This window comes from Paenibacillus sp. TC-CSREp1, from assembly GCF_050171015.1.
Classification (GTDB): domain Bacteria; phylum Bacillota; class Bacilli; order Paenibacillales; family Paenibacillaceae; genus Paenibacillus; species Paenibacillus silvae.
On sequence record NZ_JBNOKM010000014.1, the window covers coordinates 173,014 to 227,332 of the forward strand.

A 54,319-nucleotide genomic window follows, 5' to 3' on the forward strand; every position below is an offset into this window, starting at 1 on the left:
GCCTCAGAGCTGGTTAACCCGAACACGGCGGTTATTGACGTTAGTGAACCGGACATCGTGAACAAGCCTATTGGTACAGGACCGTTGAAGCTGACATCCTTTACGCCAGGCAGCAAGCTGGAGCTGGAACGATATGATACATATTGGGACGGGGCCTCGCCGCTGGATTCCGTGACGTTTTCGTTTAATGAAGATGCCAATGCGCGATCCCTTGCCCTGAAATCTGGACAGGTCGACATTGTCTACCGCCCGGAAGTGGAAAGCCTGGAATCGCTCAAAGCAATTGACGGGTTAAAAGTCGAGTCCACATCCACGTTCCGCGTGCATCAGTTAACGATGAATATGCAGCGGGAGAGCATCAAGGATGTGAATGTTCGGCGTGCGTTGGATGCGTTGATTGATCGAAAAGGCATCGTCGATACGATTCTGCTCGGTTATGGTGAGCCTGCCATTGGCCCGTTCCTGCCATCGCTGCCGTTTGCGCCTAAATATACACATACAGCAGAAGAAACGGGCCTGGATACCGCTGTAAAATATCTTGGTGAAGCCGGCTATACCCAGCAGGACGGTGTGATGGGCAAAGACGGTAAACCACTCAAGCTGACACTGCTCACCTATTCGTCACGCGCTGATCTGCCACTGATCGCCCAGGTATTCCAGTCCGATGCAAAGAAGGTTGGCATTGATGTGCAGATTCGCCAGATTGATACGCCGGAAGAGTATATGGCTTCCAACCGGGATTGGGATATCGCGACCTACAGTAACCTGACCGCTCCGCGTGGGGATGCTGGTTATTATCTGAATGCAACCTACCATCCTAAGGGTGCGCTGAACTTCAGTGGATCGGAGGACCCGGCCCTGACCAAGATCATCGACGAGCTCAATCTTACGGTTGAACCGCAGAAACGCGCGGAACTGGCAGAGAAAGCTGCTAATTATGTACATGACAACGTGCTGAACTCCTTCGTGCTGCATCCGGCAACGATTGTGGCTTACAACGGTAAAAAGGTGAAGAATTGGGTTACTACACGCAGTGAATATTACATGATTACGAACAAGCTGGATGTGATGTAATGTTTCGCATTTTGCTTCGCAAGTTTCTGGAGGTATTTGTATTTCTGCTCTTCATTATGTTCGTGAGTTTCCTGTTCGTTCGATTGGCTCCCGGTGACCCGGTATTGACCATTCTGAACGTTGAAGAACTATCTGTAAGCAAGGAGCAAGTCGAAGCGCTGCGAGAGGAAATGGGCTTCAATGACTCGCTTCCGGTGCAGTTTGGCCGCTGGCTGCTTGATTTTGTGAAAATGGATTTTGGGGTGTCCTACTCGACAGGCCAGCCGGTAATGCAGACACTGATGCGCGCACTTCCGGCTACAGCCGAGCTAACAATTGGTGCACTGCTAGTTATGCTGATTGTTGCTATACCGCTCGGTTCCCTGTCAGCACTCTATCGGGGCAGCTGGATTGATCAGGGCAGCCGCATCCTGTCCATCGTGGGTGCAGCCGTGCCCAGCTTCTGGCTGGGTCTGATCCTGATTGACCTGTTCGGGGTACGATTTGGCAGTTTACCAACAATGGGCCGGGACGGTTTTACCTCACTTGTACTGCCATCACTGACGCTGGGACTTGCCATCTCCAGCGTTTATGTGCGTCTGCTGCGATCCAGTCTGCTCGACTCGCTAAGTCAGGAGTTCGTACGGTCTGCCCGGGCCAGAGGGTTATCGGAGGGACGTATCTTTTTCCTGCATGCCTTCAGGCACAGTCTGCCCCCGGTGATCACGGTATTTGGGGTCAGTCTGGGCAGTCTGATTGGCGGCGTTGTGGTCATTGAAGTGCTGTTTGCTTATCCGGGTATCGGCAAGCTGGTTGTCGATGCTATCCGCCAGCGCGATTATCCATTGATTCAGGGATATATCCTGATCATGGCCCTTATCGTGTTCCTGGTAAATACCGCAGTTGATCTGTCGTACCGTTATTTAAATCCCGAGATGAAACTGAAGGAAAAGGAGGCCCTCCGATGAAAACAATGCCACTGCATATGCCGTCTGCCAAAACAAAAAAACACAACTGGCAGGCCATCATCGGCATGCTGTTTGCACTGCTCGTTATCGCGGCCTCTCTCTATGCCTTTGTATTTTTAAAACATGATCATACGCTTACTGACTTGCGCGGCAGGCTGCAGGGGATGAGTGCGCTCCACCCGCTCGGCACCGACCATCTGGGCCGTGATGTACTGACACGTCTGCTTCTCGGCGGCGGTCAGACGCTCGGTTACAGCCTGCTTGCGCTCGCCGCAGCATTGCTCATCGGTATTCCGTTTGGCCTGATCGCAGGCTACAAACGCGGATGGATCGACAAGGTATTCATGCGTATTGCAGATGCGTTTCTTGCTTTTCCAGATACCATTGTCGCCATTGTGCTGAGCGGTCTGCTCGGAGCAGGGATCGGCAATCTGGTGCTGGCGATTGTTATCGTGAAATGGGTGAGCTACGCTCGTCTGGTTCGAAGTACAGTTCTATCCGAGTCGCAAAAGGACTACATCCGTGTGGCCCGGACAAACGGGTTGTCCGATGCTCGAATCATGACCAAACATCTGCTGCCGCATATTGCAGGTCATGTGCTGGTGCTGGCGAGTCTGGATCTCGGCAAAATCATTCTGCTGATCTCATCCTTATCCTACATCGGACTCGGCGCACAGCCGCCAACACCCGAATGGGGAGCGATGCTGAACGACTCGCGTCCTTACTTCCAATCCAGACCTGAGCTGATGGTTTTCCCGGGGCTGGCAATTGTATCGGTTGTGCTGCTGGCAAATATGCTGGGCGACTACCTGAGAGACCGATTTGATGTGAAAAAGGAGGTGCAGTCATGATTCTCTCCATCGAGGAACTGAGCATCTTCAGCCGCGAGCGGACGATTGTGGACAGCGTGTCCCTTGCCGTCCGCGAAGGGGAATTCATGGCGCTCGTCGGGCAGAGCGGCAGTGGAAAAAGTTTGCTCTCGCAGGCAATCGGCCAACTGCTACCGCCTAATCTGCGCGCGTCTGGATGTGTGCTGTTCGAGGGCAGCAATCTGCTCGAACGGAAGCCGAAGGAGATGCGTGCACTGCGTGGACGTGACATATCCTATATTTTTCAAGACTATCAGGGAGCGTTCACACCGTTCCGCAGCATTGGCGGACACTTTGATGAATACCAGAAGGTGCATGGAGAGAAATCGGCGTCTATCCGTAAAAAGCGTGCCGCAGAAGCGCTGGAGTCTGTTGGACTCCACCCGGAGCTGCTTCGCCGCTATCCGTTCCAGTTGAGCGGCGGTCAGCTGCAGCGTGCATCCATCGCGACCTCGCTGATGCTCTCGCCGCGTCTGCTGATTGCTGACGAGGCCACAACCGCGCTGGATAGCATGTCCGCGCATCGCGTGCTGGAGCTTCTGGCACGCAAACAGGCCGAGACGGGCTGTGCAATTCTGTTCATCACACATGATTGGCGGCATGTGCGCCGATATGCGAACCGCTTGTCTGTCATGAAGGAAGGGCGAATCGTGGAATCAGGCGGCAAACATCGTATTCTGGATCATCCCCAGCATGAATATACACGCCAATTGATTGAAGCAGCTCCTGTGCTGAGTAATGAGTTGAAGTCCGGTTTGAAGGAGGTGGGTGCAGAATGAGAAGCCAAGACAGCCAAGTTGTGTTGCGTGTGGAACAGCTCGCTCGCACCTATGCTGGTGCGGAACATCCAGCCATAAACGATATCTCGTTCACCCTGAACCGTGGCGAATGCCTGGGTCTTGTCGGAGAGAGCGGCTGTGGCAAAAGCACACTGGCCCGCTGTCTGCTGCGCATCGAGGATGCGGATTGTGGCACCATCCAGCTTGGGGGGCATGACATTGCCCGGCTGGATGGACGCCGGTTGCGCCCTCACCGCCGCCGCATTCAGATCGTTTTCCAGAATCCATCCGCCGCACTGAATCCGAAGCTCACCATCGGTGCGTCCTTGATCGACCCTTATGAGCAGCTCGGCCGGGACGCCAAACTCGCTCACTTCACCTATACATCAAAGGAAGCTTACACCCGCCAGCTGCTGGAGGCGGTAGAGCTTCCAAGTGAACTGGCGAGCCGCTACCCGCATGAATTAAGCGGCGGTCAGCGGCAGCGTGTTACGATTGCGCGAGCCATCGGCATAGAGCCGGATGTTGTCATTCTGGACGAGCCGACAGCCAGTCTGGACGTCATATCACAGGGATCGATTCTGCAGCTCCTCACTGACTTGCGAACTTCGCTCGGCTTGTCCTACCTGTTCATCTCGCATGATCTGGCAGCGGTGCACCGGATGAGCCAGCGAATTATGGTTATGCAGTCGGGACGTATTGTGGACCGCTTTGGCGCAGATGCGTTGTTCGCCGAGGAACGCCATCCGTATACCAAGGAGCTCATCTCGATATTTTGAAGGCACAGCTTGTATACGTCTGCGGGCTGACTTCTTTCTATAATAAGAGCCGTGATGCGAGATTGATTGTGCATCCGGCTCTTTCGGTCTTTTTTTCAACATATACGGAGTTCCTTCTTTGCTTTGAACAAATAAATCTTTCAGGCCTATAACCGGGCTAACGAACCGCGGCAAACTAGCGTATACTGAAGGAATAGCAAATATCTTGAAATTGCATATTTAAATTGCTCACTATTATTGATACACTAGTTCAAGGTTATATTCATTCAGACAAGGCGTAAACCCGTGAAAAGTGGGCTTGCAGCCAATGCCAAATCGATAACGCTTACATCCTTTTGGCAAATATAGGATATAAGGACGGTAAACATGAGCCAGGGACAAACGAGTACAGATGTAATCTTGATCGGTGCCGGAATTATGAGTGCAACTTTGGGAACTTTGCTGAAAGAATTGGCACCAGACTGGAATATTAAGGTTTTTGAGAAGCTAGCCACCGCAGGAGAAGAAAGCTCGAATGAGTGGAACAATGCCGGAACGGGGCATGCTGCGCTGTGCGAACTTAACTATACTGTTGAACGGCCGGACAAAACCGTAGATATTAGTAAAGCCATTAAGGTGAACGAGCAGTTCCAGGTTTCCAAGCAATTTTGGTCCTATCTGGTGAACAGTCGTCTGATTCGTAACCCGAGGGACTTCATTATGCCGATTCCCCATCTCAGTTATGTGCATGGAGAAAGCAATGTACAGTTTCTGAAAAGACGATATGACACGTTGTCGAACCATCCGCTGTTCGCAGGCATGGATTTCTCGGACAACCGGGAAGAGCTGTCGAAGTGGATGCCGCTGATGATGAAAGACCGTACAAGCAACGAGCCGATTGCAGCAACCAAAATTGACTCCGGCACGGACGTTAACTTTGGTGCTTTAACGCGCATGCTGCTAAAACATTTACAGGAACAAAAAGTGGAAGTCCACTATAAACATAGCGTGAAAAGCTTGAAACGCAAGAGCGATAAATCATGGGAATTGACTGTGAAAAATTTGACGAGCGGAGCCGTTGAGCGCCACCGGGCGAAATTTGTGTTCATCGGTGCGGGCGGTGGAAGCCTGCATCTGCTTCAGAAATCGGGCATTCCGGAAGGCAAGCATATCGGGGGCTTCCCGGTAAGCGGCATTTTCATGGTGTGCAAAAATCCGGAAGTCGTCGAGCAGCATCATGCCAAAGTATACGGTAAAGCCTCGGTAGGTGCACCGCCGATGTCGGTGCCGCATCTGGATACACGTTATATCGACAACCAGAAGTCACTGCTGTTTGGACCATTCGCCGGTTTCTCGCCTAAGTTCCTCAAGACCGGATCGAATGCAGACCTTATCGCTTCGGTGAAGCTGCACAATCTGTTAACGATGCTGGCGGCAGGGGTGAAGGAGATTTCCTTGACCAAATATCTCATTCAACAGCTCATGTTAACGAAGGAGCAGCGTATGAAGGAGCTGCGTGATTTCGTGCCGAGCGCAAAAAGCGAGGATTGGGATATGGTGCTGGCGGGTCAGCGTGTGCAGGTCATTAAGGACACCGTTCAAGGTGGAAAAGGCACGCTGCAATTCGGAACTGAAGTTGTCACTGCGGCAGATGGCTCCATAGCGGCTCTGCTTGGTGCATCCCCGGGTGCTTCGACAGCCGTTCAGGTTATGCTGGAGATTCTGGAGCGCTGCTTCCCGCAGCATATGAAGGCATGGGAGCCAAAGATCAAAGAAATGATTCCTTCTTACGGCATCTCCCTTGCAGAGAATGTGGAGCTGCTGCGTGAGATCAACCAGTCTACAGCGAAGGCGCTGGGATTGTCGGATGAGAAACAGACACTGCATGTGTAATGGATAAAGTGCAGTATAAAGCCAGAAAATAAAGCGAAAAAGCTGAGTCCGGATCAAGTCCAGGCTCAGCTTTTTGTGGTTTGTTTGCGCTCCAGATTAAAACGAATCAGAGTCTAGTGGGTCAGGAATAAAAAAGGAAACCTTCGTCCCTTGTCCAGGAGAGCTGACAATTGTCAAACCCTGGCCATAGAGCTGATTCAAGCGCCGATGGGTGTTGGTTAAACCAATGCCTCCAGGCTCTAACGGACTGGGTTTTGGCCATGCCAAAGCTCGTTCAATCTGTTCCGGCTGCATGCCTGAGCCGTTATCTTCAATCTCGATCAGTGTACCAGCGGTTTGGGTGACGATGCGTATCCATACCGTCCCACCTTCCACTTGGCTGAGGACACCATGGCGAACGGCATTTTCAATCAACGGCTGGATGGTGAGCGGAGGAAGCATCACATCGATGTCTTCCGGAATGTCCCAGACCACGGTAAGCCGTTCCGCGAATCGTTCCTTCTCAATGTAGAGATAGGCTTTCGAAAGGTCTATCTCATGGGTGATCTCCACCATTTTCTCCGAATTCACAAAATGGAAGCTAGTCTGCAAATACTCGATAAAAGCATCTCCCAGACGCTGCATCCGATCTGTGTCGATCTCACTGAGCATCATAATGGAATTAAGTGTGTTGAACAGGAAATGAGGCTGGATCTGTGCCTGCAAATAAGCAGCTTCCATGCGCAGTCTCTCATCAATGGACTGCTTCAACACAACCAATGAACCGATGCGATGCCTCAGCTCCACGGCATCAACAGGCTTCGTCACATAATCGGTAGCGCCCGCCATGAACCCGGCATAAACATCAGCGGGTTCGTTTCGGGCCGTCAACAACAGGATGGGAAGCTCGGATACGGAGTAACGCTTGCGAACGCTCTCTGTCAGTTCATAACCGGACATATGAGGCATCATCACATCCGCAATTAATAAATCCCATGACTGTGTATTCAACAACTCAAGCGCTTCCAACGCTGAAGTTGCCGATTGTATTTCATAGGATTCACTCGATAACATCGAGATGAGCACGCGTAAGTTTACTGGGTCATCATCCACAGCGAGGATGCGGGCAGTGGCGGTGGCCTTCCCATGCAGGACAGGATGCTGTTGTTCACTCACACTCACAGCAGCTTCCTCGTAATATTGAGTCCCCCATTGCGGCGGATCCGCCTGATCGGATATGGCCGATGTATCTTCTCGTGGCAGCGAGACTTGAAAAACAGACCCTTGTCCACGCACTGACTGCACGGTGAGTTCACCGCCATGAAGCTCTGTGAGCTGTTTGCTGATGCTTAAACCGAGTCCGATGCCTCCACTCAAACGCGCTTGAGCTGTCCCTTGCTCGTAAGGCTCGAATATCCGGGCTTGTAACTCTTCGCTGATTCCGGTGCCTGTATCCGATACTTGCATGATGACGCTGTTTTTATCTGCTCTGACCGATACCGTTATGGTGCCCTCATTCGTGAACTTGAGCGCATTATGCAGCAAATTGTACAGGATCTGAACAAGCCGTCTCTCATCCGCCTGAACCAGCGGTAAACCTTCGGGAGTATCCACGATGATCTGGACTCGCTTGCCTTCCGCCATAAAACGAAACATACCAATGACGCCAGATATGACAGAGGCAAGGGATAACGGTTTTTTCTGCAATATGATGCGTTTTTCTCTAAGACGAACGACATCCAGAAGGTCATCGATTAATTGCGACATCTGTCTACCGATATTGACAAGCAGTTTCATGTCCCCTGTATGTTCTCCTCCGGATTGACGCTGTTCGTGCACCGCAATACTTTCGGCAATGTTAATAATTCCATGCAGGGGAGTCCGCAATTCATGCGCTGTGTTCACCAGGAATTGATCTTTCTGCTGATCCTCCACTTTGAGCTGTTCATACAGTTTTTCAATTTCAGTGGAATTGCGGAAATATTTCCTGAACCAGTATGCAGCGAAGCCAAATATAGCTGCAATGACATCAACCGGATAATATACATTGGTGATTTCATTGTGTGAATTCACAATGCCCCATATCACACTGGAAAAACTGCTCATTGCTGCAAACAGCAAAAAGCTTGCGTCACTTTGTTTTGCAGCCGCCATTTTGAAGAACAGGAGCACAGACCAGCCGATGGCAAACAAATACAGGAAATCAGGGATCTGGGTATGGAGTGCCTGGTATACAAGCGTTACCGGAGCAATTAGCAAAAATAATAGATATCCCCCTACCACGCTTGCATAAGAGAGAAAGAGTTTACGTCCTTGAGTAGGATTCGCGAAGCTTCTCGCCAACATGAGAAGGAAAAGTGCAAATGATGAATAGGATATCGCTTTGGCTTTAACCATCCAGGTGAAATTTAAGGGAAGCCAGGTTAACAATAGACTGTCATGGTCAGATACAACCGTCAGGGCTGTTACCAGTGTTAATAAAGAAAAGGTGAGCAGCGCCCGCTGCTTTCGAATAAACAAAAACATGACAAAAGCATACAGGCTGTGCAGAAACAGTATGGCAAACGTGATTTTCTGCAAATCAATCGATAAACCTCGCTCACTCCCGATGGCTGCAGGAGAACCAAAGTACAATGAACGCGTGATTCCTCCGCTGAACGGGTCTTCAAAATTGGCTACCTGCACAAGTAAAGTGAGTTCATTCGACTCGTCTGGGGTATAAGTCGTTACAAATGCAGTTCTTTCCGGTTGATAGGTATCGACATCGCTAGCCGGTTGACCAAATTTGGCAATAACCGTTCCATTGATCTCGATGATGGATGAAGTCTGGATTTTCTGAGCCCAGAGGGATATTTCCTTCACCGAAGGATCAAGCAGTATGCGAAGCTGGTACGTTCCATATCCGAACGACGATGTAGATGGTTGTGGTAGCGAATTACGCCAGTCGCCCGGCACTTGAATCCATGTGGAAGGTGTGTCCGAACCCATAACGGAATCCGTATTTGTATCCTCTCCACCAGAGATCAATGCATGAGGGGTGAACCCCCATTCTCCATCAAGCGAAATCGGTGAAGCATCGTCAAGATCCCACCCGCGAAGGTCCAACACCCCTCGAACAGGTTCTGGATGATCGGGTATAGCAAAATTGGTTGACCATATCCAGCGAAAGCTAAGTAGAACGGTTAGAAATATAAGCGACAACACGACATATCTAGGTATTTTCAAATGGGTTAATTGTTTCATAGCAGAGTTAGTTTTCGACACGTTTCATCCAACTCCTGCCTCGTCATGTTCAATCGTGGGCTTATTTGATCCGAAATTTTAAACTGAATTACCAATTTGGTAGCGTTCCCAATCTTGAGTTTATGGTAAAATTATAGATTAAAGGATGATCAAGCGAGTCGGAGGGCTGTGCATATGAGAGTGATTTTGGTAGATGATGAAAATCTCGCTCTTAGCAGGTTAAATAAATTGTTGGTCGAGAGAGAGGATTGCGAGGTCATCGGTGCTTTTTTGAAGGCAGAAGAAGCGATAGAACAAATCAAGCAGCATCTGCCTGACCTGGTTTTCATGGACATTCATATGCCGGGAATGAACGGAATTGAGGCAACCGAACGAATTCACGAGGTTTCCCCGAGGACGGAAGTTATTTTTACAACAGCATATAACGAACATGCACTAACAGCCTATGGCCTTGAAGTGCTGGATTATATTATGAAGCCCGTAACGCGAAGCCGTTTGGATAAAACGATGAAGATGTATCAACGCAGAGCTGTACCTGCGCACTTGAATATGGCAGAAAACGAGAAAGAGGCAGGCATGCTGATCCGCTGCCTGGGTATGCTTCAGGTGCAGCTGCATCCGAATGAGCCGCCCAAACATTTGAAGTTCAGAACGACCAAAATTAGAGAGTTATTTGCGTATTTGCTCCATCATCGCAATAAACCGATCAAGCGGGACACACTGCTTGAGCTGTTGTGGCCGGAATTGGATGAGAGGAAAGGCATAACCAATCTGCACAGTGGCATCCATCGTTTACGCGGAATGATGAACGAATTTATGGGTGAAGACCGGATGTCGGTTCGCTATCAACAATTTGGTTATATTTTGGAAACCGGTGAATTCAGGATTGATGCGGAAGAGTGGGAGAGCCGCCTTAACCGATTGTCTGCATTATCACCATCGACGCTCGCTGCACATCGATATGTTTCGGAACAATATGAAGGAAAATATTTTGGTGAAGATGACTACGCATGGGCGGAGCTTGAACGTCAACGCTTGCATGCGCTCTGGCAGAATCATGCATTGAAGCTTGCGCATTATTACATTGAATCCGGTCACCCCAATGAGGCCCTGATGTTGTATCATCAGATGCAGCAGTTTGATCCGATGCTGGAGGAAGCCAGCCTTTCTCTAATGAAGCTGTACGACCGATTAGGCAATAAAGATCCGGTGATCGCTCAATACAATCAACTGGCGGCAGCATTACAACAAGATGCCGGTGTACGACCTGGTCATGAAGTGGAGTCATGGTATCAGGAATGGAAGAGCAAGAATACATGAGTAAAAGAGATGCTTACATGAATGCCTTCATTAAGGAAAATAGACAAGCCTTTGCTGAAGTTTGGGGTCAGCAAAGGCTTTTTCTTGTGCGCAAAACGTTGGGTAGTGTATTTATTTTTGATTTACAGATACCACTGCCTGGCATCCTCATTGAAGAACCGCGTAACCTCCGGGTACTGGGCCAGATCAATCTGCTGCTGTCTCAACATTCTCTGCAGGAAGATGGTGTCCGTGAACATTTTACTAAGGATGTAACTGCATTCCTCCGGGTTATCTTGAAAGGCATGCACAACCTTCCGAATTTCTTCAAAATCAAAGAACAGTACGTATATAGCGTAATTTTGCAGCAAAAGGGTAAAGCAGTGATCACGGTAAGATACAGGTTTCTCCAAAGAGTCCTCAGATGGCGCATTGATCATACTATTGCTGGCATCACCATCATCATTCGTTTCAATAGTTGTATGCATAGGGATACCTGCGAGCAGGTCTCTCATGATCTGGAACAGCGCAGCGGGATCATCCGCATACAGCTTCAGCATTTCATCAACATCATTGATGAGATGAATGACCGGTTCCAAACCTTTCTCAAGGGGCAGGCTCAGCCTGTTTGATTGTCCTTCAAGGACTTGTAATAGCTCCAGGGTAAGATGTCTGCATGCCTGGATCTCTTTGGCGGAGATCACAATCTGTTCGCCGTATTTGTCTCGATGACTGGTGTAGTAATCATAATATGCGGCGAAGTAATCCTTGAGATGGATACCAGTCTTTGTATGTACCAAATGCTGTGCATGGAATGAGCAGGCGTGTAACGTTTCATCATTAACCGGGTGTGCGTAGAGGTAGAAAAAGAATAAAAAGTCACGCAGCTGCTGCTTCTGTCCATCATCTAACCGAGATATGTCGTGCAGATGGGACAGCTGGAGAAAGCTATAGTTTTTCATAAAATCATTCATGGCACTGTAGGTGTTGTATACATTAACAGACAGTGTGCTGTTGATCGTAAATAACAGGTAGTACAGAATCATCTCATCATACACATCAAGTTGCTCATACGTTTCCGCCAAAACGGGCTTCCAGTCCGGCTTTGATCCATAGTATGGGTCTTCCGGGCGTAATTCGGTTATCCAGCCTGAGAAGGTTTCATCCGGGTGATCAACAAAGAATAACGCCGCACTGTCATCCTCATATTGACCAAACGCCATCATCATATCCCTGTGTGTGGGTTCCAAAGGGAGGGAGAACTTAATACGAATATAATCATTATATAAAGTGTGGAGCTTCATTTTAAGAGAACCTCATTTCAAAAGTAAGTATTGAATCCTATTCGACACCTGTTCGAGCACTCCTTCCATATAAATCATGTCGTAATACTTTTACCCTGCTCATAGAATCCAAAATCTGAGATGATGAGTTCACCAAAGGTTCGGGTGACGAACTTCGAACCCTTGGCCTTCAGGCTATGGCGATCCTTCCTTCTACACATCATTGGAGATTCCAGGGTCGCCGCTCTCCTGAAGATTTCAAATCAGAGAGGAGGCGTCCAGGCTATCATATTCCTTCCTTCTAAAAGCTAACCACCAAATGTTAAATAGGGATATGGCTTTCCTGGACTCTTTGATCATGAACAATAACAATAACGACAATATCATGAACAGTAACACGAACCATTTGAATACCAATGTCGATAAAAATCTGGATTACAGTAATATCAGAATGAACAGCATTTACGTGCGCAGAGCCGGTAAACTGATGATTCAACCGAACGAACAGCGGCAGCATCGACTGCCTGACCAAGTGCTGGCGACCGCACTCAAAAATATAGAGTCTCTCGGGTTCACCTTTTCTAGTGAGCTGTTGCAGGCCTTGCGGACACTGTCCCGGGAGCAGTTTGAAGCGTTGTTTCAACAATTGATTCAAGACCTCAAAGTTATGGTGGGTGCTCATGTCAAGTACCAGCCGATGTACGTGGGGTTCCCCGAGCAGGTCATGGAAGAGCAAGAAGCAGAGCTGTACTTGAACGCTGTTTTTCATTATCTAACGCATCTTACGCTGGATGATTTCGAGCCTTCGGCCATCGCTGCTGGCATGCGCTCTCCTCTACTGGAGCAAACCAGGCTGAAAGTCATTGAACTGGGTAGCAAGCCAGCGTTCCTGAAGCTGATTCGTCAGCTAATTGAAGCGAAGGGCTCGATCTCTGATACAGACAAGAAAGATATCAAACGTGTGCTCAAGTATGCTGATCCGAGTGATGCCCAGGCTATACTGCCTGCAGAGATTCCGTTTAAGGAGAATGTCGGTTTTGTCGTTGCCGTGCTGTTGAAGTATGAGCTGGCGAGTATGGAACGGATCGGGTCCTATTTTAAAACGGCAAGCGATGTGCTCCGGCTGGCGGTATCCTGGTCGGAGGGGGACGTCAGTCTGGCCACAGCCACGCCTTTTCGTAAATTCAAACGCCGTGAGCGCCGCCTGCTCCTCAGCTTGCTGGAGCAATGCGGCTCCATCACGGAGGATATGCTGCGCTACAAGAATCGCTGGATTCGACTGGGTGAGATTCTGCACCCATCCGAATACAAGCTCAGGTATCCGCGCACCCAGGCTGCTTTTGATATTCTGCGAAACAACAAACCGTTTACCACCTTCAATGGCAGCGTAGAGCTGGCATTCCAGTACCGCAATATCTGGAGCCTGATCGACCTGTTGTCCCAGCGCCCGGGCGAATTCGCGCGCAAGCTGGATCATATGCTGCGCATCACGGAGGATGAAGAATATGTATTGCTGGCCTTCGGTGAGGTAGCCGCACAGGTATCCACGCCCGTGTTGTTACAGGTGAGACAGCATTTTGCACAGCGGAATGAAGAAGCCGATTTGCGGGTCTTTTTTCCGAAAGGCAACGTGGCAAAGGCTTTCGGTATCCCGAATGAGCTGCCTGTGGTGGGCGAGGCGGTATGTCAGGAAGTGGTGCGGATCTGCGAGCAGGCCTTGATCACACGATTTGCTGAATTCCCTTCACTTGGCAAGACGTATGTGGATGAACGGCTGCAGCATTATCTGGTTCCTTTTTCACAAAGATCCGCAAGCAAAGCATTGCGAACCATTGTGCGAGGAAGCCGCATCCCGATGGGGGAAGGCGATACGATTCGTTTCTTCAGCTGGTGGAAAGAGGGCGAGGTGGATGGTACATCGACGGGACGTGTGGACATTGACCTGTCGGCGGTGATGTATGACAAGGACTGGAACTACGTTGAACATATCTCGTATACCAATCTGCGGTCTGTTAAATATAAGGCTGTCCACAGCGGGGATATCGTGACCGCGCCTTATGGGGCGAGTGAATTTATTGATCTGCATATGCCTTCCATCGTGAACTATGGCGGGCGATATGTAGTGACAACACTTCATTCCTTCACCAGCCATCCGTATTGCAACTTGCCGGAATGTTTTGCAGGCTGGATGATGCGTAAGAAGCCCGGCTCGGGCGAAATCTATGAGCCATCTACGGTAGAAAACAAGATCGATATTACCGCGGATACACAGATCGCCATCCCCGTCATTCTGGATTTGGTAGAGCGTACCATCATCTGGACCGATCTGGCTCTGAAGAGATACCCGGACTACAGCAACAATGTAGAGGGGAATCAGAAAGGCATCGTGCTGATGGGGAAAGCGATGACAACATTGCGCAAACCCGATCTGTATAACTTGTTCATGCTGCATGCCAAGGCGAGAGGTGAACTGGTGGATACGAAGGAACAAGCCGATACCATCTATGCGATCGATGAAGGTGTGACGCCGTATGATATCGAGCAGATTATGGCGGAGTATCTGGCCTGAGCGGTACGGCATGTAATGAATTGGGGCGAAGTGCTGTTGTTTTGTGATTGAATGTCATGAGCATATGGAGTAGAAGTATAGCAAGTGTAAAGCGTGTAGAAAGTGGCTGACCACCTTGTCATGAGGCAGGGCACCGCGTGCTGGGAGCTGCACGTGGTGCGGGTAAAGACTGTAGCAAGTTCTAGCATTGTGGCAAGTGCAGTAATTGTAGTAAGTGTAGTAGGTGGGTGAAGGATAGAGCCTGGATGGTTTTAAATGATTCGCGCGGTAAGTGAGAGGTAATTTATAGCATGTATATAGAATGTGACCATTACAAGATGTAAGTTTAATCAAGCATAGAAGAATGGGGCAGCCGAATTGAAAGGGCTGCTCTTTTTTGCTTGGAAATACATAGCGGCAGAGCCTTGGGGCTGGGCATTCATGTAAAGTAGGCGTACAAGCTAGGCATTTGTGAAAAGTCTAAGTAGCATATTGGAATGGTTTACAGTCTGGTGTTCCACAAGCTGTTGAGCTGTACCTAATGCTCTACCTAGTAACTTGGTGCGATTGACGATGAGTTCCATTTTATAGTAACCTTGGCGTGACTGAAGGGCGTTGCTTTTTTTTGAAAGGAGAGATCGATGATGAGCAAAAGCAAAACACGTGCGGAATCAAGTTTAGATATAGGCAAGGACGCAACAAGGATAGGCATGAACGAGGATATAAGTGCGGACGCGAGTGTAGACAAAAGTATAGGTGGAAGCATGGACATAGTATGAAAAAAGTACAGACACAAGTATGAACACAAGTATGGAGTTCGTTCTTGTCTAGTACAGTGATTTTCAAAACTCAGGCGTAGAAGTGCTTACGTAGCTGTGTTGCTGAACAGCGGCTAACGATCTCAGATGACGCTATTTGCAGTATTTTAGTCTGTTTGAAAATCTAACGATTCTGGGAAACGCTATTTGCGCATTTTGGGCGAAAAATCAGCGTTCGAGAGCTATTTTGGCGGAAATAGCGTCACTAGGAATCGTTACAATTCTCAACATGAGAAAATGAGCGAAATAAGGTTTCTGGGGATCGTTAGAATATGGAGAAGCCACGCCAGACTAGATTGCTGTATTTCTCGCATTCATATGTTATCAGTCCCCATCACCTTCCGCACAACCTACAAAGGCTGCCGCATGTCACTACTACTGCTGTCCCCCCGCTCCACCGCCCCGCTACCACCGACTAACCATTCATTCCCCGCTCCACCGCCCTGCTACCGCCCACCTAACCATTCATCCCCCGCTCCACTCCCCCGCTACCGCCAACCAACCAACCAACCTGCCACTTCTTCGCACACTCGCTACTGCTTCAACGCATTGGCTTCCTTCACCACTTCGGCGCCGCCTGCCGACATGAATTCCTGCACAAACTCATCAAATTCACCGAGCGGTCGCTCACCTGTAATAAAAGCAACATAGGCTTTGTTTTTCAAACGAATCAACGCATCGCCATACTTGGCCAGAGCGGGAGTAGCGACCTCCAGCGCATTGTATATGCCATCCTGATCCAAATGCAGTGTAGCCGCCCATTGCTCCCGTTCACCCGTCTCCTTCAGCGGAACGGTCATGCCGATATTGGCCCCAATCGTATTCTGATACCCGAACATGGTATCATACGGCGGCATGATGACGATGTTTCGGGGCTCGGTTGGCGTCCAGACCCAGTGTTTATTTTGCACACCGTAGGACATGCTTGCCGCTTTGTCTGGATCCGGATTTGCACTAACCTCGTCCAGAATGCGCAGAATCATCTCCAGCTTGCCCGGTTCTTTGACCGCATCAGCGCCAATTGCTGTGAAGCTCATTAACATATCATTCCCTTTGGAGCCGCGTTGTCCGTGAGGTCCTGTAAAAGGCCTGCCCAATACGATCCGTGCATCGGGAAACTTGGCGATTAGCTCTTTGACATTAAATGCAGCTTGCGCGGGACTTTTTACTACACGCCCTGCACGATCAACTCGCCAATCCTCATAATCTCCATCCTGAATCCAATGGTAGTAGTTGCCCATCGAGGTCATTCCGATTTTACCGTTGATGAATGCATGGGACAGATGTTTATAACCGCCTTTATTCTCACCCGTCACAAACTCAGGATCAATGACGCCGTCCTTGTACCATTTGCGCAGATAGGCCAGTGCCTCCTTCATCTCGGGGTCCAGCGCACCGATCATTTTCTTACCATCCTTCGTTCCAAAGTACAGCTGATCGGCAAAAACAATCTGACCGAAGGCCCCAAACAGCACGTTCATGCCTTCACTGGACAAGCCATACGTATCCTGAATGCCATTGCCATCCGGATCATTGAAGGTAAAGGCATAGATAACCTTCTCGAATTCCGCCAGCGTCTGCGGAACGGGCAGGCCCAGCTTATCCAGCCAGTCCTGTCGATACACCACAGGGGTGCGGTAAATGTTGGTAGGGTTAATTACGGGAATGCCGTAATATTTACCGTTAATCACTCCAGCCTTTTCGTAGGCCGGGGCTTGTTCATGAATGATACGCATGAGATTCGGCGCATATTCATTCAGCGTCTCTACCGGAATCTCGGCCAGCACCCCCTGCTGCTGGTATTTCAATAGATCCTGCGGCTGCCGGATGCGAAACAGGTCAGGAATGCTGCCTTGAGCCAGCTTCATGTCCAGAAGTGACTCGTATTTATTGTTTTCCATATTCCAGATATCCAGCTGTACACCAAACTGTTCTTCCACCTGCTTCAACATCTCGGCATCTTGCGGGACAGGCAGATTCTGATGCATCGTCCAGGAGATATGGTATTTGGCTTTTTCCGTAAGAGAGGATGCCGTGCTCGTGCTGCCTTCCTGCGATTCGACGATGGCACTGGGCCCGTTCAGCAGATTACATCCACCGAGAATAACACCCATCATCGTCAGCAGTGCTGTAGTGAGGAACATACGATAGCGGTAAGCAGCCTTCAGCTGCTGTTCCTGCATTGTCATGTCGCCCATCCTCCTTATGTTCATGATCTGGCCTCTGATATTGCTGTGGAAGAGAGACTGCGTACATAGCTGCCTGGTGTGCAGCCGTACATTTCCTTGAATCGTTTAATAAAATAGGCCGTTGTTCCGTACCCGACCGAGCTTGCAACCCGGTCTATCGTCATGTTGTTATTTTCGATCAGTCGCTTAGCCTGCTCCATCCGCCGGGATGTTACATAATCGGTATAGGTTATTCCCATCTCTTCTTTGAAAAGCTTGCTCAAATATTTGGGGCTGAGGAATACTTTGCTGCCAACTGCCTCGAGTGAGAGGTCTTCGGACAGGTTATCCTCGATATATTGCTTTGCGAGCTCAATGGTCGAGATGGCCCGGTCACTGTTGCGATTCTCGGTTTCCTCCATAAATGTAATAATGGATTCGGTCAGCCATCTGCGATAGGCCAGAATATCATGCATATTTGTATACTCATGGTACAGGTCGGGATGCCCGAACTGCAGCGGGTGTTTGTAGCGCACGTTTTTGGCTACATCAGAATAGATAAATACCATATTGGAGAGGATGAAATGGCAATAATCGGCAGGGGACTGCCCTGCCCGCATATGTTCAATCACCTGCTCTATGGTGTTAGTGGCTTCGCCAAGCTGCCTGCTCTGAAGCTTGTCTCTGAACCTTGCAAGCAGATGCTGCGGTATTTCTTCCAGGCTGTGTTCCCGCTCAAGCAGGGAATGATCCTTCAGAATGGCCAGCTCAGGCCGGAAATACGCATATTTCATGAGTGTCTGTGCTTCGTTGAAGCTTAGGTGAATCTCTCTCAGGTCCTTGACCCAGCAACCTGTAGACAGCTGAATGTCCGGCTGCAGCTGCTGCCGTGTCTCCGCGAGAAGCAGCTGTGAGAACTTGTCCAATAATGCTTCTGAAGCTGCGTCGGTACAGAGAATGACTGCAAGTCTCTTGTCCGGAAGTTCTTCCACAATCAGGCGGCTATCTTGCAGCGAGAGGCATTCCAGTCCATGCATTAATCTGGCAATGGCTTCGGGTGCTGCGGCTGGACCTTTCTCAACAGGAGCTCCTGTATTCATCAGCATACAGCAGTAATCGGCGTACAGTCTGGCGATGCCGAGAGCGGCTCGTTCCTCTTTCCAGGGGCGTTGCTCCGGGTTACCCTGCAAAAGGTTAAGCACTGCTTTGTGCCGAACCGCCGGGCTGTTCGCTATCATCGTCTCTTCAAGGTTATTCACCTTATCTTTGAGATGAAGAAATGCGTTATCGATCAGGCGGAATTCATTCGTTGCCTCATTTGGCGTGCCAACAGAAAGGTCCTTGATCCGACCGACCAGACGTTTAATTGGACTGTAGTTAGCCCGGACAAGCACTGCGGATAAGATCAGCCCAATACACAGCGCGGCTAAACAAATCCCGAGAATAAGCTTCTGGATCAGTATGGACTGTTCATAATAGTAGCTGGACGGGGTTGCGCTGTAGATGGTCCACCCGGTGGAGGGCAGCGTCTGATAGGATACAACATAAGGTGCATCGCCAATCTTCTCATCAAAGCTGCCTTTGGCATGCCCCAGATCAAGCACTTTCCCAAGGCTTGCTGCGTATATATCGGCCTTGCCTGAGCTTTGTTCCTGCAATCTGCTGACTGCATGTCCAGCCGCGTTCACAATCACGGTATGCTGGTACCGGGAAGGCATCATATTTTCAACAATCGTATTTACGGCATCTTCTTTTACATCAATAGCAATGATGACATCACTGGTTTCCCCTGTAGAGCGGAAAGGGTAGCTGTGCGCATACGTAAACAAGCCATTGGTATTCTCGCTCGTTTGAGTGGAGAAGATATCCTTTGGAATTTGGCGTGCTGGCGTCCAGAGACTGTTATGTTTGCTGGTGCGCATCTCCTGAAGCCAGTCCTCATAATAAACAGACCCCTCGCTCTGATCAGCGTTATAACGAAGCCCATAGAGAGAAGAGAGCATAATATTACGTGCCGGATAATAGAGATGAATGCCCTGCACGATATCGGTGTTTGCAGCTACTTTGGCTTTAAGCAGCTCCTGCAGGTCCAACACCTGATTTAAACCGTTCCGATCGGCCTGGTCTGCAAAAAGGCGAATGTCCGCTGATTTATCCAGAGACAGGTCGACATATAGCTGCTGCACGCGTTTTAATACGGTTCCTTCAATCGTGCGTGCTGTATTTTCTAGAATCAGTTGATTCTTATTTCTTAATTCTTCATTGTAGCTGCGTGAGAAATAGATATAGAAAAATGAGCAAATCAGCAGCACAATTACGATGACGATTGAACCATAGGAAAGGGCTAGTCCAGCCCATGCAGAGCTCCATTTTTTCATCATGCATTCCTCCCGGCCCAAATTATACACTACTCGATTTCAGCAAGGTTCACGATTTATATTAACTTAGTGTAAAATGTTGAGGATTTATGATATTGCGTCGAAATTGATACAATGACGAAATTGTTTTATTGCTGGTTTTGCGGCCCGAATGCTACATTGAGACCGAACCGAGACCAACTATTAAACGATGGGAGTCGACATGATTTGAAAACAAAAGCTGCTCAAAACAAAAACAAGAAAAGATTGTTCACTGCTGCTCTAGGTTTGGTCGTTCTAACAAGTTCCATGGCACCAGGCGCTGCGCTTGCGGCACAGAATAATGATACCGTGGCTTTACCGAAACAACCGGCATGGGGTTACTTCGTAGACACGTACAAAAATAACAAACCGGATAATATGACGGTAGACAGCAATCCGGCGATTGGAACACTATCCAAATTCCTCGATCTGTGGACACCGGGAAGTGCTTGGGATAATGGTACAAAGCTGAACAGTGCCGTACTGGACTACAACATTGATTATGTTGCGCAGCGTGCCAAAACACGCTCCAAAGCGGATGAGGATGCTGCATACTATACAGACCGTACGAATCAATCCTATGGCGCAGTAGAGGGTCTGGGGAAACTGGCTGGCGTGTATCGTGAGAAGTCAGGCACGTTTACTTCCATTACAAGTATTCCGGCAGATGCAGCGACAACCAAGTATTCGGATAAAAATGATTCGAACAAAGCCGGTGATTCCAATTCCGAGCTGGGCAAAATGGTCGATCTGATCGGCAAAGTTCGCGGTGACTATGCTTCAACTCAACAGGCGAAAATGTTCTATCAATATAAGCGTCCGTTCCGCTGGCAGGGTGAACAACTGATCGTGCCGTCGCTGGTTGCTGTACAGAGCAGCAAACCGGAAACCGATGGAGGCTTCCCGAGCGGTCACACGAATGCATCCTATCTTGCAGCGATTGCGCTGGCTTATGCTGTACCTGAACGCTATCAGGAGCTTATGACCCGCGCTTCCGAGATGGGTGATGACCGAATCGTAGCCGGTATGCACTCCCCGCTGGATGTGATGGGCGGTCGTGTGCTTGCAACAGCATTTGCGGCATCCGCATTGAATGATCCGGATAACAAAGAGCTGAAAGAGCAGGCGTATGCTCAAGCGCATGATATTCTTTTGAAAGAGACAGGTACAAGTAAAGATCGCTTTACAGATTATGCACGTAACAAATCGGAATACACGCAACGCTTGACGTATGGCTTCCCGCAGATCGGTTCCACAACCGAGGCAGTGCAGGTGCCTAAAGGTGCTGAGGTGCTGCTGGAGACAAGACAGCCTTACCTGAACGATCAACAACGTCGCGCGGTGCTGGCAACAACGGGTATTGCATCAGGTTATCCGGTGCTGGATGATCCTGAGGGCTGGGGACGTCTGAACCTGTTTGCTGCGGCAGATGGATACGGCGCATTTAACACAGATGTCACTGTCGTTATGGATGCGGCTAAAGGTGGATTTAACGCTAAGGATGCTTGGCGTAATGATATCGCTGGTACAGGCAAGCTGACTAAAGAAGGCAGCGGCGCACTGCATCTGCAAGGTAACAATACGTATTCCGGAGGTACTGAAGTTAAGGCAGGTACGCTGGAAGGCGATTCAGCAAATGCATTCGGTGCTGGTTCGGTTATGAATAATGGCGGTACGGTTGCAGAAAATGTAGAGGGTCAATGGAACATTAAAGGTGACTTCACTCAGGCCTCCAGTGGTACGTTGGAGCTGAATGTTAGCACTGCAAGTGACGTGCTGGATGTCAAAGGTGCTGTGAATGCAGACGGTAAGCTGCAAGTGAATTTTGACAACAACTATGTTCCCGCACAAGGCACAATGACACTGATCAGCTTCGGTGCGAACAAACTGAATGGTAAATTTGCATCGGTGGATGTGAAAGGTCTGCCAACCCAGTATACAACGGAGGTTATATATCAGAATGACCGTGTTGCCCTTTCTGTTAAGGATACTACAAATCCAGGTGGTTCGGTAACGACAAATCCGTTCAAATCAGATGTTGCCAGCCAGGATCATGTATTGAAAAACGTAAATGCGGCGATTGAAGCAACCAAAAATGAGCAGCTGACAATGAGTGATATTTCCACACACTGGGCTAACCAAAACATCAATGCTGCATTGAAGCTGCGTGTTATTAACGGATATGAGAACGGTACGTTTAAACCGAATGCCTCCGTAACACGCGCTGAATTCACAGCGATGATTGCCCGTGCACTTGGTCTTGAAGAGAACAAGGCCGCAAAAAGCTTCAAGGACACCAATACAAGCTGGGCTGCTGGATATATCGGTACACTGGCAGACAAAGGTGTAATTGGCGGATACACAGATGGCTCCTTCAAGCCGAACGCAACGATCACACGTGCCGAGATGGTTACCATCATCTCTCGTGTACTTGATCTGAATACACTTGCAACAGGCAGCAAGATTGACTTCAGAGACGTCAAATCGGATAACTGGGCCGCTCAAGCGATTGAACTGGCTTCCTCCGCGAAGCTGGTGAATGGATTGACGGATTCCGAGTTCGTACCTAACGGCAAATCAACTCGCGCTGAAGCGGTAACGATCATCATCCGTGCATTGGAAAGTGACAGCACCATCAAGTCCTTGATTGCAGGTCTGTAAGTGAACAAGAATACCGGGGCAGTTCGTATATACGAGCTGTCTCGGTTTTTTTGTTGGAAAAGTATTCATTCTGTTTGGCGTTTATATTACCATTTAAAGGTGTTAGGATAAGAGAATATATATGTAGAACTTTTAACAAAAAAATATAAACATAGTATTGAATTGATGGGAAAAAATAGTATTATGAAAATGTAGATGAAGAATATGAGGAGGTAATAATAATGAAAAAGATTGTTTTGTTACTACTTGTTTTTCTATTTATCCTTCCGCTTAATGCCCTTGCATTGGATGGTAATGTTATTGAGGTAAAACCAGAGGTCGAAATCACAGAAGATTTCACATCGCTTCCTAAAAGCATCATAGTTGAAGGTGATTATGTATGTGTTGATGATAATGCAATGTTCAAAGCAGTTAATGGCGAGGTAACGCCACTACGTACTTGTTCTGGAGATGGAGGATATGCTCGTTTAGACCCAGCATTTGGCCCTGGCGGTGCTGTTAGATGGGAAGTAAATCCTCGATTTTCCACAGTACACTTTTTTACAGGTACATTGGTAATATCAAGATATATAAATGGTCTCCCCACACCATATGATACTGAAGCGATATCTTGCACAGGTGCATTGGGATCATCGTGTGGCAGTACTGTAAATTTAGGTTTGCCAAATGGCACTTATAGTGTATCTTTGATTGGTTCGGCAAGAGATGCTTCGGGCCTCTTTGGATGGGTAGTACCACCATGCAGTATAGGATTGAGTATTTGATATGGTATTCTCACGTAACCATAAGAAGTTAAACGTAAGTAACTTTTGCCCTATGGACTTGAACTTCCTTTTATATATGGAAAATATTTATGAATGCTATAATCAAGAGAAAGAAATATTCCCAGGTAAATCTTTGATTTCAAATCACCGAGAATTATTGAAGTATGACAGCTTTAATGAAAATTTAAACTTATGTTGGGATGGAATTGTTGAGGAGTACAAACAACAACAACTCAAGGACAACCCTTTGGGAACCATACATTTTAGAGATGAGTATAAAAGTTTGTTCCGAAGGGATTCAGATCCTCAAACATTCGAAAAAGTATGGAATGCTTATTCCTTGTGGTGGTGGTCTGAATACGGTGTTAAGACCTACATGGAGAGATACTCTGACCTATTCATTCCAGACCTTGCTGAGCAAGTATGGGAAGGACTCTATGACAGGCATATTGAAGTTGATGACGATAGTTCACTTTATGTCATGCTATTGTTTAAGCAACCTGATATGATAATTCCCAAGAGTTCAAACAAACTATACTTTTCAAGTATCAATGACTTTGTGCATAAAAAGGAGGAGATTGTTCGCAACGTGATTGACCTGTTTGTTTAACCTAAAGACGGACGGTACATATGAGACAAATACAAAAAATGCCGTCGAAAAAATAATATGATTTGCGGGCAGTCTGACGAGTGTATAACACATGGTCGGGCTGCCTTTTGATTTTCACTGCTCAAAGCTTCAAATTCCTTCTTCGCTGGAGAAGCAGTTCTGTATAGTGGTATAATTTTCAATACAAAATGATGAGATGAAAGAACGGAGGCACAATGATGAACGAAGAGCTGTTGGAGCAACTGGAAGCTTGGCATGAAGAGGATGAATACGAGAAGATTGTACATGCGGTGCAGGAGATTCCGGCGGAAGAGAGAGACTATGAGCTGGTGAATCATTTGGGTCGGGCACTGAACAATCTGGAACGATATGAGGAAGCCGTAGAGCAGTTTCTGACCGTTGCGGACGAGGGTGAGGATGATCCGCTGTGGCAGTACCGAATTGGACTGGCCTACTATTATTTGAAGCAGTATGACAAGGCAGAGCAAGCGTTCGAGCGCTCCGATGAGATGGAGCCCGGGGATGAAGACACGCTGGAGTTCCTGGAGTGGATTCGTAACCGGGACGAGCAGGATGAAGATGAGCACGAGGGCATCCTCGAAGCTGGGGAACAGGATGGCGAGTTGGTAGAAGGAAGCGCTGAAGAGCCGCGTGCGACGATCGCATCGGTACCAGTCGTTTCTTCCGATCCGGTACCTGTATCTGGTGAATTCTGGAATGACAGCGAGCTGGCATTGGAGCAGTATGTGTCTGATTCACCAAGTGACGGCTTGATTGAATCCGTAGAGGAGCAGCTTGTATTCCGCCTGCCAGCCTCTTACATTGAGATGATGAAGGAACATAACGGCGGTATTCCTTACAACCGCTTTTTCCCTGTGACCGACGAAGGGTCTGGAGAAACCGGATATGTGGAGATTGAGGGGATACTGGGCATTGGCCGCGAGAAGCGTCATTCCCTGTGCGGTGCAGAGGGCAGCTGGATCGTGATTGAACGTGATCGTTATCCTGAAATTGGTGTAATCATTGCCAAGGCGCCATCGGAAGCAGGGGTTGTTATGCTGGACTACCGTTCCTCTGGCAATGATGGTGAACCAGAGGTGGTCTATGTAGACAAGGCAGAGCGCCGCATTACCCCGCTCGCACCCAACTTTGAAACCTTTATTCAGGGACTAATGCGGCCGGAGGTCTGATGTCCGGCAGGGAAAGTTTTGGTTTGTATGAAAAAGAGCTGTAATCGCTCCAGTGCATTTATGGTCGAGGAAGGGAGCAAGACAGCGATATGGAGGAACCGGTCAAAGTATATAACACTGCCGTTGAGGCTTTTCTTGAAGTGATCGGTGGAAAGTGGAAACCGGTTATTCTGTTCCATCTTACATTTGGCAAGAAGCGCAATGGTGAACTGATGAGGTTGATTCCTGCGATTACGCAAAAAGTGTTGACTCAACAGCTTGGTGAGCTCAAGGAGGCCGGGGTGATTGCCCGGATTTCTCATCACCAGGTTCCTCCAAAAGTAGAGTATGAGTTAACGGAGTATGGGTGGAGTCTGAAAGAAATTCTTCATCTGATGTGCAGATGGGGAGATACACATGTGGAACATGTATATGGTGATCGAGGGAAAATTTTGTTCAAACCGTAACTTCACACCGCTTGGTACAGTTATAAGCCGATTCTGAACTTGGGAATCGGCTTATTCTGCGTTTTCTGATTATGGAATAATCTTACGATCACGCAGATTTTGAAAGATATCCATAAACATCGTCTCTGTATCGATAAACTCGTGGAAACCGAAACGACGAGCTTTGGAGCCATCTGCAAAGAAATCGTAATCCCATGAGAAGACAAAATCACCAAATGCCCAGGAAGAGACATGATCATACGGGTTCTCGATTAAACCGTGCTTTTCAATCATGGAATTCCAAAGCGGTTCTTTATCCTCCATTACCGTTGCAAGTGTGAGAGGTAGTTGCGGAGCAGTTTCCATTTCGAAAAAGGCGGCAATCCTGGGCCACAGATCATTCCAGCGGAACAGGTCGCCGTTAGTAATATTAAATGCCTGATTGGCACAATGGGGTTCGGTTGCCGCCCAGACGGTTGCACGAGCCAGCAATGTTGCATCCGTCATTTCGAGCAGCGAATGATAGGCTCCCGGTTTTCCAGGAAAGCGCAGAGGCAAACCCAGTTCTTTAGAGATTGAAGCATATATCCCGATCACCATGGCGAGATTCATTGGATTGCCAAGAGCATAGCCGCATACAACAGACGGACGCAGTGCTGACCAGGTCCAACGGCTTCCACGCTGCCGATGTTCAAGAAACTGCTGCTGGTCCACATTAAATTCAGGGGGCATGTGATACGCATCCGTTTCTTTGGCAGGTGTTTTGAACGGACCCAGATGTGCGCCGTATACCTTGTATCCTTGCATGAGGCTGATATGCTGAAGGTTGGGTGCGTTCTGTTCGATAACATTGACTACATTGACAAGCATCGTCAAGTTGGGTTGCACCAACTCCGCCCAAGTCGGACGGTCTTGATAAGCAGCGTAAAAAACATGTGTAACAGTTGTCAATTGTCTCAATTTGTTCCTAGTATCCGCTTCATCCAGAAGGTCTGCTGATATATAACGCAAACCTGGAGCATCTTCTCCTCCGCGGCGCGATACGCCAATAATGTTCCATTCCGGAAGTGTCATCAAATGCTCAATCAGGTTTCTTCCAATGACACCTCCGGCACCAATGACCAGCGCGGTGTAACGTTTAACAGATGGATCGGGTTTCATGGGCATGCTCCTCTCTTCTTCTGCTCATATTGTGGTTCAGAACAGAAAGGTTGAGAAGTACGCACTTCAAAGTCATATACGCACCTTAAAGTAATATATGAGCCGGAAGCAGATATCCGTTATGAGAAAGTACACAAATTGGAGGATACGGTGCTTGTAAACAAAAAAGCTGTAAAAGGAGAAGTTGCCACCTTTCACAGCCTTTTCGGCCATACATGCCAAGTTTGTACTATATGTTATGCAGGATATCCGCCGCCTGGAGGCGGCCATGCGCCGTAGAACCGGCGAAGTAGTACAATTTCACCTAAATGATAGGAGTTGTGGGAAGCAATATTACGCAGTAATCCGCCCTTGGTTTCTCCCTGGAAATGGGGCAGTGGATCATTCAGCTGTGCCGTCTCTGCAATCGAGACGGCCAGATCAATGCCGCTCAGGATTGCCCGGATATCCTCCTGCCAAGCATCATTATCCTGTGGTCCTGTTTCCGTAGGCCAGCTCTCGTTTACACTGGCTGGCATTTGCGGTTTGCGTCCCTCTACGTGCTCCAGCATGAACTGCTGCCAGTAGTGCATATGTTTCACCAGTTGATAGATGGTATATGGCATCGCCTCATGTGTACGTCCTGCAAGCTCTACATCAATATCGGGCAAAGCCTTGGCAATACGAATATGTCCCCGCTCCCCGATCAGGGCATTTACAAGGGCTTTTCCAAAACTTTGATTAACATCTGACATATGTGATCTTCCTTTCTTTATGAACAGGTCTTTGGCCTGTTGATATATACATTATACAATTAAATTGTTAAAAATTAAAAAGTGGAAGCAGGAACCATATTTCGGAAAGCCTATGCTATAATAGTGAAAATAAAATCAAGACCTCCGGGTCGGGGAGGAAGCTCCTGTGAAGGTCATATTGGTGGATGATGAACGTCTTGCATTGATCGGATTGCAAAAGTTGTTAGAGAAAGAAGTTAGCGGCATTCAGATTGTTGCCAGCTATATGAATCCGACAGAGGTGACAGCAGGTGTGCTGCTGCATCGGCCGGATGTGGTCTTTCTGGATATCCACATGCCAGAAATAGATGGAATGGACCTGGGGCGGCAGATACAGAAGGCCGTGCCAGGGACTGAAATTATTTTTGTCACAAGCTACGATCAATATGCAGTTCATGCCTTTGAACTTCAGGCGTTAGACTACGTAATGAAACCCGTTCAGAAGGAACGGCTAAAGCAGACGCTGCAGCGTGTGCGGGAGAAGCTCGCTCTGCGGCGTGAGCAGCGAATGATGGAGACAGAAGTTCCCTTAATCTGCTGCTTTAATCAGATAAGCTTTAAACTGCCGGGCAAGGAGCCGCAAGTCGCCAAGTGGCGTACCAGCAAAGCACAGGAGTTGTTTGCTTATCTGCTGCATCATCGGAATCAGGTGATTCATCGCAGTGCGTTGCTGGATTTGCTGTGGCCGGGGACAGAGGAAGAGAAGACAGCACATCAGCTCTATACGACGATGTATCATGTACGTCAGACCTTGAAGACCTGCGGCATGGATATGATTAGCATTCAAAGCGCCCATCTTGAAGCCGGTTACAAGCTTGAATTGGGAGATGCTTTATTGGATAGTGAGCAATGGGAGCGGGAGATGAAAGCCTGGAGAGAATTACAGCCCGGAACAGTTCAGGCATATGAACAGGCAGTATATCGTTACAAGGGCACATATCTTGGGCGTTACGACTACATGTGGGCTGAACCTGAGCGCGAAAGATTACGCTATCTGTGGTTGTACCATATGAGGCAGCTGAATCTGTATTATCTCAGGCAAGGCCAGAAGGACCGGGCAGTAGAGAACATACAGCAGATTCAACAGATGCTGCCTGACGATGAAGAAAGCTACTTTATGCTTATGAAGCTGTACGACGAGATGGATCACAAACTTGGTGTTGAAGAACAATACCGGCTGTTAACGAGCAGAATGGAGCAGGAACTGGGAATACCGATTAGTGAAGAGGTTCAGCACTGGTATAATGATTGGAAACGAGGAAACGCAAAGGCAGGACAACATACAAGATGAACATAAAGAACAAAGGGGTGCTCAGGCGCTTCTACTACATATGGATAATGCTGGTTATTTTTGCTGTATTGTTTGGCATGCGGTGGATGTGGACGCAGTTCTTCCCAACTCTGGATGAGCATCGGGCTGTGAATGGGGTTATGGATTTGCGAGGCATGGATCTGCAGCAGATGCCGGTCATGTATTTGAACGGGGAGTGGGAGCTGTATCCGAATGAACTGCTGACGAGCAAGCAGCTTGCAGCACAGGATGGGGAGGCCAAAGGCAGCAGTGTGCAGGTTCCGGGTGATTGGAGGAATGCACTCCAACCAGACGGGGGAGACTCGCTTGGTTATGCTACATACCGATTGCGTATTCTGATCGATCCGCTTCAGGAACCGGTAGCCTTCTGGTTCAAAAGCATCACCAGTTCATCCGAAATTGAACTCAACGGAGAGCCGGTTTCCATTAGAGGTAAAGTGTCGGAAGATGCTCAAACCTATGTGCCACATAATATCCCGTTTACACCGGTTTTTGATCAGGAGGGTACGACAGTTATTGAAGTGCTTGTTCGTGTGGCTAATTATGATAGTCCATACAACGGTGGCATCACGAAGTCAATCCGTTTTGGTTCTCAAGATGCGGTTGATTATGTTCACTGGTACTCCATCGGTTTTCAATTGGCCATCTTTCTGGTACTGCTGCTGCATGGCATGTATGCTTTCATTTTGTATTTCTTCAATCCGCAAGAGCGCTCCTTATTGGTTGCTGGCATATTGACCTTATCTGTTGGCATCGGAGTAATAGCTGGTCATGACAACGTGTTAATGCTCTGGTTCCCGATCAACTACACCTGGGGAATCAAAATTCGGCTCATCTGTTTACTGCTGCAAAATGCCTGTATCATACTGCTGTTTCAAAGGCTGGCCGGAATAAAGGGGCATCATCGATGGCTCCAGTGGTATGGAGCAGTCCTTATTGCTTATATTATTGTTATTTCTGCGATCCCGATCCACATATTGTACATGATGCTTCATTACAAGCTGATAAGTGTTTTCTTTCTGGTAACCGGGCTGTGGCTGCTTTATATTATTGGTTCAATGATTTTCCGCAAGCAGGGTGATCGAGATATCATTTTCTTGTTTCTAACGGCAGGTGGCATTATTTCCAATCTGTTCTGGAGCTTTATGGAGGATTCAGCGAACGGCACAACCGTGTATTACCCCATCGATATCGTGTTTGCGATTACGGGTTTTTCGGCTTATTGGTTCAAAAAATATTTCAGAAATGCACGCGAGAATATGGAGCTTAACTTGGAGCTGCAGAAGGGAGACAAGATCAAAGATCAGTTTTTGGCGAACACGTCTCATGAACTGCGAACACCGCTGCACGGAATCATCAACATTGCTCATAATGTCGTTAACCGGGAAAAGAATACACTGGATGCTCGCAGTCTCGAGGACATGGAACTGCTGATTACCATTGGGCGGCGAATGTCTCATCTGCTTGGCGATCTGCTGGATGTTGTTAGGTTGAAGGAGCATCGTATTACATTGCAGCGCTCTGCTGTATCGGTACAATCTGCTGTACCTGGAATCATGACGATGCTGGGATACATGGTTGAACGAAAACCAGTGCAGCTTCAGATGCATATTGAGGATAGCTTTCCTCAAGTGTTGGCGGATGAGAAGCGGCTTGTGCAGATTATGTATAATCTGCTGCATAACGCGCTCAAACATACCGATGAAGGTACCATTACGGTGAGTGCCGAGCTTCAAGATGGTCATGCGCTCATTCATGTTGCTGATACAGGTACAGGCATGGACGCGGCAACACAAGAACGGATTTTCCTACCTTATGAACAGGGTGCTTATGATGAACGGGACAGTCAAGGCATCGGACTCGGATTAAATATCTGTAAACAGCTTGTTGAGCTGCATGGCGGCTCACTGTCCGTTCGTTCTATGCCAGGTGAAGGCTCCGTGTTCAGCTTTGATCTGCCGCTGGCTAAATCAGCTGTACCTGAGGCTGCGTCTCTGCCGGGATCACAGCATTCTACCGGGTGGGATCAAGGCACTACCGACATGACAGAGGAGACGTTGAACGCATTTTTATTACAGCATGCTGCTTCAGAACGCACAGAATTCGCGGCTGCGGAGGATGTGCCATCTCTTTTGCCGGAAGGCAAGTCATTCATTCTCGCTGTGGATGATGATCCGGTTAACCTGGAGGTGCTGGTCAGCATTCTTTCTAATGAGCCCTGCCTGATCACCACCGCTCGTTCAGGGCAGGAAGCGCTGGAATTATTAAATGCACGTCAGTGGGATTTATTGATTACCGATGTAATGATGCCTTATATGTCAGGATACGAGTTGACTCGCAAGGTGAGGGAGCAATTTTCCATGTCAGAGCTTCCCGTGCTGCTGCTCACGGCTCGAAGTCAGCCGCCGGATATTTATACGGGGTTTGCATCCGGGGCCAATGATTACATTACGAAGCCGGTGGATGCGGTAGAGCTCAAGTATCGCATACGTGCTTTGACGATGCTGAACAAGTCCATTCAGGATCGGCTGCGGATGGAAGCGGCCTATTTGCAGGCGCAGATTCAGCCTCATTTTCTGTTTAATACGCTGAATTCACTGATGGTGCTTAGTGATATAGATACAGAGCATATGCGCAAGCTGGGTGAAGCCTTCTCCTCTTACCTACGCATCAGCTTTAACTATCTTAATACCGGGGAGCTGGTGAATTTGTCCTACGAGCTGGAGCTTGTGGAGGCATACCTGTTTATCGAGAAAACACGTTTTGAAGACCGTTTGTCTGTCATTCTGGATATTGAGCCTGATCTCCAGCTGCGCTTGCCTCCGCTGTCTATTCAGCCACTGGTTGAGAATGCAGTCAAACATGGTTTATTAAGCCGCCATGCCGGGGGAACGATCTGTTTAACCATCAGCCGGGGCCAGGGTTACACCCGGATTGAAGTAAAAGATAACGGCAAAGGCATGTCGCCTGAGCAGGTCGCTGCCCTGAAGGAAGCTTCGTGGAACAGCAAAGGGGGGATCGGCATCGCCAACACAAACCGCAGATTGATTCAGCGCTATGGTCGCGGATTAACCATTGTGAGCGAGCTGGGTGAAGGCACGATGATTTCCTTTGACATCCCGGACGGGGAAGAGCATTAACGGTGTATGTTCAAGCGATTATACGGATAAGCTGAGGACATCACATACCGAAGACACAGGCTGTTGAAGTCAAACTTCCAGCCTTTTTGCGCTGTCTGAGTGTTATATAAGCTGAACTATTCATTTACACGTGAACGGAGAGGACAGAAAAAACCTGAAAAAGCGAAGCGGTCACCTTTATCACCGGATTTTCCCTTTTAGAAAAAGGGAATCGAAAAAAATCTGGGGATAACAGTGATTGGAAGGTTGTTCTGTCATCGGAGTGGTTTGTGTAAAACTTTTAGTTCAACTCACTTAGATAACAGGTTTCCTGGATTTTAATCATTTCTAATGCCTCTTTCATATGTTAGTATATTTAACATCAGAAGCGCGGCTTCGGTGGTGTGCGTTATGAAACGCTGTAATAGTAGGTGGAGAAGACGATGCGTAATTGGGTTAAAAATGAAAATGTGCAGATGGCAGCTGTTGCTTTGGCTACCGCTGTAGGAGCGCAGTTCAAGATTAATCCCTTTCGGGAGGATTATTTCCGGATCGGGCTCGGGGTCAGTATTTTTTTATTTTTGCTGATGATTATGCCCCACTTGTCTTATATCAAAACAGGAATTCTGACGGGTCTGGCAAGCTTTGCGTTTCAGTCTGCTGATCTGATTCATCATGTGCATACTGTATCATTGCTGGAGAGCATGCGGGATAATCTGGGAGCAGGCTTGTATTATGTGGTATTTGCTTATGGGCTGAGCAGGCTCAAGCACCGATTCCATGAGATTCCTCCGCTCCTGCTGGGAGGCATCATCACCGGACTGGATTTTTCCTCGAATCTGGTGGAGTTATTTGTGCGGGGTGTGCTGAGCGGGAGCAATATATTTTATATGCGTGAATGGCTGTATCTGTTTGTTGTGGGCGGGCTACGAAGTTACTTTGTGATTGGGCTGTACAACAGCTTTGCCGTAAGGCAGATCAGACTTTTGCATGCCGAGCAGGAGAAACGTATGGAGCAGATGCTGAGTGTGAATTCGGGGTTGTACGGCGAGGTGTTCTACCTGAAGAAAGCGATGGACACGATTGAAGGCATTACGGCCAACAGCTATGAGCTGTATCGTGATCTGCGGGAACAGGACATGAACGAATACAGTCAGCGTACACTGGGCATCGCACAGCAGATTCATGAGGTGAAGAAGGATTCTCAGCGTATTCTGGCGGGACTGCTGAAGCTCTATGACAATGAGAAGACCGTGAATATGAGCCTGTCGGAAGTGTTGAATTTTGCAGGCAAGGCGAATCGGAAGTACAGCGAGATGCTGCACAAGCAGGTGAAGATTGAGATTGAACAGCAGTATGAAGGAGAATCGCCGTATTACATTCCACTGCTCACAGTGCTGAATAACCTGCTGGCTAATGCAGTTGAGGCCATAGAGCTGGAAGGTCTGGTTCGGGTTCAGGTGTTTGAACAGGGCATGGAAGTGAATTTTGTGGTGACTGATTCGGGAAAAGGCATACCTGAGGCGAAGCGCGGGGTAATTTTTGAGCCCGGTTATACGACCAAGTTTGATGAAGTTGGCATTGCTGCCACAGGGATTGGCCTGTCGCATGTACGTGATATCGTTCAATCTCTGGAAGGATGCATTCAGGTGGAGTCGGCTCCAGCTGGGCAGGGGACTACATTCAGAGTTAAGATTCCCGCAGTCAATCTAATGAAGGAGGCCGATGTCGATGACACTTTCGATCGTGATCGTGGATGATGATGTAGTGAGTCGCAGCATGCTGCAGGATATCATTGATACTTGCGGATTCGGGGAGCTTGCAGGTATGGCCGAGGGCGGGCTGGAGGGACAGCGTATCGTTCTCGATCGCAAGCCGGATGTTGTGCTGATTGACCTGCTGATGCCTGATCAGGACGGGATTGAAACCGTGTCGAAGCTGAAGCAGAGCGGCTATGGCGGCAAATTCATTATGATCTCCCAGGTGGAGAACAAAGAGATGGTCGGAGCGGCGTATCAGAAAGGGATCGAGTTTTTTATCCATAAACCCATCAATCGAGTGGAAGTAGAGCATGTGCTGAACAAGGTAAACGAGCAGTGGAAGTATGAGCGATACGTGCAGGAAGTCAAACAGTCCATGGCTCGGCTGAATCTGGTTGAGGCTCCTGCTCCTGCGAAGACCCGAACCGTACGAGAAGTAGCGCGCAGCATACTGATGGACCTTGGAATTATCGGTGAAAGCGGAAGCAAAGATATAGTGGCCTTAATGGAATATGCGATTGAGCAAAGGCAATCTGCGGAGCTGCCGCCATTGAAGGAAACCTATGAAGCGGTGGCCCGGGCGTACAAGCAGACCGCCAAGGATGTAGAGAAGGAATGCAAGGCGATGGAGCAGCGCATTCGCAGAACGGTTCTGACGGCACTGACGAATATGGCTTCTATTGGACTGACAGACTACAGCAATCCTAAATTCGAGCATTATGCGCCACTATATTTTGATTTTCAGGATGTACGCATGAAGATGAGGGCTATGGAAGAAGAGCAGGCAGTGGACAAGAGCAAGGTGAACATTAAGAAGTTTATGCAGGTGTTTTACATGGAAATCGTAGAAAAAATGAACGGTTGAAATGCGGGTGCGCTGAGTAAGACAACCAAGAGAGAGTAAGATAAGGATCATAAAACGATCACAAAAGGGAATTCTCGAACAGTATTTTCGGGAATTCTTTTTTGTGTTATATAAAATAACATATTATTCTATGACCCCTGCCTTTTTTCACACTATAGTGCATATTTTCATCTAAAAACACTATTGTGTTAATTTAATTAACATTAATTGTAGATATTTTATGTAGGATTGCGTAAGTTTTCGTAGGTGTAGAAATACAATACGTACATAAATACAAATGATCGATTCGGTCGATCCCAATTACATTCGGAAAAGGGGTTTTTCCATGAAAAAGGCAGCATCTATCGTAATGGCAGCATTTCTTGCATTGGCACTAAGTGCCTGCGGCGCAGCAAAATCGGGTGAGGACGGTAAAGCCCAGTCTGCAAGCGGATCGGCCGTAGAGAAATATACGTTTGGTACCGATGCGACATATCCCCCGTTTGAGTTTCAGAAGGACGGAAAATATGTAGGGATCGACATTGACCTCATGAACGCAATTGCGAAAGAGGAAGGCTTTGAAGTCGAGATCAAACCGATGGATTTCAAGGGCATCATCCCGGCCATTACAGCCAATCAATTGGATGGGGCCATTGCCGGCATCAGCATTACGGATGAGCGCAAAAAAGTGGTCGATTTCTCGGACCCGTATTATCAAGCCGGACTGTCCTTAATTGTGAATGAAGATAACAACGACATTAAGAGTCCTCAGGATTTGAAAGGCAAAACGATTGCGATTAAAAAAGGTACATCTGGCGCCAACCTTGCGGATGAATATGCCAAAACCTATGGCGCAACCATTAAATATTTTGATGACAGTCCGTCCATGTATCAGGAAGTAGCGAACAAAAACGCGGATGCAACACTTGAAGACTTTCCGGTGATTTCGTACAAAATTGCGATTGACCCGAATGCCAAGCTCAAAATTGTCGGTGATCGCTTGAACGGAGACTTTTACGGCATTGCCGTAGCTAAAGGGGATACCGCATTGCAGAAAAAAATTAACGACGGGTTGAAGAAATTACAGGAAAACGGCGAATACGACAAGATTGTTGAAACTTATTTAGGATCAGCGGCGAAGTAGAAGGGAACGTGATACGGATGGATTCCTCCTTGCAAGTCATACTGGACGCACTGCCTCTTCTGTTAGAGGGAACGGTTGTTACGTTGAAAATTGTTGTAATCTCGCTCATCTTTGCTATGGTGATCGGTCTGATCTCAGGGCTGATGAGCACCTCCCTGAATCGGCTGCTGCGGCTGGTGGCTTCGCTTTATGTGGATATCATCCGCGGCACACCTCTTCTGGTACAGGTATACTTCATATACTTTGGTCTGCCAGTGTTTCTGGATATGCGAATCCCGGCCATGACCGCAGGTATCATTGCTGTTAGTCTGAATGCCGGGGCTTATGTCTCGGAGATTTTCCGGGCAGGCATCGAGTCCATAGGCAAAGGCCAGCATGAAGCCGCAAGATCACTGGGCCTCAGCCGGTTCAAGACGATGTGGCTGGTGGTGCTGCCGCAGGCAACCCGGCGTATGATTCCTACGTTTGTGAACCAGTCTATCATTACGATTAAGGACACATCGCTGTTGTCGGCCATAGGCATTGCAGAGCTGACACAGACCGGAGAGATTATTATTTCCTCCAATTTCCGGGCATTTGAAATCTGGGGTGTTGTCGGCATCTTTTATCTGATTATCATTGTCCTGCTGTCCCGGGCTTCCCGGTTCATCGAAAGGAGGTATGCAATCCGATGATTACGGTAGAGAATCTGAGAAAGCAATTTGGTGCAAATGAAGTTCTGAAGGATATCTCCACAACGATCCGGGAGCAGGAGGTGGTATGTGTAATCGGCCCTTCGGGGTCTGGCAAAAGCACCTTCTTGCGCTGCCTCAACCTGCTGGAGGAAGTCACGTCAGGCAAGGTCATTATTGGCGAAGTGGAGGTCACCTCGCCCAAGACGAACATTGACGAGCTGCGCACCAATGTGGGCATGGTGTTCCAGCAGTTCAACCTGTTTCCTCATCTGACGGTGCTGGAGAATATCATGCTGGCACCCAAGCATATCCGCAAGCTGAGCAAAGCCGAGAATGAGAGCAAGGCGATGGAGCTGCTCGGCAAGGTCGGTCTGTCCCAGAAAAAAGATGCCTATCCTGAGCAGCTGTCCGGCGGACAGCAGCAGCGTGTAGCGATTGCCCGTGCACTCGCCATGAACCCGAGTGTCATGTTATTTGATGAACCAACCTCGGCACTGGACCCCGAGATGGTCGGTGAAGTGCTGCAGGTGATGAAAGACCTTGCCCATGAGGGCATCACGATGATTGTGGTAACACATGAGATGGGCTTTGCTCGCGAGGTGGCAGATCGGGTGATCTTCATGGACGGTGGTTATATCGTCGAGGAAGGCACGCCGGAGGCTATTTTTCAACATACGCAGCATGAACGGACGAAGGCATTTCTGGGCAAGGTGCTGTAACAGGGTCAGTATAAACGAAATAAACCTTCGGGCTGCCTGCTGATTCAAAACAGATCATAGGATTTATCCCCTCCGGTTGAGTCGTGAACGAGGGCATCTGAATGGATGCTCTTGGGCAGGCTTGCTTGCAGGGGATTTTTGCTGTTATGCGTAATACATATTAGAATGGATTCATCAGAAGTGTCGTTGTACGCATCAACCGCCAGGGAGGGCATCGTCTATGGAGCGAATAACCCGGATGGATAAAGGGATTTTCAGAACAAATCTGCTGCAGGCACTGGATGAGATTCGAACGCGGGATCAGCTGCAATATGAAGACATTCAACTGCTCATTGAACCTGTGCCCGAGATGGACAAATCCCTGAATGGTGCAGATGAGATGATGCGGCTGGTGGTGCTTGCCCCGGAGAATGTTGCGCATCGTCATTTCACTGTAGAAGAGGCGGTGGAGCTGCTCTGCTGGCACGTGCCGCTGGTGCCGCTCTGGATTGATGTGTCTTTGGCAGGCGTGGAACAGGACGGGGAGCGAGCCGTATTCAAGCTGGCGTGCAGCCCGCGTTTGCGTAAACCAACCCAGCTTCTTCATGCGGACACAGGGCATGCTCCGTTCCGGGTGACATAGCAAGTGTCAGGGTCGAGGCGCAGCATCATCGGTAGTGGAGTGTTCGGTGAGGATATAGATTGTTAATCAGAACAGGAGGATACATATGACTAAGCATACCAATGAGGGGTTACAGACCATTGCGATGTCAGACCTTGCTCATCTCAAAATCCATGGCAGAACAACGGCTAATCGCACCCCTGTAACTCTGTTTTGGACGGGAAGTGCGGTGGAGCTTAACGTTCAGGGTGCTGAATTGTGGGTGGAGGTCGAGTCTGCATATGATCACCTGGAGCCCTGGATCAGCGTTGTAGTTAACGGTGTTCCAGTCAGTCGACAGATGTTAACCTCAGGCAGAGGCTGGCACTGCATTTTTCGCGGGATGAACCCTGATGCGGTGAAAAATGTGCGCATCATCAAGGATGTACAAGCGATGAGTGCAGACCCGGGCTGTCTTTTACAATTTCATGCGGTGCGAACGGATGGTGTAATGCTGCCTGTTGAGGAGAAGCCATATCGAATTGAGTTTATTGGCGATAGCATTACTTCAGGCGAGGGTGCAATCGGTGCGAAGACGGAGGAAGACTGGGTGCCGATGTGGTTCAGTGCGTTGCACAATTATACGTATATGACTGCCGAAGCTTTGAATGCAGAGTATCGTGTGATCTCTCAAAGCGGCTGGGGAGTGCTGAGCAGCTGGGATAACAATCCGCAAGGCAATATACCTGCGTATTATGAACAGGTGTGCGGCCTGCTGAACGGAGAACGGAACGAGCAGCTTGGTGCGTTTGAACCCCATGATTTCAGCACCTGGCAGCCGGATGTCGTTGTGGTTAATCTGGGCAGCAACGATGATGGTGCATTTCAGTCTCCGGCATGGACCGATCCCGTCACCGGACAGGTGTATAAGCAGCGTTTGAACGAGGATGGAACCTATCATGAAGCGGACCTGGCCAAGTTTGAGCAAGCGGTGCAGCAGTTCCTGACCAAGCTGCGAAAAAATAACCCGCAGGCGCATATTGTCTGGGCTTATGGCATGCTTGGGGCCTCGCTGCTTCCAGCTATTTATCGTGCCGTGGATGGATATAGCAAGCAAACCGGGGACCGCCTTGTTTCGATCCTGCAGCTTCCGGATACAACGGAAGAGACGATGGGGGCGAGAACACATCCGGGTGAGCTGTCCCATCACAGGGCGGCAGAGGTTCTGACGGCGTATATTCGTAAGATTTTGAAATAAATCGTGATTGCTCTTTATATAGGCCTGAACGCTGTCACAACGATGTTATAGAGAGGCTCCATAGATGGCAAAGCGTTGTTTAGCTACAGCACGAATGCAAGTAGCATAGCCGACAACCACACAGCTTCCAGCCCGTGAAGCCCTGTTTCATGACGATGTAATATACCCAAAGACCGCACAGCAGATTGCCGCGCGGTCTTTGGTTTCTTTTCTAACGAGTAGATTCGTCTGCTGGTGCACCTGCTGCCTGGTCAGGCTGTACCTCGTAACGAATGGATACGATCTGTCCAAGGGTTTGGGTGCTTATCATTTTCAGCAGCGTAGGTACGGTGCCTTTGGGGAATAACGGGATGCCTTCACCCAGCACCTTCGGGATCACGGCTACCTCTATTTCATCCAGCAGCTGTGCGTCCATTACCGACTGAACAAGCAAGCCCCCGCCGACAATCCATACATCTCCCTCCGAGGTCTGTTTCAGACGGGGAATGAGTGTTTCCAGACTCTCGGCAGTGAACTGCACATGTGGCGCAGGAGGCTGCTCCGAGCGGGAGAGCACGTATGTCGGACGATCCGCATAAAGGAAATCCTCGGACAGGGTCAGTACCTCCTCATATGTGGAACGCCCCATGACGACACTTCCAATCGTTTGATAGAAAGCGGCATAGCCGTTATCTCCTCCATCCCCTTCGACATCGAACAGCCAATCTACGGAGCCATCGAGGCGTGCAATATAACCATCCAGACTAATAGCAATGTATAGAATTGTTTTTGAAGCCGTCATGATCATCGCTCCCTTTCTTATGATAGCTACAGCATATACCTGAACTATGACAAAACATGTCGTAGTTATATGAAGTCGTCCAAGATAAGACATGTTAAGGATGGAAGCCGATGACATGGTCATGACGGGTTGGAGTGCTTCTTTTCAGGAATAACTACATGCTCCAGTGTTAGGCGGGCTCGACTGCCTGTGGCACGGACTTATCCGTACAGCAGACTGCCCTTTATTTCATAGATTTTCTGGAGTAACCGGACCTGCTGTTTCTTCTCCTCATCGGAATCGGCATGAAGATAATTCTCTACCATTCTGTATCCGAATACGATCAGAATCATCTCATACACACAGTGCTCTTCCAATGGCGGTGCCTCTGCATAAGCTGCAAAGCCTTTGTAATATGCAGGCACACAGCGCTGGTAATATTCCACCATGTGATCCATATCGGCTTCATCTGCAATCAGGCTGGCCAGATCTTCTCCCAAATAACCCCACCCTGAGGTGTCCCAGTCGATAAGATTTATTTTCCCGTCTGCATAGAAGATATTGGTCACCCAGAAATCCCGATGGTTCAGCACAAGAGGCAGCCGTTCAATCCGGGCGAAGATGGCGTCCGAGTTCTCATCAATGTCTATAAGCATCTGCCGTATATGAGGCGGGAAATCACACGCTTCGGAACGGATGTAATCATAGACGAGAGGCCATGAACGATAGTGCAGATACGTATTTTTCATCAGATCAGCATGGCTAAGATTATCCAGACGCTGCAGCACTTCCGGCTGTTCCGCATACAGCTTGCCTTGATAACGTCCCAGCTCCAGTGCGGCCTGCTCATACATCTCCCCGGACAACTCTAAACCAGACACGCCATCAATATATTCCAGCCAGAGCTGAAATTCCGTTTCTTCGGCATTCATCTCAGCGTGGTAACAGGTAGGCCAGCGCAGGGTGTCCGTGAAAGTGGTTACGAGCTCAGATTGATAGAGATCATATTCGCGGCGCCAGGAGTTCGGGTCATTGTAACGCTCCCATTTAGAAGAAATTTTCAGCACGACCTGGTACGGCAGCTTTTGACCATCAGCCGTTTCGGCTGTTCCCGTTACGAGACTGACATTGCCGACAGTTCCGCCATGCAGTTTGACGGTAGAAGTGTCAGCTCCGACAATCTCCTTCTTGAAGTAGTTAGACAGCGCTTGATGTAACGTGTTCATTGTTCTATTCATTTTTTCCAGCCTCCGTTTTTCTTCTTTTGTTTATTCCACATGGCGTTTGTTTTGTCTTTTGCTCTTTTGTCGATGAGGTAGCTTGTTCTATGTTGCACAAACCTGTTCTCCTGCTGCTGGGAAACATAGCTCTCCCAACGTTCGCTTGGCAGTGAACCGTCATTTATTGCGGCGAGGACTGCACAGCCCGGCTCGGTCTGATGGCGGCAATCGGTGAATCGGCATTGTGCAAACAGCTCTTCAACATCGGCAAAGCTCGCACGAATGCCATCCTCGGCAGAAAGAGTCCCAGCTCCCGCATCCCAGGGGTATCCATTACCATTGCCCCGGAGGGAAGCATGAATAGCTGCCGATGGGTTGTGGTATGTCTCCCCCGGCTGTCCTGCTCTCGAATGGCTTGAACCTTCATAACGTCCTGCTCCATTAAAGCGTTCAGCAGGGAGGATTTTCCCACACCGGACATCCCAAGAAAAACAACCGTTTGCCCGGGTGTCAGATAAGGATGAAGCTCGCCCATTCCCATACCGGTGTGGCTGCTGATGACGTGAACAGGTACATCGGAGATGCGTCTCTTCACTTCGGCAAGCATGGGTTGAACATCTGTGATCAGGTCGGCTTTGGTTAAAATAATGACGGGTGTACCGCCGCTCTGCCTGGCTTGTGTCAGGTACCGAAGCATACGATTCACGCTCAGATCACCGTTCAGTGAAGACAAGATAAAGACTGTATCAAAATTGGATGCGACAACCTGCTCCAAGATCGTTTTGGCATAACCGGCAGCGTGACCCGCATAATCTGCACGCGAGAACTTGGAACGACGAGGAAGCACCTTAACGATCAGGGAATCACCTGTATCGCTGTAGTGCAGCAGTACAAAATCGCCAACACACGGGAATTCTGCGCGCAACGCTGCATGGTGATAAAATGAGCCCTTCAGTACCGCGGTGACTTCGCCTTGCCCGGTCATGACCGTAAAGCGTTCCCGCTGAATCTCGGTAATTCTGCCGGGTAACCATCCATCAGGAATCTCTTCTGTTTCTATATAGCCATAGGTTCTCAAATCCATCATTTGTATTGTTTTAGCTCCTTTAAAGTTGTTTTTGGACGCAAAAATGCCGCAAACAAGCAGCCTCTGAAGAAGCTGCTGTTCTGCGGCATCAGGACGCAAAAAAGATACGACCTTGATCGTATCTTCAAACAGCAATATTCACGAAAGGTTACTTTGGATGGCATAACAAAGAAGCCGGGATTTATCCCGCTTTTTCAGAAATGCCGACTATTCAGTTTTAAGACCAAACCACCATAACCATAGTAGTAGTAGCTGCCATTAAAAACCTCTCCCTTCGTGTAAGGAACTCGCTTATCGCTAAGCTATCTAAAACATAACTCAATATGGAAAATAATTCAATCAATAATATGATCACTTTCTATTGAAATCTACTTACCTACCGTCACATTCATGGACCCCTGTTTGTTGATCATCTGATGAATCATGGCAAGCAGCCGCACTGTAAGATCAGCTCTGAAATTCAGCCGATATCCACCGCGTACACGATCGACGAATCCGAGTTCAATGCATTCCGTAAGAACCTGCTCCAGATCGACGGATGCCGGAAGCTGTGTACGCAATGTCTCTTCATCTACTGCGTAATACGGCTTCAAATCATCTATATTTCGCAACAGCGCGAGCAAAACGTGCCGTACATCATCAGATAACAGGGTGAATGGGAACTCTGCTTCTGTACTTAACGTTTCAATCGCTTCCTCAAGAAATGTTGGTGAGGCGATGCACACCAGTCGATCCTTGGCCCAAAGGCCCAGCCCTGCCGGGCCAAGGTGGATATGTACAAGGGAGGCGTGCCCTTCCGAATGAACTGGCGTTGTGGATACAGGCCCTTCGGCCAGGGTAATCATTTTTTCAAGAAATCCAATACGTTCTGTCAATTCCATCTGATGAAATGCCTCACGGATTTGAGGAATTAACGAGGTGAGTCCACCCTCCCGGCCTAACAGGTAATCGGCTGTGCAGTCATAGAGATCGGCTAACTTTACAATTAAGGACAAATCCGGCAAGGAGTCGCCATTCTCCCACTTGGACACGGCCTGTGCAGATATGGATAAATGCCTCCCTAACTCTTCCTGGGTCATGCCGCTGGATCGGCGAAGCTTCGCAATTTTAGTACCTGTATGCTTCAGATTGTTCATTCAAAAAGCCTCCTTCGAAATGTTTTCTATAGCATAACTTGCGGTCATCATCTCGTGTATGGAGGCGCAAGTGAAATCTCAACCAGCAGTTGATATGGATGTGCCAGCAGTTGAAGGACGGGAATAGATGATAAATTGCCCCTCACTGGCAGATTCGCCCCCGGACCAGCCTACAGGCAGTCCCTGATTTTTATAAATCTCAAACATAGCTTCGAAATAAGGATGTGACTCATTTTTGTATTTGGCTCCCACCATACGTGTTAGATGCTGTATATTTCTACATGTCTGATGCAGAGGCCTGCTTGCTCAAGGCATAAACTTGTCATTTTGCCATGCTGTATTTTACATAATTATGGAATGGGACGTTTCGCTATGTTACAATCCATCTATGACAAAGTTTGGCGTAGTTAGGATGGGGATAGGATGAACCAACGCAGGCTGGCGATGATGCGCCTTATGGATTCCAGACAGAAGTTCACAGCACGTGAACTGGCAGAGCGGTTCGAGGTGTCGGTGCGCACCATTCAGCGTGATCTGGATGCATTACAGGCGCTTGGCTTCCCGCTGTACACCGAGGTGGGGGCTAACGGTGGATACCGGGTGCTGCCCAACCGCATTTTACCCCCTTTACAGCTGAATCAGCAGGAAGCGCTGGGGCTGTTTATGATGCTTGAATATTTGGAGCAGGTGCCGGATTTTCCATACGGTTCAATCCGCGAGCATCTGGCAGAGCAGTTTTTCTCCACACTTCCTGCCGATGTGCAGGAACGGATCACAGGCATGAGGGATCACATTGCATTCATTCAGCATCCCGGGGCACATGTGAATGCCTTGACATCAGAGCTATTAACAGCCGCTTCCGAGAAGAGGGCCATTACGTTTATGTATCACGCCCGCAGTGGATGGAAGAGGGTGAACGTGTATCCCTTCGGCATTTATTATGAGCAGGGATACTGGTACATGCCTGCACGGAATAAAGATCGAGTATTGTTATACCGTGTTGACCGGATGTGTGAGCTTACCGTGCTGGATCAGACGGATGATTCGGTGCCTGCATTGAAGGCGTGGCTGAAGCAGACAGAGAATAGAGCAGGCGAAGAAGTTGTGTTACGCTTCACAACATTCGGTGCCAGAATGGCTGCATCGGATGTGTTGTTTAGAGCGGTGGTCGATCAGGAATGGCGCGGGCTTGTGCCGCGTTCAGAGTTTTCTTTTACAGCACGCAGACTGCTTTCCTATGGACCCGAGGTGAAGGTGATATCTCCCCCGGAATTGCAGGAGCAGGTTCGCAGCATGCTGGAGCAAAGTGTGATACAGTACAGGCAAGAATAGAGGAGATCGACACTTCAACTAGAACATATAATCTTGAAAGGGGGGCTACCATGAGTCGATTCATAACAAGTTTAACCACTTGCTCTGTGCAGAGTCCATGTGAGGAACAACGGCGGTTGTTTGCATAGAGCCGGAATTATTTTACCGCCATCATTGACTTGGAGTAATAACGTCTGAAGTTTCTCGTACGACTCTGCTGCCTTAAAGAAATCATTTAAGGAGTGGAGCAATATGAAATATACAAATGCCGATGCCGTCCTTCCGGAGGCCCTAATCAAGGAAATTCAGCGCCGGTTTCCCGGGGGATTGATCTATATCCCGAAGCCCAAGGAAGCACGTATCAAGTGGGGGGAACGTTCCGGCAGCCGCGAGTGGATACAGGAACGCAACCGCGAGATGTGTAACCGTTATACGCAGGGCGAGACAATCGACCAGCTGGCAGAGCGGTTTTGTTTATCCATCGACAGCATCAAAAAGATCGTGTACTGCAGGAAAAACCGTGAAAACAGATGATCAAACAATTCCTATTGAAGCCATATTCGAGCGATCGGATGTGGCTTTTTGGCATGTAGAAAATGATTAACAAAAGAATGCTCCATATTCGTCTATAGAAGCACACTTTACAATAGAGCCAAGAGCGAGTGTTGCAAATGCGGGGCAGCTTGGTGCTGCAAAGCTAAGCGGAAAGGGTGAATCCAGTGAACATTCAAGTTGAACTAACGGATCAGAAGCAGGCTTATATCATCAAAAACATGTACCCGTTATACCTGCACGACCTGTCCGGTCATTACGGATTACAAGAAGAACACAGGCCGAACGAGCATGGCATATTTGAAGTCGGCTCAGAGTACAGGACACTGCAGGATCAGTACGATGTGCAAAACATATGGTGGGGAGACCCGGAACGTCTCTATCCTTTTCTTATGAAGGTATCGGGTATGCCTGCGGGGTTTGCCTTTGTTGCCACGCCGCCTTATTGCCGGCAGGACATCGATTATTTCATGCATGAATTTTTCCTGCTGCAGCCGTTCCGCGGGTTGGGACTTGCAGAGCAGGCGGCAGCAGCGATCTTTGAGAGGTTTCGGGGCAAATGGGCGCTATTCACCAATGCAGCGGAGAAAAACAAAGTAGGCCAGCATTTCTGGAGAAAAACAGTATCCAACTATACTCAAGGTGTGTATGAAGAGAGCGTTGCGGAAACAGGCTGTGAAGATGGACCCAAGCTCGTGTTTCAATTCACTAATCATGCAGTCTAGAGGTAGGAGAATGGCGTGAAGGATTCCCATGATGCGAACCCTCTCATGAATCAGGCTCACCCTGCATCTCATCAGATGCAAGGTGAGCCTGCAGAGATGCCGAATCACGGCTGTGCAGATAAGATTAAAACTGATTCATCCTAGTAATTCATACGTGCAAACGTGGCATCGCCTTTCACTGTGGTGCTGCTGGAGGCATTCACTGTATCCAGCTGCAGTACGTAATCATAATGCCGGATGTAATATCCGGGCTGGCTGAAGGATTGCAGGGAGACTTTGCTGCTGTCGGCCCAGCCGGGGCTGATGAGGAACGTGGCATCTCCCTTGTAGGCCATGGTGTTGGCGAAGGCTTCGAGTACAATTTTGTTACTGGTGTTCCGTTTCAGGAAATATCCCGGATAGTTGATGGACTCTAATGAAATGCCGCTGGAGCTAGCAAGGCCTGATACAACACGGAACTGAGCGTCAAGCGCAGGAGAGACATTGGCATCAATGCGGGCGACATAATTGGTGTGACGGATCATGCGATCCGGTACGTTATGTGAAACAAACTGACTGTAGCCTGTGGCTTCGGGGTTCGATGGACCCAGCATTTTGACTTCATGCAGCGTTGGGGTGTACCAGTTGCCGGGATTGTTCCACAAGACAGCATTGACCATATTGATCCGTACATAGCGGGCAGTAAAATGCACAGCATCCGTGGTAAAGCCATATGTCAGATTGTTGGTGCGATCCAGCGCAGCGTAGTTCACGCCATCATTGCTCATCTCGATCTTGTATTTGTAATACCCCTCGGAGCCTTTATACATAAACCAAGAAATGTCGACCTCGGTAATCGTCTTCGGTGCGCCAAAATCGACCTGCCACCATGCCGGCCAGCTGTTGGAGGAAGCAACCCATGAGGTCTGATAATTTCCGTCATTAACGAGCGAAGGAGACGAGCCGGACGCAGTGGAGCTGGCCGAAGCCGCTTTGCCTTGGGCATGATTGACGAGTGCAGGCAGCGTAATCTGGCCTGTTGCCGCATCTATATTCCACGTGGTGTACCATTCCAGCGAGGCCGTTCCATTTGCGTCATTCAGCGTGAGCGGTAGCCAGATGTGTTTATGCTCGCCGAGATTCATCGGATTCCAGCGATCAGCCATATAAATATAGGAGGTTGTGCTGCTGCCCTGAATCGTGGCGATATCATGAATCTGGGAGCCAAAGGCCGACGGGTTGCCGTAAGGTGTGAGCGCAGTCCAAGGACCGGTCATGGATGTGGCCGTGGCGTATGCACCCTGATTCGGATACCAGCCGGCAGCCTGGGAGGTGAAGAGATAGTAGCGGTTTCCTTTTTTCACAACGGCTGGGGCTTCACGGTAGGCATTCTCGAACATCCATCCTTCAAACGACTGTATCCCCGTATAGCTTGCATTCATTTTGAAAATAGCCATCGTATCATTAGCCCCGCCATTTTTACGGGAGGCTGTAACCAGATAACCCGTGCCGTCTGTGTCCACAAAAACAGTCATGTCCCGAGACTCATAATCGAGCGGGCGGAAGCTGCCCTCATACGTGAATTTGCCGTTGGGTGTACTGCTTGTCGCGACCGCTACGCGGCCGAGGTTATAATCTGTGCCATTCTCATAATGTGCCCAGAGCACATATTGCCCGGTTGAAGCATTATAGATCACTTTGGGGCGTTCAATCTTGCTGGAGGCCAATTCGGTGGCGGAGTCTTTGGTCAGAATAGCATTGCTGAAGGTCCAGTTTTTCAAATCGGTTGAGGTGTAGACGTTGACACTGTCAAATTTGCCGCCTACCGCATGTTCACCATACAGATAATACGTGGAGCCAACCTGCAGGATGTTACCGCTGTTTGCGTGAATGGGATTGCCTGCCGTATCAAGCCAATCGGTGCCATTGGTAATTGTCACACTAGCCGCACCTGCTCGTTCAGGATGCAGGCCGTACAAGGTGAATGCGAGCGCGAAAACCAGAAGCCAGACCGTCTTTCGTTTCCCCATTACGTACACCTCCACAATGATAGGAATAAATAATAGCGCTTTCATTTATATTGTAATTGATTTACAATCTTTGGCAAGTGAACATTTCGATGAGAGATGAACAAAGCAGCAGGCCAGAAGGCAAGAGCAGCAAGAGCGAGGGTCCGAATGCGAATGAAACGGAAATGAAGCCAAGGTAGATCGGATGCCGTATACTTCTGTTAGCGTGTTTTATTTCAAAAAATCTGGTAAAGGGTGCGGGAGGGCTGATTGTTATGATGAATCCCTTGTGGTGTGAGGTAAATTCAATAGAAGACTACTTATCAACGATCGAGAGGCTTCCTTACGGGAAGGACGGGTATTATTTTCGCGGAGAAAACAGGCGTTTTTCCTGTCAGAATTCCCGTTTATTGCGCCACACCTTCTCTCGATTACTTCGCGATAACCCGCAATACTATGTCGATGTCGTGAATGATTATATGCACGATATGGCGGATGAAGCGGGTATATGGGAACAGGAGCATGTACTGGCCTGGTGTCATCAGGAGGGCCAGCCAACGAACCTGCTGGAGCTGACAACCTCTCCGCTGCAGGCTTTATTCTATGCCAGCTTGTATCGAACGGATGGAAGTCTGGAGCGAGGCCAGGATATATATGTATATGGATACGCGAAGACGAATATGGTGGATGCAACCCCTTTGATCCTTGAAAATACAAAAATGCCTTCAACCCGTTATAACCTGCTTGAAGATATGAACGATGATCCCCGGTGGAACCGCATGGTTGGGGGTACCAATACCGATAAAGCTATCCCAAAAGAATCATTGCCGGATTTATCCCGATTCCCTTACTTGACCTATGAGGTGCCACCCAGACATAGAGACTCACATCAACCGGGCAGTCTGTATTTCTATCAATTGTTCCAGCTGCGGTCTGCATCAGACTCTGAATTGCCCTATGACCTCATAACGCAGCAATATACACCTGCATTGGTCATTAAAGTGACTGAAGCCGATCGGATTCGGCAGGAGCTCCAGCTCCGCTCAGAGGATTTACGGATATGATCTAAATATCATGAACGGAGTGTCCGTACCGAATATGATAGCAACATTGTGTATGTCTTCTCATGATATAACTGTCCTGTGCCCGTGACGGGTGCTACTTAATTCAGTAGGGGGATAACGTTATGAACGAGACATGCAGAAGACTGGAAGGACAATTGGCTCTGGTAACAGGAGCGAGCAGAGGCATTGGGCGCAGTATTGCAATCCGTCTGGCACAGGAGGGCGCGTATGTGCTTGTGCACTTCGGGACGCGGCAAGCCGAAGCGGAGCAGGTTGTGCGGCATATTACAGATCATGGTGGACAGGCCCAAGCCATTGGAGCTGATTTACGCACGCAGGGTGGCATTCATGCATTATTTGCCAAGGTTGATGATGCTGTTCAGAAGCATGGACGAGACGACAGGCTGGACATTCTGGTAAATAACGCGGGGATCGGGCAGATTCTCGGTCTGGAGCAGACGACAGAGGCTTCGTTCGACGAAGTGATGAACATAAATGTAAAAGCTCCCCTGTTTGTAACGCAGCAGGCAGTCCCGCGCCTGCGGGATGGGGGGCGAATCATTAATATTTCTTCTTTTGTTACACGAGTGGCTTCCCCAGGGGTGTTTGCCTATAGCATGACGAAGGGAGCGGTGGATACCTTCACGAAGCTGCTGGCGAAAGAGCTGGGAAGCCGTCAGATTACGGTCAATGCAATCCAGCCGGGCATTATTAATACCGAGATGAATGCAGGAACACTCACGAACTCGCAAGGACAGGCATATGCAGCAGGCTTGTCTGTTCTGAACCGCTGGGGAGAGCCGGAGGATGTTGCAGATGTAGCTGCATTTCTTGCTTCAGCGGACAGCCGCTGGGTTACCGGGCAGTGTCTTGATGCCAGTGGGGGATCACATTTATAATCAGGAATAATCGGTGATCCATACGGTGACTGGAGGGGATACAAGACGGTCAATGCAGCGGTACGCAAAAAGGTAAAGTTCACATCTGAATGGTAGCAGTGTACAACAAATCCCCTCCGATTCCATGGTAATGGAAGAGGGGATTTATTCAGCATTTTTAGCATTATGAATGTGACTGACTATGCATAATGATGGATAGAGGTGCTCAGCCAGATAATAGTGTCGAGCTATTGCCCGGAAGCTATTTGGATGTGTTCAGGAGGCTGTTCTCAATGAATTGCAGCTGCGCCTCCAGAGAGATCGGGTCATTATAAAATGAGCCATCTGCATTGATGAAATAGACGTGTTTGTTTTTTACAGCAGGAAGTGCCTTCCAGACATTGCTTTCGTATACCACATCAGGGTTACCGTCATCCCATCCCCAGTTGCTTGTGAAAATAAAGTCTCCGGCATATTCAGGCAGCTGCTCCAAGGACAGGCTTGCACCTGCACCTTCCCCGTCAATCAGTTCCTTCTGAATCAGAGGAGGAGCTTTCAAGCCAAATTCTCCATACAGAATCTCCCCGCCACGTGCACCTTTGTTACCCCATGCGTAGATTCCTTTGGCGTAGGGCTGAAGGATGGACACAGTCTGATCGCCTACGACCGCCTGAATCTGTGGTTTAACTTTGGCAATTTTGTCATTCCACTGGTCTATCCAAGCCTGAGCTTCCTTCTCTTTGCCCGTCAGCTTGCCGAATTCCAGCAATAATTCCTGGGGATTAGCCGCACCATATTTCAGACTCACGACAGGAGCAATTTGGGACAAGGCTTCATACTGGTTTTCCACCAGATAGTCATAAGCGATGATCAGATCGGGTTCCAGATTCAGTATGGCTTCCACATTGCTGCCTTCTCCCAGATCGACGATGCCTTCCAGCATGCCTTTATGATAAGGGTTTTGCATGGCATCATACGTCGATGCTACCGGCTTGACACCCAGCACCAGTAAATTACCGATGGCACTGCCCGTCAGATCGACAATTCGCTGTGGATGGGCGGGAATGGTGATCGTCCCTCTGCTATCGGTATAGGTCTGAGTCGCTGGTGTGGCTGTCTCGGCTACTGTAGCCGGCTTTTGTTGAGATATGCCGGATTCTGCTGTTGGACCTGTTCCGGCGTTGTTCGTGGCAGTTGATCCGCCGGCACATGCCGAGAGAATCAGGGTGAAGCACAAGAGCAATGCCGCTGTGGCGATGGATGATGATCGTTTTGTCTTAACCATGGATAAACCTCCGCTTGGATGTAAATGAGAATCGTAATCAATGAAACTATAGCATTGGGTTCCAGTGGCAACAAGGGCAGATCGGGTACGCACCTTGGGCAAATCCGGTATGTAGCTTCCGTTCTGAGCAATAACTGCCCGGTACTGCGTGGGAGTTACGCCATATACTTTTTTGAAACTGCGGCTCAACGTATGGGCATCCGGGTATCCAACGAGTTCAGCGATCTCCTGAAGTGGCGTGTCTGCGTGTGTTAGCATTCGGGCAGCCTGCTGTATGCGAATAATTGCTAGAAGCCGGATGGGGCTTTCCTTTACACGAGATTTGAATAGTTTGGTCAGATAGCTGATGCTGCAATCGAACAGGTCTGCCAGAGATTGCAACGTGATGGGTTCCATGTAATGCTGTTCCATATAATGTATCACTTGGGCTGGCAGATCAGGAGGGACTGGGTTGATACCTTGCTGCTTCATCTGTGAGAGAAGGGCGTGAACAAACGAATAGAACAGCGCTCGTGCCTGTAACTGATGGAGTCTGTCCTGTATCGTCCAGTGCTCGTACATATCTTCCAGCTTGCGTAGCAGTGAAATGGGATATTCCGGGAGGAACACACACTGATGCAGGAAGGGACTATCGGGCAGCGGTCGTTTCTTCAGAGGATGAGAAGCGGGTAACATTAGAATAGCTCTGTACAGAATTAAACAATATTCAAATCGCTCTTCTGCGGTAATATTTAATAAAGCTCCCCGGCCTCCTTGAAGGACATGGAATCGTCTCAGATTATACACGTTGTGGTCTAGCTGTAATGTGGCATGACCATCCAGCACATATACAAATGCATGTGCCGGGAGTTGATAACGTTGCAGGTTCTCTCCTGGCTCCAGCACGGCAAGCCGAATATCCATGACCTGGATTGAAGCATAATTCCACCAATAGATGTGATCGTCTAGTGTATGGGTCATCTGTACCATCCTCCTACCATGAGGGCATTTCTTATATTATATTGATAATGATTCTCAACGTAAAGAGCAGACAAGGGATAACGGGCCACTGGAGACCTGTTATCCCTTGCTCTATAACTGGATGATGAGGTACTTCCACTACTGGGTATGATCTGTCTATCTGTCTCCAGAGTTTGTGTATTTATCCTCGTATTGAGATTGCCGCATACCTACCTTTGGTTTGATTATGCGATGGGATATTCCTATTTGCGGCCTTTGCGCACCTTGAGCTGCATGCGTTTGATCGTCGTATGTTGCATAACCTCCAGCACGAGTGGACCTTTGCCGTTCAGAATCTCTACATCGGTCACGTTATCCAGGATAGTAATGATGCCGATATCGTCTGCGCTGACGCCTTCAATCTTGGCAATTGTACCTACAAAATCAACAGCCCGCAGCTTTTTCTTCTTGCCACCGTTGAAGTTCAGCTTCATAATCTGCTGGTTCAGCTGTTCACGCTTGTCCTTTTTGCGTTCGGGTACAATTCGAAGCCGCTGCTCAAAGGCTTCCCTATGGCGATCTACTTCTTCTTCGGAAGGGGCCTGTACCACAGGAATCTTAAATCCGATATAGGCTTCAATCTCGGCAAGACGTCTGCCATCCTTCGGTGTCACCAGCGTGAAGGCTCTGCCGGTTTGCCCTGCGCGACCCGTACGGCCTGTACGGTGCACATAGCTTTCTTTTTCCAGCGGGATATCGTAGTTGATCACGTGAGTGATATTCGTAATATCAATACCTCGCGCGGCTACATCGGTTGCCACCAGATAGCGGAATTGTCCGCGTCTGAAGGCGTTCATGACTTCAATCCGTTCATCCTGCTCCATACCGCCATGAATGCGGTCCACCGGATAGTCCAGGTCAGCCATGACCCGAAACAGCTTATCCACATTCTCCTGCGTACGGCAGAATACGATGCAGCTATCCGGGTTCTCCATAATAAACAAGTCCTGCAGCATAGCGGTTTTATTCACTTCCGATGTATGAATCACGGCATGCTCAATCGTGGCTGTGGTGAGTCCACTGGCTTTGATCTCGATCTCTACAGGGGTGTTCATATACTGACGGGACAGCTTGGCTACGTCTTCCGGAAACGTTGCGGAGAACAGCATCGTTGTGCGATCCTGCGGCAGCGCGTGAATTATGGCCTGTACCGTCTCGATAAAGCCCATGTTCAGCATCTCATCGGCTTCGTCAATGACCAGATAAGCGATGCGCTCCAGCGGCAGCGTGCCCCGTTCTATATGATCGAGAACCCGGCCCGGTGTACCAACGGCAACGTGGGTTCGTTGTTTCAGCTCGGCTTTCTGAATGTGAAAAGGGGATTGTCCGTACAGCGCGGTTGCTTTAATGCGTTTAAAACGTCCGATATTCGTGATATCTTCATTGACCTGCAAGGCCAGCTCTCGTGTAGGTGTCAAAATCAAGGCCTGAGGTTTATTTTCGTTCCAGTCAACCAGCTCACAGAGCGGGATGCCATATGCGGCTGTTTTGCCACTGCCCGTCTGGGATTTAACGACCAGATCCTGCTTCTCCAGTGCAACAGGAATAACCTGTGTCTGAACCTCGGTAGGCTGCTCATAGCCCAGACTGTCCAATGCTCTCACGATTTCATCACTCAGTCCGTAATCTTTAAAATGCGGTTTAATCATCGTTTACCTCTTTTGCGTTATAGTTTGGGATGCGGACAGTGTACTCATGTGACGTTGGCCTATACCACATCCCCATGATTTTACTTATAAGTATTGCTCCGTACATGTACCGTATACTCGCCTTATTATACCCTATGTGCAAGTAATGAAGGGTGGTAATTAAAAAGGCTTCGCATTGCAGGGTTATATCAATCCTTTATATTGATGTTTTAGCCAGTGCATCCGTGCACCACCAGTGAATCCGTGTGTCAGGTTTATTGGTGCATCCGTAGATCGGTAGATCCGTGGACCTCTATAATGATGTATCAATCGCCCTTTATATCGGTTAACGGTTGCTTATGAAGGCTTAAATGCAAATTTGAAGCACAATCCGGATACCTTGTATACTGTAACGATCTCAGATGAGCTTATTTGGGGAATATAAGGGCTTCTATAATTGTAACGATCTCCAGAAACCTTATTTCGCTGAAAATCCACGATAAACGCTCTTTTTCACATGAATCTCACTGTATAAGCTTTCCTTGGACCTATGTCAATAAAGTAGACACTTACGCTACGGATTTGTCCGTAAATTTCTTTGCAAAACGAGCAGGGGAAAGATAACCTAGCGCACC

At 48.6% G+C, this 54,319-nt stretch carries 41 protein-coding genes (1 of these 41 cut by a window edge); 27 read left to right on the forward strand and 14 right to left on the reverse strand.

All coding sequences use genetic code 11. The annotated features are described in order from the left end of the window. The 6 genes from nikA to ACQSGY_RS21725 form a co-directional block, all read left to right on the forward strand. Positions 1 to 1,074, forward strand: the 3' portion of a protein-coding gene (nikA, locus tag ACQSGY_RS21700) for a nickel ABC transporter substrate-binding protein (RefSeq protein WP_427180622.1). Its footprint begins 492 nt before the window's first position; 1,074 of the gene's 1,566 nt are visible here — the last part of the coding sequence; the start codon falls outside the window, past its left edge; it ends in the stop codon at positions 1,072 to 1,074. Continuing rightward, entirely contained in the window at positions 1,074 to 2,021 is a 948-nt protein-coding gene (gene nikB / locus ACQSGY_RS21705) for a nickel ABC transporter permease (protein WP_427180624.1), read from the forward strand. The genes nikA and nikB overlap by 1 nt, the downstream gene beginning before the upstream one ends. Next, the gene (gene nikC, locus ACQSGY_RS21710) at positions 2,018 to 2,872 is read left to right on the forward strand and encodes a nickel transporter permease (RefSeq protein WP_427180626.1); all 855 of its coding nucleotides are present in this window, start codon (positions 2,018 to 2,020) and stop codon (positions 2,870 to 2,872) included. Before nikB ends, nikC begins: the two co-directional genes overlap by 4 nt. Continuing rightward, on the forward strand, positions 2,869 to 3,669 hold the full coding sequence (locus ACQSGY_RS21715) for an ABC transporter ATP-binding protein (protein ID WP_427180628.1): 801 nt from the start codon (positions 2,869 to 2,871) through the stop codon (positions 3,667 to 3,669). Before nikC ends, ACQSGY_RS21715 begins: the two co-directional genes overlap by 4 nt. Next, entirely contained in the window at positions 3,666 to 4,448 is a 783-nt protein-coding gene (locus tag ACQSGY_RS21720) for an ABC transporter ATP-binding protein (RefSeq protein ID WP_427180630.1), read from the forward strand. The genes ACQSGY_RS21715 and ACQSGY_RS21720 overlap by 4 nt, the downstream gene beginning before the upstream one ends. Before the next feature lie 366 nt (positions 4,449 to 4,814). Beyond that, on the forward strand, positions 4,815 to 6,320 hold the full coding sequence (locus ACQSGY_RS21725; protein WP_427180632.1) for a malate:quinone oxidoreductase: 1,506 nt from the start codon (positions 4,815 to 4,817) through the stop codon (positions 6,318 to 6,320). A gap of 96 nt (positions 6,321 to 6,416) precedes the next feature. On the opposite strand, the gene ACQSGY_RS21730 is transcribed toward ACQSGY_RS21725, so the two are convergent. Then, on the reverse strand, positions 6,417 to 9,563 hold the full coding sequence (locus ACQSGY_RS21730) for a hybrid sensor histidine kinase/response regulator (protein ID WP_427180634.1): 3,147 nt from the start codon (positions 9,561 to 9,563) through the stop codon (positions 6,417 to 6,419). Between the two features lie 153 nt (positions 9,564 to 9,716). On the opposite strand from ACQSGY_RS21730, the gene ACQSGY_RS21735 reads away from it, so the two are divergent. After that, a complete protein-coding gene (locus ACQSGY_RS21735) occupies positions 9,717 to 10,862 on the forward strand; it encodes a response regulator (RefSeq protein ID WP_427180635.1) in 1,146 nt (381 codons plus the stop codon). Positions 10,863 to 10,984: 122 nt separating this feature from the next. Here the strand turns inward: ACQSGY_RS21735 and ACQSGY_RS21740 are convergent, their stop codons facing one another. Beyond that, the gene (locus ACQSGY_RS21740; protein ID WP_427180637.1) at positions 10,985 to 12,070 is read right to left on the reverse strand and encodes a hypothetical protein; all 1,086 of its coding nucleotides are present in this window, start codon (positions 12,068 to 12,070) and stop codon (positions 10,985 to 10,987) included. 505 nt (positions 12,071 to 12,575) lie between these two features. On the opposite strand from ACQSGY_RS21740, the gene ACQSGY_RS21745 reads away from it, so the two are divergent. Then, entirely contained in the window at positions 12,576 to 14,693 is a 2,118-nt protein-coding gene (locus ACQSGY_RS21745) for a TerD family protein (protein WP_427180690.1), read from the forward strand. A 1,330-nt stretch (positions 14,694 to 16,023) separates the two neighbouring features. Here ACQSGY_RS21745 and ACQSGY_RS21750 read toward each other — a convergent pair. Both ACQSGY_RS21750 and ACQSGY_RS21755 read right to left on the reverse strand, forming a co-directional pair. Then, positions 16,024 to 17,679, reverse strand: a complete 1,656-nt coding sequence (locus ACQSGY_RS21750; RefSeq protein WP_427180639.1) for an extracellular solute-binding protein — start codon at positions 17,677 to 17,679, stop codon at positions 16,024 to 16,026. 20 nt (positions 17,680 to 17,699) lie between these two features. Then, positions 17,700 to 20,039, reverse strand: a complete 2,340-nt coding sequence (locus ACQSGY_RS21755; protein WP_427180641.1) for a helix-turn-helix domain-containing protein — start codon at positions 20,037 to 20,039, stop codon at positions 17,700 to 17,702. A gap of 285 nt (positions 20,040 to 20,324) precedes the next feature. On the opposite strand from ACQSGY_RS21755, the gene ACQSGY_RS21760 reads away from it, so the two are divergent. The 5 genes from ACQSGY_RS21760 (at position 20,325) to ACQSGY_RS21780 (ending at position 25,728) form a co-directional block, all read left to right on the forward strand. Beyond that, positions 20,325 to 22,718, forward strand: coding sequence for an S-layer homology domain-containing protein (locus ACQSGY_RS21760; protein WP_427180692.1), 2,394 nt, complete (start codon positions 20,325 to 20,327; stop codon positions 22,716 to 22,718). 221 nt (positions 22,719 to 22,939) lie between these two features. Further along, positions 22,940 to 23,482, forward strand: a complete 543-nt coding sequence (locus ACQSGY_RS21765) for a hypothetical protein (RefSeq protein ID WP_427180643.1) — start codon at positions 22,940 to 22,942, stop codon at positions 23,480 to 23,482. A gap of 76 nt (positions 23,483 to 23,558) precedes the next feature. Continuing rightward, positions 23,559 to 24,092, forward strand: coding sequence for a hypothetical protein (locus ACQSGY_RS21770; RefSeq protein ID WP_427180644.1), 534 nt, complete (start codon positions 23,559 to 23,561; stop codon positions 24,090 to 24,092). Positions 24,093 to 24,310: 218 nt separating this feature from the next. Next, positions 24,311 to 25,282 (forward strand): SMI1/KNR4 family protein, encoded by a 972-nt coding sequence (locus ACQSGY_RS21775; RefSeq protein ID WP_427180694.1) that lies wholly within the window; start codon positions 24,311 to 24,313, stop codon positions 25,280 to 25,282. Positions 25,283 to 25,371: 89 nt separating this feature from the next. Next, complete coding sequence (locus ACQSGY_RS21780; RefSeq protein ID WP_427180646.1) at positions 25,372 to 25,728, forward strand: winged helix-turn-helix transcriptional regulator; 357 nt, start codon at positions 25,372 to 25,374, stop codon at positions 25,726 to 25,728. A 69-nt stretch (positions 25,729 to 25,797) separates the two neighbouring features. Here ACQSGY_RS21780 and ACQSGY_RS21785 read toward each other — a convergent pair whose 3' ends face one another. Together ACQSGY_RS21785 and ACQSGY_RS21790 are read right to left on the reverse strand one after the other, a co-directional pair. Continuing rightward, complete coding sequence (locus ACQSGY_RS21785; protein WP_427180647.1) at positions 25,798 to 26,868, reverse strand: SDR family oxidoreductase; 1,071 nt, start codon at positions 26,866 to 26,868, stop codon at positions 25,798 to 25,800. Between the two features lie 236 nt (positions 26,869 to 27,104). Next, complete coding sequence (locus ACQSGY_RS21790; protein ID WP_427180648.1) at positions 27,105 to 27,602, reverse strand: DinB family protein; 498 nt, start codon at positions 27,600 to 27,602, stop codon at positions 27,105 to 27,107. A 166-nt stretch (positions 27,603 to 27,768) separates the two neighbouring features. Between ACQSGY_RS21790 and ACQSGY_RS21795 the strand changes: the two genes are divergently transcribed. The 9 genes from ACQSGY_RS21795 to ACQSGY_RS21835 all read left to right on the forward strand — a co-directional run bounded on the left by ACQSGY_RS21795 (position 27,769) and on the right by ACQSGY_RS21835 (position 39,051). After that, positions 27,769 to 28,932 (forward strand): response regulator, encoded by a 1,164-nt coding sequence (locus ACQSGY_RS21795; RefSeq protein WP_427180650.1) that lies wholly within the window; start codon positions 27,769 to 27,771, stop codon positions 28,930 to 28,932. Further along, positions 28,929 to 32,093 carry a hybrid sensor histidine kinase/response regulator gene (locus ACQSGY_RS21800; RefSeq protein ID WP_427180651.1) on the forward strand — a complete coding sequence of 1,055 codons (3,165 nt, stop codon included), beginning with the start codon at positions 28,929 to 28,931 and terminating at the stop codon, positions 32,091 to 32,093. Before ACQSGY_RS21795 ends, ACQSGY_RS21800 begins: the two co-directional genes overlap by 4 nt. A 422-nt stretch (positions 32,094 to 32,515) precedes the next feature. Continuing rightward, a complete protein-coding gene (locus ACQSGY_RS21805; RefSeq protein ID WP_427180652.1) occupies positions 32,516 to 33,832 on the forward strand; it encodes a sensor histidine kinase in 1,317 nt (438 codons plus the stop codon). After that, complete coding sequence (locus ACQSGY_RS21810) at positions 33,804 to 34,697, forward strand: response regulator (protein ID WP_427180654.1); 894 nt, start codon at positions 33,804 to 33,806, stop codon at positions 34,695 to 34,697. The genes ACQSGY_RS21805 and ACQSGY_RS21810 overlap by 29 nt, the downstream gene beginning before the upstream one ends. 325 nt (positions 34,698 to 35,022) lie before the next feature. Then, on the forward strand, positions 35,023 to 35,820 hold the full coding sequence (locus ACQSGY_RS21815; RefSeq protein WP_111272049.1) for a transporter substrate-binding domain-containing protein: 798 nt from the start codon (positions 35,023 to 35,025) through the stop codon (positions 35,818 to 35,820). A gap of 17 nt (positions 35,821 to 35,837) precedes the next feature. Beyond that, a complete protein-coding gene (locus ACQSGY_RS21820; protein WP_111272050.1) occupies positions 35,838 to 36,494 on the forward strand; it encodes an amino acid ABC transporter permease in 657 nt (218 codons plus the stop codon). Next, positions 36,491 to 37,213, forward strand: coding sequence for an amino acid ABC transporter ATP-binding protein (locus ACQSGY_RS21825; protein WP_145405009.1), 723 nt, complete (start codon positions 36,491 to 36,493; stop codon positions 37,211 to 37,213). The genes ACQSGY_RS21820 and ACQSGY_RS21825 overlap by 4 nt, the downstream gene beginning before the upstream one ends. A gap of 220 nt (positions 37,214 to 37,433) precedes the next feature. After that, positions 37,434 to 37,835 (forward strand): hypothetical protein, encoded by a 402-nt coding sequence (locus ACQSGY_RS21830; RefSeq protein WP_427180657.1) that lies wholly within the window; start codon positions 37,434 to 37,436, stop codon positions 37,833 to 37,835. Positions 37,836 to 37,920: 85 nt separating this feature from the next. Next, positions 37,921 to 39,051: a GDSL-type esterase/lipase family protein gene (locus tag ACQSGY_RS21835; protein WP_427180659.1), complete on the forward strand. Its 1,131-nt coding sequence runs from the start codon at positions 37,921 to 37,923 to the stop codon at positions 39,049 to 39,051. A gap of 211 nt (positions 39,052 to 39,262) precedes the next feature. Here ACQSGY_RS21835 and ACQSGY_RS21840 read toward each other — a convergent pair whose 3' ends face one another. The 5 genes from ACQSGY_RS21840 to ACQSGY_RS21860 all read right to left on the reverse strand — a co-directional run bounded on the left by ACQSGY_RS21840 (position 39,263) and on the right by ACQSGY_RS21860 (position 43,509). Continuing rightward, the gene (locus tag ACQSGY_RS21840; RefSeq protein WP_427180696.1) at positions 39,263 to 39,838 is read right to left on the reverse strand and encodes a dihydrofolate reductase family protein; all 576 of its coding nucleotides are present in this window, start codon (positions 39,836 to 39,838) and stop codon (positions 39,263 to 39,265) included. Between the two features lie 194 nt (positions 39,839 to 40,032). After that, on the reverse strand, positions 40,033 to 41,049 hold the full coding sequence (locus ACQSGY_RS21845) for a phosphotransferase family protein (protein ID WP_427180660.1): 1,017 nt from the start codon (positions 41,047 to 41,049) through the stop codon (positions 40,033 to 40,035). A 163-nt stretch (positions 41,050 to 41,212) separates the two neighbouring features. Further along, entirely contained in the window at positions 41,213 to 42,118 is a 906-nt protein-coding gene (gene rsgA / locus ACQSGY_RS21850; RefSeq protein ID WP_427180662.1) for a ribosome small subunit-dependent GTPase A, read from the reverse strand. Positions 42,119 to 42,486: 368 nt separating this feature from the next. After that, positions 42,487 to 43,254 carry a helix-turn-helix domain-containing protein gene (locus ACQSGY_RS21855; RefSeq protein ID WP_427180664.1) on the reverse strand — a complete coding sequence of 256 codons (768 nt, stop codon included), beginning with the start codon at positions 43,252 to 43,254 and terminating at the stop codon, positions 42,487 to 42,489. Positions 43,255 to 43,332: 78 nt separating this feature from the next. After that, positions 43,333 to 43,509 (reverse strand): hypothetical protein, encoded by a 177-nt coding sequence (locus tag ACQSGY_RS21860; RefSeq protein ID WP_427180666.1) that lies wholly within the window; start codon positions 43,507 to 43,509, stop codon positions 43,333 to 43,335. 168 nt (positions 43,510 to 43,677) lie between these two features. On the opposite strand from ACQSGY_RS21860, the gene ACQSGY_RS21865 reads away from it, so the two are divergent. The 3 genes from ACQSGY_RS21865 to ACQSGY_RS21875 all read left to right on the forward strand — a co-directional run bounded on the left by ACQSGY_RS21865 (position 43,678) and on the right by ACQSGY_RS21875 (position 45,842). Next, a complete protein-coding gene (locus tag ACQSGY_RS21865) occupies positions 43,678 to 44,586 on the forward strand; it encodes a helix-turn-helix transcriptional regulator (protein WP_427180667.1) in 909 nt (302 codons plus the stop codon). A 231-nt stretch (positions 44,587 to 44,817) separates the two neighbouring features. After that, positions 44,818 to 45,099, forward strand: coding sequence for a CD3324 family protein (locus tag ACQSGY_RS21870; protein WP_427180668.1), 282 nt, complete (start codon positions 44,818 to 44,820; stop codon positions 45,097 to 45,099). A gap of 176 nt (positions 45,100 to 45,275) precedes the next feature. After that, positions 45,276 to 45,842, forward strand: a complete 567-nt coding sequence (locus ACQSGY_RS21875; RefSeq protein ID WP_427180670.1) for a GNAT family N-acetyltransferase — start codon at positions 45,276 to 45,278, stop codon at positions 45,840 to 45,842. Between the two features lie 140 nt (positions 45,843 to 45,982). On the opposite strand, the gene ACQSGY_RS21880 is transcribed toward ACQSGY_RS21875, so the two are convergent. After that, positions 45,983 to 47,851, reverse strand: a complete 1,869-nt coding sequence (locus ACQSGY_RS21880) for an AbfB domain-containing protein (RefSeq protein ID WP_427180671.1) — start codon at positions 47,849 to 47,851, stop codon at positions 45,983 to 45,985. A gap of 254 nt (positions 47,852 to 48,105) precedes the next feature. Here ACQSGY_RS21880 and ACQSGY_RS21885 point away from each other — a divergent pair, with 254 nt between their 5' ends. Both ACQSGY_RS21885 and ACQSGY_RS21890 read left to right on the forward strand, forming a co-directional pair. Continuing rightward, entirely contained in the window at positions 48,106 to 48,894 is a 789-nt protein-coding gene (locus ACQSGY_RS21885; RefSeq protein WP_427180672.1) for a hypothetical protein, read from the forward strand. Between the two features lie 122 nt (positions 48,895 to 49,016). Continuing rightward, complete coding sequence (locus ACQSGY_RS21890) at positions 49,017 to 49,793, forward strand: SDR family oxidoreductase (RefSeq protein WP_427180674.1); 777 nt, start codon at positions 49,017 to 49,019, stop codon at positions 49,791 to 49,793. A 241-nt stretch (positions 49,794 to 50,034) separates the two neighbouring features. Here the strand turns inward: ACQSGY_RS21890 and ACQSGY_RS21895 are convergent, their stop codons facing one another. Together ACQSGY_RS21895 and ACQSGY_RS21900 are read right to left on the reverse strand one after the other, a co-directional pair. Next, on the reverse strand, positions 50,035 to 52,017 hold the full coding sequence (locus ACQSGY_RS21895; RefSeq protein WP_427180675.1) for an AraC family transcriptional regulator: 1,983 nt from the start codon (positions 52,015 to 52,017) through the stop codon (positions 50,035 to 50,037). A gap of 242 nt (positions 52,018 to 52,259) precedes the next feature. Beyond that, the gene (locus ACQSGY_RS21900; RefSeq protein WP_427180677.1) at positions 52,260 to 53,705 is read right to left on the reverse strand and encodes a DEAD/DEAH box helicase; all 1,446 of its coding nucleotides are present in this window, start codon (positions 53,703 to 53,705) and stop codon (positions 52,260 to 52,262) included. Positions 53,706 to 54,319 lie beyond the last annotated feature (614 nt).

Coding starts and splice junctions, on each gene's coding strand:
- ACQSGY_RS21890 (WP_427180674.1), top strand. CDS start 49,017: ATGAACGAGACATGCAGAAGACTGGAAGGACAATTGGCTCTGGTAACA.
- ACQSGY_RS21755 (WP_427180641.1), bottom strand. CDS start 20,039: ATGATGAAAAAATGGAGCTCTGCATGGGCTGGACTAGCCCTTTCCTAT.
- ACQSGY_RS21765 (WP_427180643.1), top strand. CDS start 22,940: ATGAAAAAGATTGTTTTGTTACTACTTGTTTTTCTATTTATCCTTCCG.
- ACQSGY_RS21785 (WP_427180647.1), bottom strand. CDS start 26,868: ATGAAACCCGATCCATCTGTTAAACGTTACACCGCGCTGGTCATTGGT.
- nikC (WP_427180626.1), top strand. CDS start 2,018: ATGAAAACAATGCCACTGCATATGCCGTCTGCCAAAACAAAAAAACAC.
- ACQSGY_RS21800 (WP_427180651.1), top strand. CDS start 28,929: ATGAACATAAAGAACAAAGGGGTGCTCAGGCGCTTCTACTACATATGG.
- ACQSGY_RS21895 (WP_427180675.1), bottom strand. CDS start 52,017: ATGACCCATACACTAGACGATCACATCTATTGGTGGAATTATGCTTCA.
- ACQSGY_RS21790 (WP_427180648.1), bottom strand. CDS start 27,602: ATGTCAGATGTTAATCAAAGTTTTGGAAAAGCCCTTGTAAATGCCCTG.
- ACQSGY_RS21720 (WP_427180630.1), top strand. CDS start 3,666: ATGAGAAGCCAAGACAGCCAAGTTGTGTTGCGTGTGGAACAGCTCGCT.
- ACQSGY_RS21880 (WP_427180671.1), bottom strand. CDS start 47,851: ATGGGGAAACGAAAGACGGTCTGGCTTCTGGTTTTCGCGCTCGCATTC.
- ACQSGY_RS21900 (WP_427180677.1), bottom strand. CDS start 53,705: ATGATTAAACCGCATTTTAAAGATTACGGACTGAGTGATGAAATCGTG.
- ACQSGY_RS21855 (WP_427180664.1), bottom strand. CDS start 43,254: ATGAACAATCTGAAGCATACAGGTACTAAAATTGCGAAGCTTCGCCGA.
- ACQSGY_RS21840 (WP_427180696.1), bottom strand. CDS start 39,838: ATGATCATGACGGCTTCAAAAACAATTCTATACATTGCTATTAGTCTG.
- ACQSGY_RS21825 (WP_145405009.1), top strand. CDS start 36,491: ATGATTACGGTAGAGAATCTGAGAAAGCAATTTGGTGCAAATGAAGTT.
- ACQSGY_RS21735 (WP_427180635.1), top strand. CDS start 9,717: ATGAGAGTGATTTTGGTAGATGATGAAAATCTCGCTCTTAGCAGGTTA.
- ACQSGY_RS21870 (WP_427180668.1), top strand. CDS start 44,818: ATGAAATATACAAATGCCGATGCCGTCCTTCCGGAGGCCCTAATCAAG.
- ACQSGY_RS21760 (WP_427180692.1), top strand. CDS start 20,325: ATGGCACCAGGCGCTGCGCTTGCGGCACAGAATAATGATACCGTGGCT.
- ACQSGY_RS21740 (WP_427180637.1), bottom strand. CDS start 12,070: ATGATGATGGCGTTTGGTCAATATGAGGATGACAGTGCGGCGTTATTC.
- ACQSGY_RS21745 (WP_427180690.1), top strand. CDS start 12,576: ATGAACAGCATTTACGTGCGCAGAGCCGGTAAACTGATGATTCAACCG.
- ACQSGY_RS21835 (WP_427180659.1), top strand. CDS start 37,921: ATGACTAAGCATACCAATGAGGGGTTACAGACCATTGCGATGTCAGAC.
- ACQSGY_RS21810 (WP_427180654.1), top strand. CDS start 33,804: ATGACACTTTCGATCGTGATCGTGGATGATGATGTAGTGAGTCGCAGC.
- ACQSGY_RS21805 (WP_427180652.1), top strand. CDS start 32,516: ATGCGTAATTGGGTTAAAAATGAAAATGTGCAGATGGCAGCTGTTGCT.
- ACQSGY_RS21750 (WP_427180639.1), bottom strand. CDS start 17,679: ATGACAATGCAGGAACAGCAGCTGAAGGCTGCTTACCGCTATCGTATG.
- ACQSGY_RS21860 (WP_427180666.1), bottom strand. CDS start 43,509: ATGGTGGGAGCCAAATACAAAAATGAGTCACATCCTTATTTCGAAGCT.
- ACQSGY_RS21830 (WP_427180657.1), top strand. CDS start 37,434: ATGGAGCGAATAACCCGGATGGATAAAGGGATTTTCAGAACAAATCTG.
- ACQSGY_RS21775 (WP_427180694.1), top strand. CDS start 24,311: ATGAACGAAGAGCTGTTGGAGCAACTGGAAGCTTGGCATGAAGAGGAT.
- ACQSGY_RS21715 (WP_427180628.1), top strand. CDS start 2,869: ATGATTCTCTCCATCGAGGAACTGAGCATCTTCAGCCGCGAGCGGACG.
- nikB (WP_427180624.1), top strand. CDS start 1,074: ATGTTTCGCATTTTGCTTCGCAAGTTTCTGGAGGTATTTGTATTTCTG.
- ACQSGY_RS21845 (WP_427180660.1), bottom strand. CDS start 41,049: ATGAATAGAACAATGAACACGTTACATCAAGCGCTGTCTAACTACTTC.
- ACQSGY_RS21780 (WP_427180646.1), top strand. CDS start 25,372: ATGGAGGAACCGGTCAAAGTATATAACACTGCCGTTGAGGCTTTTCTT.
- ACQSGY_RS21865 (WP_427180667.1), top strand. CDS start 43,678: ATGAACCAACGCAGGCTGGCGATGATGCGCCTTATGGATTCCAGACAG.
- ACQSGY_RS21770 (WP_427180644.1), top strand. CDS start 23,559: ATGGAAAATATTTATGAATGCTATAATCAAGAGAAAGAAATATTCCCA.
- ACQSGY_RS21820 (WP_111272050.1), top strand. CDS start 35,838: ATGGATTCCTCCTTGCAAGTCATACTGGACGCACTGCCTCTTCTGTTA.
- ACQSGY_RS21885 (WP_427180672.1), top strand. CDS start 48,106: ATGATGAATCCCTTGTGGTGTGAGGTAAATTCAATAGAAGACTACTTA.
- ACQSGY_RS21725 (WP_427180632.1), top strand. CDS start 4,815: ATGAGCCAGGGACAAACGAGTACAGATGTAATCTTGATCGGTGCCGGA.
- ACQSGY_RS21815 (WP_111272049.1), top strand. CDS start 35,023: ATGAAAAAGGCAGCATCTATCGTAATGGCAGCATTTCTTGCATTGGCA.
- rsgA (WP_427180662.1), bottom strand. CDS start 42,118: ATGATGGATTTGAGAACCTATGGCTATATAGAAACAGAAGAGATTCCT.